We start from the raw sequence: 57,671 nt of genomic DNA, 5'->3' as shown, positions 1-57,671 counted from the left end.
CGGCCGATTATAAATACAATAACCAATCTTTGGAAATTTTGGGTTTATACGAGTTTAACTTTAACAACAAACTGGAACTCGGAATAAACTATTTTGTTGAAGATTATGCCTATAAATCTGGCGCTACAAACCCCAATGTGCCACAACAATTAAATGTGCACAAATGGTTACTTAAAAGCATTTATGAATACAACAATCTGGATTATTTTTACCAATATGTGTCCGGTGTTAAAAATCAATTTAACTTTCAATATGTAACATCAACCAACGATATGCTCCCCGATTTTTTTATCGCTTGGAACGATTTTTTCTATTTTAAACGTTTTGGCACGCGAAGTAATTGGGCAAACCGATTGCGATTGGGCTTGTCAAAAAACGATAAAACGCCATTCGCCCCTTTTTCGGTAGATAATAATTTGAATGTTCGTGGCGTTGGAAACACCATCGACAGAGGCACAGGCGTTATTGTTTTAAATACCGAATTCCGTTATACCATTTACGAGAAAAATTGGTTTGTTTTGCAAGGAAATACTTTTGTCGATGCCGGTTCTTGGCGAAATCCAGGAGGCGATTTTGGCGATTTCAGTAAAGACGAAAACATCAAAATATATCCGGGTTTAGGGCTTCGTTTTATTCATAAAAAAATATACAACGCCATTTTTAGAATTGATTACGGACATGGGATAACCAAAAATGCAACGAAGGGTTTTGTGTTTGGCATTGGGCAGTATTTTTAAAGTATTTAGGGCGTTACCCCTTCGTGCCTTGGGGTCGGGCTTTCACAAGTCGCTCTCTGCGAGGAGCTCCAACAAACTTGTGCTGAGCGATGTCGAAGTATGCTCAATCCCTAACGCACCAATCCGCCAAAGTAAGTTTTCAAACGCAAAGTCTAGTTAATTCAAACTCAAACATTTATTTTTGAAAAAACGATGGTTATATGCGAACATTTGCAATTGGCGATATTCACGGGGGTTTAAAAGCATTAATTCAGCTATTGAATAAAATGGAAATTAAAGATGAAGACACCCTTATTTTTATGGGCGATTATGTTGATGGTTGGAGCGAATCTGCACAGGTTATTACGTTTTTAATAGACCTTTCTAAAAATTTCAATTGTGTTTTTATAAAGGGGAACCACGATGTTTGGTGTGAAAACTGGTTGAGAGAAGACCGTGTTGACCCCGTTTGGTATATGCATGGCGGTAAAGAAACCATAGACAGTTATGCGGGGTTTTCGGAAGCCAAAAAAAAGAAGCATTTAGATTTTTTTGAAAGTATGCCACTTTATTATATTGACGGCGAAAACAGATTGTTTGTTCACGCTGGATTTACATCGATGCACGGTGTGGAAAAAGAGGTTTTTAAAGAAAGTTTATATTTCGATAGAACGCTTTGGGAAATGGCTTTAACGATGGATAATCGCATTGCAAAGGATTCTACATTATACCCAAACCGATTAAAACACTACAGCGAAATTTTTATTGGGCACACCCCAACTATAAATTTTAACGTCGGCGTGCCCATGCAAGCCGCAAACATTTGGAACATTGATACGGGCGCTGCTTTTACCGGTAAATTATCTGGAATGAATATAGACACGAAAGCGTTTTTCCAAAGTGATAATTTGCCCAATTTATACCCCAATGAAAAGGGGAGGAATAAAGGTTAAATAAGTTAACTGCGTTTTTAGTTTGGGTCTCCTGCAAGGTTTTGTTTTAAGCTTGTAAGTCTACTAAAAAGAACATACCTCAAGGTTCTGGAAACCTAGCAGGATATTTTCACTCAATACTCTTAAAATCCTTTATCGCCTGATTGGGTTCCATAACATTATAGCCTTTCCAAAATTCGGGGTCGTATTTTGGTAAATACGTGGGCTTAACTTTGGCTCTTTCAGTAATGTTATTAAATGCCGTTTCGGTAATACTTTCGTTTTCAAAAACCACGAGTTCTTTTTTGGTGATGTTCGATACGATAAAATGAATATCGGTAGAAATTTCATTCTGCTTTCTCCGCCCTTTTACATGTTTGTTTTTTTCAATAATCTTTAATGGGCGTTTAATTCCAAATTTATTCCCGTTTTCCACTTCGGCATATTTAAGGACATATTTATCGCTATTGTTTTTAGCATAAATAAATGTGCCCTTTTTTAAATATTCACTATAAGAGATGCCTAAAAGTCTAAAGTTTTTTAGGTTTTTCACATTCTCATAGTCCACCCTAACAATGGCAAAATCATCAGTATTTATATATAAAACACCTTTGAAATCTTCTTTTCGCTTTGGGGTAAATGTTATTTTATAAACAAATTCACCGTTTAAAAATTGATAGTCCAAAAGCTCGAATCTGTATCTGTTAGACTTTTCAAGAAAGTTTAAAAACGAATCCTCAAAGATAAAACTGCTGGTCTCTAAATTTGCAATAGCGCGTTTTCTGTATCTTAAAAAGTTCTGTTTACGTTCGTTTTCCTTCTTTTTTTGTTCGTCAATAAAGGCTTTGGTTTTTTCAATGTCTTCATCGGCTTGGGCATCACCAAAAAAGGAGGAGTCAATGTCTTCTTTTGTGCCGAAAATCCCGGATTTAATTTTAAAATAGGAATCTCTTTTAATGTGTTTTTTAAATATGGTATTAAATTTTTCTTCAAGGCCTTCAAATGAGATTTCATTGTTTTTGTCGTAAAGGTTTGAAGCTTTTATAATATCTAATTTTAGGGCGTTTTCAGCAATGGGCTTTAGGTATAAATCACCTAAAAGCTCTGTGTAATTACCCGAGTTTTTAGGCATAATATCCAATACGCTATCAACAAATTTTTGATTGATTTCCGGAATGGTCGATTTTTTAATAGCAATGGTGTTTTTAATTATGTTATTATGGTCGGATTGCCTGTAAAACAGCCTGCTTTTGGTGTATTCAAAATCGTAATTTGTTGCTAAGTTTTCTTGTGCTTTTTCTATAATTTCATCAACCGTATAGGCTTTGTTCGAAACCAAAACCTCGTCCAATTCAATGGATTTCTGACTTAAAACAATAATGCTGTCGGTGAATTTTTCAACTGCAATGCGCTTGGTTTCGTAACCCAAACAATTGATAAAAAGGGAGTCGTTTACCCTAGTTTTTTTATTCAAATATATTTGAAACACGCCATTGTTGTTACTAATAACCCCAGATTTTTTATTGAGCTCAATAGTTGCAAACGCGATGGGTTTTTGTGTAGTGGAATCAATTAATTTCGCATGAATGGAGTTCTGTGTTTGAGACCATTGAAAAATAAATAATGTAAATAAAACTAGAAATAATTTTGGATTCATATAAAAATCTATTTGCTATAAAAGTAGACGATTATATAACCTATTTGTAACATTTAGAGTTTCGTTAAGTGAATTTTATCATTTTTTAACACTTACATATTTTAAATAATATTGGTTTAATTGATTTGGCGAAGCGCCCAACCATTTTTTTAAATGAATGGTCCAATAATGAAATTGCAAACGCCAAACACCATTGGTATTGTAATGCCTTGGCGAGGTTGTTAACCATTTTTGAATGACCACAAATTGCTTGCGAGCGTAAAGTTTGCCAATTAAATCGTTGTCTTCGTATATTTTAAAATTCTCATCAAAACCATTAAGGGTTTTAAAAAGTGATTTTGTGATAAATAAACTTTGGTCGCCGCCTCGACAAGATTTTAAAGGTAATCGTGTTAATTGTCCCGCTAGTTTTAGCCACCAATGCTCGCTGTTAAATTTCATGATAAAGCAACCGGCATAATGGTTTTTTTCAACTTGTTCAATAATATATTCGTCGAAATTTTTAGACGGAAAAGAATCGGCATGCAAAAAATACAGAATGTTTCCCGAAGCGTTTTTTGCTCCTAAATTCATTTGTTTGGCACGACCTTTTTGCGAGTGAATTAATTTGATGTCTGGTCGAGTAGAATTTTCGATAGAAAATTTTGTATCGAGAAATTTAATTAAGTCTTCTCGATACAATTTTTCGTTATGCTCAAAATCACTCGAAGTGACAAAGTTCTGTACTATTTTACAAGTCTGGTCTGTACTGCCGCCATCAACAACAATAATGTCTGAAATGTTTTCTTTCGAAGCATTTTTCAATAAATGATTCAACAGATTTTCAATATGATCTGCTTCATTTAATGTAGGTATAATTATGGAGATTTGGTGTTTCATATTTTGTTTTTAGAGACCTGTTAGGTTTTTAAAACCTGACAGGTCTAAATGTTTTTATTCATTCAAATCCCAATTATAGCTTTTATAACTTTTTTTCGCTTTCGCGGAAATTTGAACGTCTGAATATTGGTTTAAAAAATCGACTAAACTACCATTTTGTTTAAAATCTTTTGCAAACCATTGAAATATTTTCGATAGCTCAAGGCTGTCTTTTGATATGTTGTTTTTTGTTGAATCGCTTAAAAAATCCTTTGTGGCTTCAGTAAGTTGTGCTTCTAAATTTTCGGCCGTATAAGCTTCGTTTAATAATTTGGGGCATGAAACCGAGGCGCAAACAATGGCAAAATGAATTCGTGGTTCGTCCATTTTCCGTAAAATCTCATGTTCAATATCATTTAAACTAAACTCTTTTTCACCTAATTTCCACAGGCGTTGCTCCCAAGGTTTTTTAATGTCTTTTATGCTTTTTAAGGGATACTGGCGCAAAATTAAATCAATGGTAAAAGCATTGTAAGCGTTAATCCAAAAGGCAAGCTTTTCATCGTTAGAAATAGTGTTAAAAGCATCATTTGCATAAAATAAGCTTAAAACGTAAATGTAGTCGAGTAGTTTTTTATGCTCGGTTTTAAATGATTTGTAATTTACATTGCCGTTTCCCGAAACGTGTTTCATTAATAATTCGTCCCATAATTGATGTGTGGTAATAACTCCTTTGATAAGCTTTTGATGGAATTCGTCATCAGCTACTTCAACTACTTTTTGCAATGGCGAATCTATTTCCTTTTTGGTTTCTATTTCAGATTGAGCTACGGTATTAGGTTTATGTTCAACCACCTTTTTCGTTCCAGCGCAAGCTGATAAAATGATGACAAAGGTTGTTAAAATGAGGTATTTCATTTTATGATAAAGTTTCTAAAAGTTTAAATAAAATTGCACTTACAATGGCTGCCAATGGTAGCGTTAAAAACCAAGATAACAATATTTTGCTTATCATTTTGTAATCTGCTTTTTTTGTCGCAGTTCCTATTCCGAAAATAGAACCAACCGATACATGGGTGGTAGAAACCGGTAGCCCATTAATGCTTGCCGTAGTTACCAACAAACCTGTAATTAAGTTGGCGGTAAACCCTTGTCCGGAATTCATCGGCGTGATTTTTTTACTCATGGTCAACCCTACTTTTTTGGAATTTATCAATCCACCAAAAGCCATGACAATAGCAATAATTGCCATGCTTAATTTAATGTCTATAACGTTGATTATTAAAAGCAATCCAACAATTTTGGGCGTGTCGTTTAATCCGCGCGCAAAACTTACAATGCCGGCGCTTAAATAATGTAAAGCATCTAAAACTTTTTGTGAACTTAAGCCTAGAATTTGCCCTTCGTAAGTTTCTGTTTTATTTTGAATGGTGGCTTTAATAGCGGTTTTGGATTTTAAACTTAAGGTTTTATCCATATTTAAAGTAGCTATGGACTGCGTTTGTTTTTTATGGATATTCAAATTTGTTTTTTTGGTAACGCCTAATTGTTTTCTAAAGTATTTAAAAATAATGTAAAGCATTAAACTTAATACAGCGGCCATTAAAGGACTCACAATTAATGGTATTAAAAAAGTGCTTCCTAGTTTTTCAAAATTAAACTGAGAGCCCACTGCCATAACACCGGCACCAAATAATGCGCCCAGTAAACTATGTGTTGTAGAAATGGGCATGCCGATTTTTGTGGCAATAAATACGGTTAAAGCGGCTCCAAAAGCTATTGAAATAGCAAAAATAGGCATTGCAATTAGTTCGTTTGGGACTAATCCTTTTCCTGAAAAATTCTTGACCAATTCGTTTGCCAAAAAAATCGCAGCTACAGAACCTGAAAGTGTGGTAATGGTTGCCCAATTAATAGCCTTTTGGTAGTTGGTGGTACCGCTTCCAAAAAGCGTGGCAACACCTTTAAAATTATCGTTAGCACCATTGCTGTACGCTAAAAAACAGGCTGAAAGAAATAAAAGAGCAAGAATCATTAATAAACCGTTTATTAAGATTTTGACGATTATATAAGTGATTGCTTACTATTATCTTTAAAAATTAAATGTTAAAAAAAGAGCGACCCATGGGTCGCTCTTTTAATTATTTTGCAATTAGATGCTTAGCAACAACCGCCACCATCGTAATGAAACGTAGATTCTGAAAAATAGATATCATCTCTGTTTAAAGCTTGTAACGTTGCAGCTGTTTTGTCGCATATCGCTAAGGGTTGATTTTTTAGTAAAACATGACCCGCTTTGTCGTCAAAATAATTATCGGCGCCATAATAAATAGCTGCTTTCCCAGTAAAAACACATGGGCCATCAGCAGGCATCGGGTCTTTAATGGCAGCAACTTCTATGGATTCAATATAGATTAATTCGTCTGTTGGGTAATTTTTAGGATCAAGAATTCTGTACGGTTTCCGCGCTCTAATTTCAATGGTTCCAAAACCTGCATCGGTTAATGCTTTTACGTATTCTGCAATGGGCAAACTACCGCTTAAACAAAGGGCCCGTAAACGTTCGTCGTTACGCAGTTCATCATTCATGTGTTGTTCGCAGGTCGGGTCGCTCATTACTAAACGCCCGTGGGGTTTTAGTACACGGTACATTTCGGCAATGGCTTTTTTTAAATCATCAGCCTTAAAAATATTGAATAAGCAGTTTTGTGCGGCCACGTCTATACTATTATCTTCAACAGGAAGATTCATGGCATCCCCTTTTTTAAGGTCGACAAATTCACTTTTAAACCAGGGGTTTTGTGCTTCGGCTTCCATGAAGTTTTTGCGTGAAGCTTCTAACATTTCATCGACAACATCCACACCAATTACACCGCCTTTTTGACGATTGAAGTAGGCAAATTGCAGCAATTCCATACCACCGCCCACACCAACATAAAGCATTTTTGGGTTGTTGGTTAAATCGCGTGCATGAACGGTAGAACCACAGCCATAGTTCATTTCCTGCATGATTTTTGGGATTTTTAACCCTGGCAATTCCCAAATAGGGTTTGTGGTGCAACAGAGCCCGATATCGGGCGTTAACGCCGCTTCTTTGTAAACGTTGTGTGTGGTTTCTAGATAGCTCATTTTTTTTCAGTTTGCAGTTGGCAGTATTCAGTTTATAGTACCAGAATAACTGAAGACTGTGGACTGAAAACCGCCAACTAATTAAAGTGTTTTTATTAATTCCTTAAATAATGTAATCATATTTGGTTCTGCTTTTGCAGCCATGGCTATGATTTCTGAAATATCAACAGGTTTTAGATTATCTGGGTCGCATTCATCGGTTAAAACTGACACTGCCGCTACTTTTATATTTAGATGATTGGCAACAATAATCTCGGGAACGGTGCTCATACCAACGGCATCGGCACCAATAATTTTAAGCATTCTGTATTCGGCGCGTGTTTCCAATTGCGGGCCAACAACACTGGCGTAAACGCCTTCGTGAAGTTTTATGTTGCGGTTTTTGGCAATGGTTTTAAATGTAGAATTGATGCCCTCATTGTACGGTGCACTCATATCCGTAAAGCGTTCGCCTAAATTCTCGACACCGTTAAAAGCCAATGGCGAACTGCCTTGTAAATTTATATGATCCTCAATAAGCATGAGTTCCCCTTTTTTGAAGTTGAGGTTTATAGCACCGGCGGCGTTGGAAACCAACAAGGTTGTTATGCCCAATTTTTCCATAATACGTACCGGATAGGTAACATCTTGTAGCGTGTAACCTTCGTATAAATGAAAACGGCCTTGCATAACAATAACTTTTTTTCCGGCTAAATTACCATAAACAAGTTTCCCTTTATGAAACTCGACCGTGGCGGTTGGAAAGTAAGGAATATGGTTGTAGCTAGCCTCAACCAAAATGTCTATTTCGTTTATAAGTTGACCCAATCCGGTACCTAAAATGATACCAATTTCTGGGCTTTCGAATCCTTTTTCTTGAAGGTATTCAACAGTTTCGTTAATGTATTTTAACATGTATTAATATTTGTGAATTTGAAAAATTTGATTAAAAATAAGAGTTTCCAGCAACTGTTTGCCATCTTTTCAATCATTTAATTGTTCTATGCGGTGTTGTAATTTAATATTCGATTTGTAAAATGCTGAGGCTTGTAAATCTTCAAATGTGTCGATGTCGTTTAAAGGCTCAAGTAACCCGAAAGATACAGCATTTTGTTGTAATTCGTTTAAAGTAACTTCTAATAAATTGGATTGGCTCCACGGTTTGTTATCGAAAATAAAATGATGCATTTTGCTCATGCCGATTAGGTAATAGCCACCATCGACGGCGGGACCAAAAACAACGTCATGGGTTTTTAGTGATTGCAATCCGGTTTTAATATAAGTGGCATTGATGTCGGGCAAATCGGAGCCGATTAACACGATGTTTTCATATCCATCTTCAATTCCTTTTATAAAGGCGTTTTTCATGCGCTCGCCTAAATCTTTACCTTTTTGAACGGCTTTATATTGGCCTTTCCATTTGGAATCAATTATGGCATCAGAAAAATAAATACGCTTATCGATTGCTATATGTTCAGTAGCTTTTTCGGTGATTTTAACCAGTTCGCTGTACACCTCAAAGGCCGCTTGATTGCCAATGGTTTTGGCGAGTCGCGTTTTTACTTTGCCCAGTTTGATGTTTTTCACAAAAACGATAATGAGTGCTTTAGTCATAAATTTTAATGCCTTTTTTTAACCATTTACTCCATTCTTTATTGAATGTGTGTATGCTATCGGTTTCTTTTTCTTCGGAATTATAAACGGGTAAATTGTTGTTTTTCCATTCAAAAATTCCACCGTATAAATTGTAAATACTGGTGTAACCTGCTTTTTTGAGTTTTTCGGCAATATCTTCGGACCGTACTCCTATCGAGCAATACACGATTACAGGTTGCTGTTTGTTGTTGAGTTTTTTGATGGTTTTTTTAAGATTGAAATCGTTGTAACCCACATAAATAGCGTTTTTTAATCGACTGGTTTTGTATTCTGAAAATTCCCGAGCATCTAAAATAACGGCGTTTAGTTGTTTTGAAGCGTCATTAACCGTAATGTACGGGATGCTTTCTGTATTGTATTTTTTTAAGATTTCTGCAATTGATTTTTGAGAAAAACTTAAAGTAGATATTAAGAATATTATAATGTATGCTATTTTTTTTGCCACGAATTCACGAATATTTTATTTAAGAAATATAGATTGTTTATAATATAATACCTGCAAACGGCTACTGATTACTGACGAGTAGCTACGCCACAACGCCTTGACAGCTACTTCCGGCTCCCGCGGTACAACCGTAACAGTGTTGCGAAATTACAATATTTCGGCCTTCCAATAGTGCTTCGTTGTATTCCGAAATATGTTTGGCTTTACTGTTTACGGGCAATTCCAACATTTGGTTAAAATCGCAGTCGAATAAATAACCGTCCCAACTTACAGACAGCGTATTGGTGCACATCACGTTTGCAACGGCAGCAGGATTGTAGGCTTCAACGAGCGCGTACATGTAATCTTCATAATTTTCCGAAGCGATCAAATAATCCAAAAACCGTGAAATCGGTAAATTGGTAATGGCGAATAAATTATGGAATTGAATGTTGAAATCTTCTTTTAACGCTTTTTTAAAATCCTTTTCCATAGCGGTTTGATCGCCCGGTAAAAACGCACCCGACGGATTGTAAACCAAATCTAATTTAAGCTTGCTGTCTGGCATGCCGTAACCAACGGCGTTTAATTCTTGTAACGCTTTTATGGATTGATCGAATACACCTTCGCCACGTTGTTTATCGGTTTTTCCGCGTGTCCAATGTGGCATGGAGCTTACTACGTGTATATTGTGTTTTTTAAAGAATTCCGGTAAATCGTGATATTTTTTATTGGCGCGGATAATGGTGAGGTTGGAACGCACGATAAAATCTGTAATACCGGCTTTGGATGCTTCTTCGACAAACCAACGGAAATCGGGGTTCATTTCGGGTGCACCACCTGTTAAGTCGAGCGTGTGCGCGCCTGTTTTTTTTATAACATTTAAACACTGCTGCATGGTTTCTCGGGTCATGATTTCTTTGCGGTCTGGACCCGCATCAACATGACAGTGCTCGCAAACTTGATTGCACATATAGCCCACGTTTATCTGTAGGATTTCCAGTTTTTTCGCTTTAAGCGGAAACTGATTGGTTTCGGCAATTTTAGCTTTAAAGGTTGGCAGTTCGCCGTTTTTGAAAATACCGTTAGATAGAATTTCCAGTTGCCTGTTGCTTTGTGCTAAATCGCTTTGGCGTTTATGTAAGGATTGTGTTTTTGTCATATTCATTTTTTTTCTGTTCATTTTGCCTTGATGCAAAACGAACCAAAAATTCATGTCAATCTGAGGAAATTGCTAAAGCATCATTCGCTTTCGGAATTACGTGCTTGAAGCTACGCTTCGCATCTTCATTCCTTTGCTTTTTATTTCTGCAGATTGACTTTCCCGACTGCGCCGGAATTTAGGGCTTGACTTTTTGTTTGGTTTCTTTTCTGTTTTTAACTTGTTTTTTGTTTTCCCCAAAATTCTTTTTAAATAAACTCTGACTACAGGCCGGTTATTGCCCACTGCAAACGGGCCCGCATTAGGGATTGAACGGTTCGACTGCGCTCACCGTAGGCTAAATGTTTGAGCTCCCCGACGCAGGAGGGAGCGAGTAGTGAAAGCCCGACCCGACGGTCGCTGAGGTACTCGAAGCGCAGGGTAACGCCCAAAAAATTACCCGTCCAGTTTGTTTACTTTATTCATCATTTGCACACCATGAACCAAGGTTGCTCCGCTTTTTATGGCGGCGCCTACGTGTAGGGCTTCCATCATTTCTTCTTTGGTTATGCCGCGTTGCAGGCCGTCTTTGGTGTAAGCATCGATGCAGTACGGGCATTGCTCGGTGTGCGAAACGGCTAGCGCGATTAATGATTTTTCGCGGGCAGTGAGCGCACTTTCTTTAAAGACCGAATTGTAATAATCGAAAAATTTGGTGCCCAATTCTTCGTTCCACTCGGTGATATTTCCGAATTTTTTAAGATCTGCTGGGTCGTAATATGTTTTAGACATAGTTATTTGTTATGTGTTAAGTAGACGAAAGCTTTTGCTAAAGTTTACAGTAAATTTAGTTAAATTATTGCTGGTTTATTTTGGCTTAAACATAATGATATTATAAGATACCATCCGTTAAAAAAGTCTTATTTTTATTGGCATTTTATTTTTATGTTAAACTGGATAGACTTACTGAAGCATTATAAAGATAAGCGGGAAGCTGTGGCTTTAATTACCGTTACCCAATGCCTTGGCTCGACACCTTGTGTGGTTGGTTCGAGAATGATTGTTACCAAAAACAGGGATATTCACGGTACCATTGGTGGTGGAAAACTTGAGTTTAATGCCATAGATGAGGCGATTATTGCCATTAATGAAAATAGAATTATGACATCGAGTTACACCTTAGGGCCGGAATTTGAGCAATGTTGTGGCGGTAAAGTGGAATTAATTATTGAACCTATGAACCAATATCCGAAATTATTTGTGTTTGGCGCGGGACACATTGGTGTTGAAATTTGTAATATGATGGAAAACACCCCTTTTGAAGTGCATTTAATTGATTCTCGAGCCAATTGGTTCTCTAAAATTCCATTGAAAGCTCACGTCCATAAACATGAAGCCAAATTAAACGATTTTAAAACCTTTAAGGATGCGGTGCAATGGGGAAGCCAATGTTATGTATTGGTTTTAACGCTCGACCATAAATTGGATTTTGATATTATTGCGATGGCACTAAAACAGGATACCGAGTTTTTAGGGTTGATTGGCAGTAAAACCAAGCGTGTGCGATTTAACAATATGCTTATTAAAGACATGCAGATTATAGAAGGCATGGGCCATGTAGTTTGCCCTATTGGTTTGGAACTTGGTGGTAATTCGCCCAAGGAAATTGCGATAAGTGTTGTGGCGCAACTCATTCAAATACACTATAAAGGTTTACCCGAAAAGCGTTTCGCTTAATGCGTAATAAATGGCCATAATTGCTGAAAAAATAGCACTTCCCAAAAATCGCCACTTGAGTTTAAATCGGTTTTGAATGATATAATTCGCAATAAATGAAATTAAAATGTTGGCTAAAAACGACCAAAAGGCAATGGCTAAAAGATTCCAGCCAATTGTTTTGAACTCACCGGAAAATAACTTGATAAACAACAAATGCCTTGCTACCCATAATGGATTAAAATAAAGTACGGCAAGTCCTGTTTTGGTTAGCGTCGCTTTAATGCCTTTTAAATGGGCTGTTTTTTTTACAATCCAATCAAAATAATTTGGGATTTCGAAAGCGTAAAAGGTGGCTCCAACGAGCATCAGGCCTAGGACACGATATACTGAAAACTCATCAATTAAAAGTGCTGCAATAGTATCTCCGGCACTATAAATTAGTGCGCCTTTAAGGATGTTGGATGTTTTGTAGTGTAGTGCGATAGGTTTAGTTATTGTCCTGCAAGGTTTCAAAAACCTTGTAGGTATTAATCATCTTTTTACACCTACAAGGTCGAAAAAAAAGGCCTTGCAGGATAGGTTGTGAGTACAATTTAGCTTTCATACAAACCCATGAGTACTTTTTCCGGAGTCATAGGTGCGTGGAATTTTAGTTTATAATTTGGGTTAAACGCTTTAAGGGCATTCTGAATGGCGAAATAAGCACCAATGCCGTACATTAATGGCGGTTCGCCAACAGCTTTCGATTTTAAGATGGCCAGCTTATGCCCACTGGTTTCCAAAGGCACTGTTTCAACTGTTTTTGGTACTGAAAATATATCAGGAACTTTATATGTCGATAATGCATTTGAAAGCAATTTGCCTTCATCGTTATATGCGATTTCTTCCATAGTCATCCATCCGATGCCTTGTGCCAATGCGCCTTCAACCTGCCCCAAATCAATGGCTTTGTTCATGCTTTTGCCGTAGTCGTGTACTATTTTAACAGCGTCAAATTCGTAGGTGCCGCGCGTGCAATCAACGGTTGTGGTAATAATGGCGGTTCCATAAACGTGATAGGCGAAAGGATGTCCTTTTTCCTTAGATTTATCAAAGTGGATTTCTGGAGTGGCGTAGTGAGCGTTTTCAGTTAAAGCGACACGTTTCAACATGGTTTTACTGATGAGCTCCGTCCACGATAAATCCGATTTTTCATTATTTACATAAACGAATTCATCTTTTAATTCAATGTGTTCTTCTGAAACATTAAAGTCTTCCGAAGCCACTTTTTTCAAACGGTCAAGTAACGCGTTACAAGCTTTTAATGTTGCTTTTCCGTTTAAATCGGCCGTAGAACTTGCCGCAGAAGGCGAGGTATTGGCAACTCTTGTGGTGTTTGTGGTTTCAATCTTTATTTTTTCAATAGGAATAGAAAATACCTGTGCTGCAATCTGCATGATTTTGGTGTTTACGCCTTGACCCATTTCAACAGCGGCAGTGCTAATGCCAACGCTTCCGTCAAGGTAAATATGAACCAAGGCACGTGCGTGATTCATGGGTGTATTGGTAAATGAGATGCCGAAACAAATAGGCATGAGCGCTATGCCCTTTTTGAAATTTTGATGGTTTTTGTTAAAATCTTCAACCTCTTTTTCCAAAGTTTCAATATGGTAAATCGATTTGGCCGAATCCCAAGTGTTTTTAGCTTCCACTTGTTTGGCAATTTGACCATAGGAAAAGGTATCGTTTTCTTGAAGCAAGTTAATTTCTTGAATTTTTTGTGCGGGCACGCCAATTTCATGTGCAGCTTTTGCAATAGCAGATTCTATAACAAACATGCCTTGTGGTCCGCCAAAACCACGAAATGCTGTGTTTGGTGGCAAATTGGTTTTGCAACTTAAAACGGTTGTGGTCACGTTCGGAACAAAATAACTGTTGGTCGCGTGAAATAAGGTGCGTTCGGCAATGGCGGGCGATAAATCGGCGGCAGCACCCGAATTTTGAAGAAACTCAGCTTCGTAAGCCAAAATTTTTAAGTCTTTTGAAAGCCCTATTTTATAGATACTTTCATAAGGATGCCGCTTGCCCGTCATGCGTAAATCGTCATGGCGATTCAGTATTAATTTTACTGATTGGTTTAAATGAAAAGTTCCCAAAGCAGCCATAACGGCCCAAGGAGTGGCTTGGTCTTCTTTTCCGCCAAAACCACCTCCCAGACGAGTAACGTCCACTTCAATTTTGTGCATGGAAACGCCTAAAACCTGGGCAACAGTTTTTTGGACAGCTGTTGGCCCTTGGGTTGATGAGGTGATTTTAATGTTTCCATTTTCTAAAGGTTCGGCATAAGCGCCCTGCGCTTCGATGTATAAATGTTCTTGTCCGTTTGAGAAGGTTTCGCCCTCAAAAACATAGGTGCAATTTGCAAAGGCTTTTTCGGTGTCACCTAAACTAAAAGTACGCGGAGCATTTATAAAACTGCCTTTCGCCTTGGCTTGTTTTGCGGTGGTAATAACTGGTAATTCCTCGATTTCAATTTTAATTAATTCCCTTGCTTGTCGCGCAATAAATTCGGTTTCGGCAACGATAAGTGCGATTGGCATGCCGCAAAAATGAACCTCGTTTTCGGCAAATAAAGGTTCGTCTGGAATAATGCCACCAATTTGGTTTTTTCCGGGAATATCTTTGTAGGTAAAAATGCGTTCAACACCCTCCAAAGCTTCCGCTTTAGAATAATCAACATGCTTTATTTTTCCGTGTGCTTTTGGCGAATCGAAAACCACGGCGTGAAATGTGCCTTGTCTGATATTTACATCATCAACATACAACGATTCACCACGAAGATGGGTGTACGAATCCAGGTTTTTTATGCTCTGTTTTAAAGCCGTTTCAACTTGCGATTTTTTAAAATCCAAAATGGTATTTGATTTGTTTTTATGCATGTTGAACAAAGTCGTTTAAAGTGAATTGCTTCGGAAATAACTCGGTGAAATGTGCAAAGAACAACTGTCTTGCCAATAAACGTTTGTAATCGCTCGAACCGCGAACATCGCTAATTGGAGAAATTTCGTTTTGGAGGATTTCGTTGGCTTCAAGTATGGTTTCAGCAGTCAAAGGTTTTCCGGTTAAAAACCGAGACGTGTCGTGTAAATACTTCGGAATGGCAGCAACACCACCAATGGACACATGTGCTTCTAAGATCATGCTGTTTTCAACTGAAAGAAGAATGGCAGAATTAACGCTAGCAATATCTAAATGGGTTCTTTTAGAAACTTTTTCAAAATTAAAAAACGAATGTGGAGTTGGTAATTTAAAACGAATTGTTTTCAGCAATTCACCTTCGTTTAGATCAAATTTTTTATAATCTTTATAGAAATTTTTAAGCGCTAAATGTCTTTCGGTTCCGTTATCATTTAAAATGGTAATTTCGCTGTTTAATGCTAAAAAGAAGATGGTCATATCGCCAATGGGCGAAGCGTTGACTAGGTTTCCACCAAATGAAGCCATGTTTCTAATTTGCTCTGAAGACACCAATTTCAGATGTTTTTTTAGATTTGGAAAATAGTGGTTTATTTCATGGTGATTCCATAAATCGGAAACGGTTGAATTGGTTCCGATGGTGCAAATGCCGTTGTTTGTGTTTATGCCTTTTAAAGCATCTTTTTCAGTTATAAGATGCACCGCATTGTCAACTAAATTATCGGCTTGCTGCACATATAAATCGGTGCCTCCGGCAACATATTTTCCTTTGGGCTGTTGTATTGCTTTAGCTTTTAAGTTTTTTAAACGCTTCGGGATATCCTTAAAATATTCGGGAAAAAATTCGTTTTCAATTAACCAATTAAATGAATTTTCATCTGTATTTCCTAATTTATCGCATACATGTTGCGCTGCTTTTTCAATAGATTTATAGCCTGTGCACCTGCAAATATTTCCGCTGATGGCATCTAAAGCATGGTTGTAATTTTTTTCAGAATTTGACAAAGCAAAACCCGTTAACGCAACCACGAATCCAGGAGTGCAAAATCCGCATTGCGTCGCATAATTGTCTTTCATGGCCAATTGCACAGCGGTTAGTTTTTTTGATAGGTTTGTACCTTCAACCGTTACAATGTGTTTGCCATGTGCATTACCTAAAGGCGAAATGCAGGAGGTAATGCTTTGGTAGTTTATGGTGTCATTCTCCAACGTGCCAACCAAAACGGTACATGCCCCGCAATCGCCTTCGCGACAGCCAATTTTTGTACCTGTTAAGCGTTGTTGGTAGCGTACAAAGTCGAGCAATGTCATTCCAGAATTTGCCGCCGTTTTGACAATTTTATTATTGAGAATGAATTGAATCATTAATACTCGGTTTTATCTTCTTTTTCAGTCCATTTTTGAAACGCTTCTAAAGCGATATCGCGAGCAAGCTGCTCAAAAGGAATGCTTCGTTTTTCATAAGGCAAAGGGATTTCTTTATAGATAAACTCATCATCAAAACCAATTTTTGCCGCATCAATTTGATTGCTTCCGTAATAAACTTTATCGGGTCGCGCCCAATAAATAGCCCCCAAACACATCGGACAGGGCTCGCAAGAGGTGTAAATTTCACAGCCTTCTAATTGAAAAGAGCCTAAGTTTTTACAGGCATCTCTAATTGCCGTAACTTCGGCATGCGCCGTGGGATCGTTGGTAGATGTGACTTTGTTGTTGCCTCTTCCAACAATTTCACCATCTTTAACAATTACGCATCCAAAAGGGCCACCTTCATTATTTTGCATGCCTTTAAGCGCTGCATTTACAGCTTCGAGCATGAATTTTTCTTTCTTTAATGTATTCATTTTTTTTCTTTTATTAGAGGATAAATAAGCACACCAATATACAATTTTTAAAACCTTAATTGAAGCAGATATTAATTAAAAACTATATTTTAGCAACACTGTAAATTGAAGAAATCATATTGTATTTCATCGATTCAGTACTTGCTTTTTTATAGCTACGGACGTATTAGGAGCAACCTAGTTATGAAGTTAACCAAATTTTTAAAATGAACGTAAATAACGAATTGGATTTAGCCTGGGATTTTGTAAATAATACAGACAGAAATGTGTTTTTAACAGGAAAAGCCGGTACGGGAAAAACCACGTTTTTACACAGACTAAAAATGAAATCGTTAAAGCGTATGGTTGTGGTGGCGCCAACGGGCGTAGCCGCAATTAATGCCAAAGGGGTTACCATTCATTCGTTTTTCCAGATGCCTTTTGGCCCTATTTTGCCCGATGCCGATTTGGGTGCTTCTTCGGGTTTCAATCGTAAATTCAGCAAAACAAAAATCAATATTATCAAATCTTTAGACCTTTTGGTAATTGATGAAATTAGTATGGTTCGCGCCGATTTATTGGATGGCATCGATAAAACCCTAAGGCGGTTTAAAAATAAAAATAAAGTATTTGGTGGCGTGCAATTATTAATGATTGGCGATTTGCAGCAATTGTCGCCGGTTATTAAGGACAACGAATGGCAATTATTAAAAGCGCACTACAAAAACGGCTTCTTTTTTAGTAGCCATGCCTATCAACAATGCAACGCCATTACAGTAGAATTAAAACATATTTACAGGCAGGATAACCCTAAATTTATTGAAATTCTAAACGAAATTAGAGACAATTGCTTGACCCAAGCTTCGGCAGATGAATTGAACAAATGTTACCAACCTAATTTCGTGCCCGATAAAAACGACGGTTACATTGCTTTAACAACGCACAACAATAAAGCGGAACAAACCAACCGCTCCGAATTGGCCAAACTAAAAACAAAAGCGCATACTTATAAAGCTGAAATTGAAGGAAAGTTTCCGGAATATGCTTATCCTAATGACGAAAAATTAGAACTGAAGGTTGGGGCACAGGTCATGTTTATTAAAAATGACAGTTCCAGCGAAAAAAGATATTTCAACGGAAAAATAGGAAAGGTCATTTTGTTGGATAAAGATGAGGTTGTTGTAAACTGTCCCGAAGATGATTTTAATATTGTAACCACCCCGGAAATTTGGGAAAACATAAATTACACCGTTGATGCCGAAACCAAAGATATTTCAGAAAATAAAATAGGGTCGTACACCCAAATGCCATTGCGATTGGCTTGGGCCATAACCATTCATAAAAGTCAGGGTTTAACCTTTGAAAAAGCCATTATAGATGCCCAAGGTGCTTTTGCGCATGGGCAAACCTATGTGGCGTTAAGCCGGTGCAAATCGTTGGAAGGTTTGGTGCTGAAAAACAAAATAGATTCCAGCCAAATTATTAGCGATACCAATGTGCTGTCGTTTGTTAAACATGCCGAAGAAAACCAACCCGATATCAGCGTTTTAAATCAATCGAAAGCTGAGTTTCAATTAAACTTAATATCCGAAATATTTCAATATTATCAGTTTCTTTATCCGATAAATCGAATATTAGATATTTATTATAAGAACCGAACGGTTATCCAAGGGCAGATTGAAACGCCCTTAAATACCATTAAAGCAGCCGTTACCAATTTGCTGAAAGTTAGCAACGGTTTTAATGCGCAACTTAAAACCTTGTCGCAATCATCGGAAGTACCGGAAACAAACAAAAACCTACAAGCGCGTTTTGTAAAGGCGGTTCATTATTTTAATGAGCAAACAAAAACAAACATTGACGAACCTTTTAAAACATTGACATTTACAACAGATAATAAAACCATTGAAAAGGATATTAATAAATTCTTGGATACCATTGAAGAATTAATAAAATCAAAATTGCTGTATTTTAATGATTTGAGTAAAGGTTTTTCTGCTCATAAATTTTTAGAATTAAGGGCGAAAGCGGTGTTTTTGGCAAAAGACAAACCTAAAAAACCTCGAAAATCGGTGGTTGACGGCACGACAAATTTGGAGTTGTTTGAATTGTTGCGCATTTTAAGAAATGAGATTGCCGAAGAAAATGACTTAATCCATTATCAAATTTTCACCCAAAAAGCACTCTACGAAATTTGCGAAACGCTGCCCACCAATAAAAAAGAATTGTTACAAGTTAACGGCATGGGAAAAGTTCGTGTTGAAAAATATGGAAGTGAGATATTAAAAGTGATTCATGCTTATTGTGATGAAAATGATATTGAAATTTCTAAAGAACCCTCATTTTTTGAAGAAGAAAAACTCAAGAAAAAACGAGGCGACACTAAAAAGGAATCTTTGGATTTATTCAAATCAGGAAAATCAATCGATGAAATAGCTAACGAAAGAGAGCTGAACCCCAATACAATAACGGGACATTTAGCGCACTTTATTCCAACGGGCGAAGTGAAAACAACCGATTTAATTTCAGAAACACATTACAAGGAATTAAAAGCGATAATTCCCAAACACAACTTCGAAAACCTTTCGGATTTAAAACATCAATTGGATGATAAATATTCCTACGGCGAATTGCGCTTGGTTTTAGATGAGTTGAAGAGCTGAATACTAACATCCTGCAAGGTTTTTTTTAACCTTGTAGGTCTGTATGAAAAAACAATTGACACCTACAAGGTTAAAAAAAACCTTGCAGGACAAATCAATTAATCCCTGATAATACTTCTGGAAATTACAATCTTTTGTATTTCAGAAGTCCCTTCGTAAATCTGTGTAATTTTTGCATCGCGCATTAAACGCTCAACGTGGTATTCTTTAACAAAGCCATTACCACCATGAATTTGTACCGCTTCAACGGTATGTTCCATTGCCACTTTTGAGGCATATAATTTCGCCATCGCGCTAGACATATCGTAGTTGTTACCTTGGTCTTTATCCCAAGCCGCTTTCATCACCAAATGGCGCGCCGCAGCAATTTCGGTATGCATATCGGCGAGTTTAAAAGCAATGGCTTGGTGGTTGCAAATTTCTGTTCCAAACGCTTTTCGTTCTTTAGAGTATTTTAAAGCCAACTCATAAGCACCTTGGGCAATTCCGAGTGCTTGGGCGGCAATACCTATGCGTCCGCCAGAAAGTGTTTTCATGGCAAATCGAAAGCCAAAACCGTCATCGCCAATCCTGTTTTCCTTAGGCACTTTTACATCGTTAAATTGAAGGGTGTGGGTGTCGCTTCCGCGGATGCCCAATTTATCTTCTTTTGGTCCCACATGAAAACCATCAGTTCCTTTTTCAACTATAAACGCATTAATCCCGTGCGAACCTTTGTCGCGGTCGGTTTGCGCAATTACCAAATACACATCGGCACGACCACCACTGGTAATCCAGTTTTTTGTACCATTAATAAGGTAATGGTCGCCTTTATCAATAGCCGTGGTTTTTTGCGACGTGGCATCGCTGCCAGCTTCGGGTTCACTTAAACAAAATGCGCCAATGTTTTCGCCAGTGGCCAACTTGGTTAAATATTTTTCTTTTTGAGCTTCGGAGCCATAAGCTTCAAGCCCGTAACAAACCAACGAATTATTTACCGATACAATTACCGAAGCCGAAGCATCAATTTTCGATAACTCTTCCATAATCAATACATAAGAAATCGCATCCATTCCGCTTCCGCCGTATTTTGGGTCAACCATTATGCCCATAAACCCTAAGTCTGCCATTTTTTTAACCAACTCCGCAGGAAATTCTTGTTTGTTATCGCGTTCAATAACACCAGGAAGCAGTTCGGTTTGAGCAAATTCGCGAGCGGCATCGCGTATCATTTTATGTTCTTCTGAAAGGTTGAAATTCATAATTCGTAATTAAAATATAGTTTTTGTAAAAAATGTTTACAAATATAGCCTTTAATTGTGAATTCTTAAAAATTAAAACTTAGTTTTCACTTGCTCATTCTTTTATAAATTTACGCGATAATTGAGATTAAAATATCTTGCAAGTTGGCTCTGTGGTTATTTGATTGAAGATGGTTACTTTTACTTATTATGATAAAATCGAATTTTAACGTTATTGGTGTGATGTCCGGAACATCCTTGGATGGCATAGATGTGGTTTATGTTACATTTGAATATAAAAACACTTGGCGTTTTGAAATTAAACAGGCCGAAACCATGGCATATACTAATGAATGGCAACACATTCTTAAAAATTTAGTTTCGTATTCTTCCGATAAATTAGTGCAAATAGACAAGGATTATACCCTCTATTTAGCGAATGTTATCAATAATTTTATTAAAAAACATCATATAAAACATTTAGATGCGGTATGTTCCCATGGTCACACGGCTTTGCATCAACCCGAAAAGAAGCTCACTTATCAAATAGGAAATTTACCCAATATTGCCAATTTATTGAATACTAAGGTGGTTTGCGATTTCAGGTTTCAAGATGTTGAGTTTGGTGGTCAAGGCGCGCCATTGGTCCCCATTGGAGATAAATTGCTGTTTTCAGAATATCAGTATTGCATCAATTTAGGCGGTTTTGCCAATGTGTCTTACGAAGCTGAAAACAAACGGGTCGCTTTTGATATTTGTCCGGTAAACATCGTGCTGAATTATTATGTCAAACAACTTGGGTTTGACTATGATGACAAAGGTGAAATAGCGTCAACAGGAACGGTAAATAAGGAATTATTGGAAGAATTAAACTGCCTAAGTTTTTATAAAGAAACACCGCCAAAATCCTTGGGATTGGAATGGGTAAACACACATATTTTTCCTTTAATTGATGCTTTTGAATTAGAAATAAAAGATGTTTTAAGAACCTTTGTTGAGCACGCAGCCATTCAAATTGCCCATATAATTGGCAGCGATAAACAAAAAACGGTGCTTTTAACAGGTGGCGGCGCCTATAATACATTTTTTGTGGAAAGTATAAAACAGCGTTCCAAAACCAAGATTGTAATCCCATCAAAAACCATTGTGGAATTTAAAGAAGCCTTGATTTTTGCGTTTTTAGGCGTACTAAAATTAAGGGGTGAAATAAATTGTTTGCAAAGCGTAACGGGCGCAAAAAAAGACCATAGTTCGGGTAAGATATATCTGCCTTAAAATTTATTGCAATTTAATATTTCACGACCTTTAGTTTTTTATATTTGTTAAATTAATAATTTAAATACTTTCAGGATAATGGATCAACTTTAGCTACGCTTAATAATAAAACGAGATGAAAAAAATTAAGCTAAAATGAACCGATTATTATTAAGAAATGAAAGCATTATTAAAAAAATACGAAAACAAAGAACCCGAGATAGTTTTTAATTGGAAAGACCCCGAAACCGATGCTGAAGGTTGGGCGGTTATAAACTCACTGCGTGGAGGCGCAGCAGGAGGTGGAACCAGAATGCGAAAAGGTTTGGATATGAACGAAGTATTGTCTTTAGCAAAAACCATGGAAATTAAATTTACCGTATCCGGCCCTTCTATTGGTGGTGCTAAATCTGGCATTAATTTCGACCCTAAAGACCCACGTAAAAAAGGCGTTTTAGAGCGTTGGTACGCAGCCGTATCGCCATTGCTTAAAAGCTATTACGGTACAGGTGGCGATTTGAATGTTGATGAAATTCACGAAGTTATCCCGATTACAGAAGAAAGTGGGGTTTGGCATCCGCAAGAAGGTGTTTTTAACGGGCACTTTAAACCTACCGAAGCCGATAAAATTAACAGAATCGGCCAACTGAGACAAGGCGTTATAAAGGTTATCGAGAATCCGGTATATTCCCCGAGCGTTTCAAGAAAATACACCGTAGCTGATATGATTACGGGCTTTGGTGTTGCCGAGGCGGTTAAACAATATTACAATATTTATGGTGGAAATGTTGCGGGTAAGCGCGCCGTTATACAGGGTTTTGGTAATGTTGGTGCTGCAGCTGCATTTTATTTGTCTCAAATGGGCGCTAAAATAGTTGGTATTATTGATATCTCAGGCGGATTAATTAACGAAAACGGTTTTACTTTCGAAGAAATTACTAACTTGTTCCTAGCTAAAACAGGAAATGCACTTATATCCAAAAATGTTATTCCCTTTGAAGAAGCCAACAAAAAAATATGGTCTATTAAAACCGAGATATTTGCTCCTTGCGCTGCGTCGCGATTGATTACCATTGATCAAATTGATAAGATGATAGATAGTGGATTGGAAGTTATATCTTGTGGCGCTAACGTGCCTTTTGCGGATAAGGAAATCTTTTTTGGACCCATTATGGAGCATACCGATTCTCGCGTAAGCCTTATTCCAGATTTTATTTCGAATTGTGGAATGGCACGCGTTTTTGCCTATTTTATGGAACGCCGAGTACAAATGACCGATGAAGCTATATTTAACGACACCTCAAATAAAATAAAAGAAGCTATTGAAAAAGTACATCATAAAAACCAATTTAAAACCGGAATAAGCGCAACCGCATTTGAAATTGCCTTAAGCCAACTCATTTAAAATCAAATTTATGGAATTAGCAATTATTTTAATATTTGTAATCGGTTATCTGGCCATTACCCTCGAGCACAATTTAAAAATAGATAAATTAATTCCAGCGCTGGTCATGATGGCTATTTGTTGGGCTTTAATTGCTTTGGGAATTGAAGGCTTTCCGCAATGGTTCGATTCATCAAACCACAATTTGTTGGACAATTTTGGCGGTTTAGCGCTTGAGGAAAAAACACATTTAATGGAGGAAACGCTGTTGCATCACCTTGGGAAAACAGCCGAAATCCTTGTGTTTCTTTTGGGTGCCATGACCATAGTGGAAATCATTGACTATTTTGATGGCTTTTCTACCATTAAAGCCTATATTAAAACCACTAGCAAAAAAAGAATCCTATGGATTTTTGGATTTTTGGCGTTTTTCCTATCTGCGATAATCGACAATTTAACAGCAACAATTGTTCTTATTTCCATACTTCAAAAAATCATTTTAGATAGAAATATCCGTATTTGGTACGCTGGTTTAATCATTATTGCTGCCAATGCCGGAGGTGCTTGGTCGCCAATAGGCGATGTAACCACAACGATGCTCTGGATTGGTAAAAAAGTAACCACGGGGCATTTATTTGTGTATTTGTTTATCCCTTCGCTATTATGTATGCTGGTGCCGTTTTTTATCGCTTCATTCTTGCCTGCTTTTAAGGGTAACATTGATAAAATCGATGAAAACCTTGCTAAACCTACCTCTAAATACAGTTCTGTAATGCTTTATTTAGGTTTAGGCGGTATTGTATCTGTGCCAATATTTAAAACCTTAACGCATTTGCCGCCTTATGTGGGGATGATGCTTGCACTGGGCGTTGTAGCGACTTTTGCTGAAATTTACAGCAACAGAAAATTTGCATTGTCCTTTGATGCACATGAAGAATCGGACCATCAAGGACATCACAGTCCGGTGCACCATTCGCTTTCTAAAATCGAAATGCCGAGTATTTTATTCTTTTTGGGGATTTTAATGGCGGTTGCCGCATTAGAATCTTTAGGAATTCTATTCGGATTTGCGTCCAGTTTACAAGACCATATGCCTATGTTGGGCACCGAGTTGCACCACGAAGGCGTTTCGGATATAGTTGTGTTGTTGTTGGGCGTAGGCTCTGCCGTAATTGATAATGTGCCTTTGGTAGCTGCCAGTTTAGGTATGTTTTCCGAGCCTATCGATAACGAATTATGGCACTTTATAGCCTATTCCGCAGGAACAGGTGGTAGTATGCTAATCATTGGCTCCGCTGCTGGTGTTGTGGCCATGGGCATGGAAAAAATAGACTTTTTCTGGTATTTAAAAAAGATAGCGTGGTTAGCCGCAGTTGGTTTCTTAGTAGGTGCTGCCGCATTTATGTTTACCAGAACTCTATTTTAATATACTTTAACAAAAAAAGATACGTTATACAGTTGCAATAAATTTAATTATATGCTAAACATTTTATTACTAAACATGCAAGAAGGAGCAGAATTGCTTACCGATGAGGAATCAGTTGAAAAAACCCTTTCAATTATCGAATTAATAAGTAGTGGTGGCGTAGCCGGACAAGTTATAATTGCCATTTTATTTCTGTTACTTATTGTCGCTTCATACATTTATTTTGAACGATTATTCGCCATAAAAGCAGCCTCGAAAATCGATGCGAATTTTATGAATCAAATTAAGGACCATGTGAGTAACGGTAAAATTGACTCTGCTCAAATGCTGTGTGCCCAAGTCAACTCTCCGGTATCAAGACTAATTGGTAAAGGTATTTCGAGAATAGGAAAACCACTCGCCGATATTAATACGGCCATTGAAAACGCAGGGCGTTTAGAGATTTACGGATTGGAAAAAAACGTGAGTGTTCTCGCTACCATTTCCGGAGCTGCACCCATGATAGGATTTCTTGGTACGGTAGTTGGAATGATATTAGCCATATTTGAACTCGCCAATGCAGGCGGTACCATTGAAATGGACGTTTTAGCTAGCGGATTATATACCGCCATGACCACCACGGTTGCAGGTTTAATTGTGGGTATTATTGGCTATATTGCCTATAATCATTTGGTGGTAAGAACTGATAAAGTGGTGTATCAAATGGAAGCAAACTCGTTGGAGTTTTTAGATCATTTAAACGAACCTACCTAATTTAAACGGATTCCTGAATGTGAAGAAATTCTTGGTTTCTTCAAAACATATAAAAATTTAAAATAAATGAATTTTAGAGGAAGAAATAAGGTTACACCAGAATTCAATATGTCGTCCATGACCGATATTGTATTTCTGTTGCTTATCTTTTTTATGATCGCTTCAACCTTGGTTACCACCAACGCCATTGATATTATATTGCCAAAAGCAAGTGGTAAAACCGAAAACAAAAGATCGGTTGCCGTGAGTATTAAAAAAGATTTAACGTATTATATCGATCAGAAACGCGTGGGCATTAGTGTTTTGGAAAACGAATTAATGGCGGCATTATCATCGCAAGAAAAGCCAACTATTGTTTTAAGGGCTGAAAAATCGGTGCCGGTTGAAAACGTGGTAAAAGTCATGGATATCGCCAATAGGAATAAATTCAAAGTTATTTTAGCCGTAAAACCTAACTAAACAGAAAGTCGCGGTAGAATATACTAGCCTGCATTCAGCGCAGTTGAAATGGGGTAATCTTTTTAATGGAAACAAGGTTTCGTCTCTGTCTACAATTATAAAGCAATATTATAAAAATGAAATATTTTGAAACAGTACATGAAAAGAATTCAGCTAGAATCACAGCGTTGATTGCTATTATTCTTTTGGTGCTATTGTTTGTGGTGGGCACAACGTATATGGATCCGCCAGAAGAATATGGTGTTGCCGTAAATTTTGGAACAACAGATTTTGGAAAAGGCAATGTGCAGCCTAAAAAACCAGTAAAATCGGAGCCAAAGGAAATAGAAGAACCACCACAACCCGAGGCTACAAAAGCAGAACCAACAAAATCTTCAGAAACTAAAGAGGAGGTTTTAACTGAAGATAACTCTGAAGCCATTGCCATTAAAAAACAAAAGGAAGCCGAGGCAAAAGCCAAAGCCATCGCCGATGCTAAAGCCAAGGCCGAGGCCGATAGAATTGCCAAAGAAAAGCGTGAGCAAGAAGAAAAAAAGAAAAAATTGGATGCTTTAATTGGAGGTGTGAGTAAATCTGAAGGTACAGAAACCGGTAGCGAAGGCAACGATAATAAAGCAGGCGATAAAGGGCAATTGGATGGCGACCCTTATGCTCCAAGTTATTTTGGTCCAGGTTCGGGCTCAGGAACTGGTGGTGTTGGCTACGGTTTAAATGGTCGCGGTAGAGCTTCGTTTAAAACCATTAAGCAAGATTGCAACGAGTCGGGAAGAGTTGTGGTAAGGATTGAAGTAGATAGAAGTGGTAACGTTATAAAAGCGGAACCCGGTCAAAGAGGTACAACCAATACTGCACAGTGTTTATTAGAGCCAGCAAAAAAAATAGCCCTTTCCCATAAGTGGCCGGCAGATTCAAAAGCACCAGCTAAACAAATCGGTTTTGTTAGTGTAAACTTCAAATTAAGTCAGTAGCAATACCGAATAAACTTTAAAATGAATCGCATAAATCGCTTCTTTTTAGCTTATTCTTCGTTAAAAACTAAAACTATTCTTAAATTATTTGTCTAGATTAATCCAAAAATAATTCAATTTATTTATGTGCAATATTAAAATTCATTTGGTATAATGACGTATCAAGATACCCTCAATTGGATGTTCTCTCAACTGCCAATGTATCAGAAACAGGGCAAAACGGCATTCAAAAAAGATTTATCAAATACCTTAAAACTAGCCGAACATTTAGATCACCCAGAGCATAAATTCAAATCCATTCATGTAGCCGGCACCAATGGCAAAGGGTCAACAAGCCATATGTTGGCATCAATTCTCCAAGAGGGGGGTTATAAAGTGGGACTTTATACTTCACCGCATTTAAAGGATTTCAGAGAGCGTATCAAAGTCAACGGGAAAGTAGTTAGCAAACAGTTTGTAATCGGGTTTATAAAACGAAATAAAGCTTTTTTTGAAACCCATCCCTTGTCTTTCTTTGAAATGACTGTTGGCATGGCATTCGATTATTTTTCAAAAGCTCAAGTTGATATTGCTGTTATTGAAGTGGGCTTAGGTGGCAGATTGGATTCCACAAATATCATTACCCCGGAAGTTTCGGTAATTACCAATATTGGTTTTGATCACACCCAATTTTTAGGAAACACATTTGATGCGATTGCTTTTGAAAAAGGCGGTATTATCAAACCCCATATTCCTGTGGTTATTGGCGAAACTCAACAAGAAACCAAACCGGTTTTTCAAGCATTGGCTAAGGCTAACAACTCAGAAATCGTTTTTGCCGATAAAGAAATTACCCAAGTTTTAAAATCAGATTTATTAGGAAGCTATCAATCAAAAAACATTAAAACGGTTATCCAAACGGTTAAAGCGCTTCAAAAGAAAGGATACAAAATTTCGGAAAAAAATATAAAACAAGGATTGTCTCAGGTTGTTAAAAACACGGGTTTGTTAGGGCGCTGGCAAACTTTAAACGATTCACCCAAAGTGGTTTGCGATACAGGGCACAATAGGGAAGGTTTGCAATATGTAATGCAGCAACTTTTAAACGAAAAATTTAATGCGCTTCATATTGTTTTTGGGGTTGTTAATGACAAAGACTTAAGTACCATTGTAGACTTACTGCCCAAAAGTGCCATCTATTATTTTTGCAAACCGGATATTCCTAGAGGAATGGATGCCCATAAACTCAAGGCGGAATTCAATAAACACCATCTTAAGGGAGAGGCCTATAATTCTGTAAACGAAGCTTATCAAACAGCTTTTAAACAAGCCGGTTTATCCGATTTTATCTTTGTTGGCGGTAGCACTTTTGTGGTTGCAGAAATAATTTAAAATTTTATTGAAAAAGTTTTTGCAATATTAAAAACTAGATTATATTTGCAGTCCTATTTAGAGGGCGCGTAGCTCAGTTGGTTCAGAGCACTTGGTTTACACCCAAGGGGTCAGGGGTTCGAATCCCTTCGCGCCCACAAAAATTTAAAACCTAATAAATTGATTATTAGGTTTTTTTATTTCTTAAAATAATCATCATCATATTTTAAGGTTATAAATATTTTTGCTACTTTTAGGTAAATCCCTCAGTATGAATGGCTCTAGTATTAAGAATGTATATAAAGAAATATTCAAATCGTACGATAACCCTTCCTTAGAAAAACATATTGAGAAAATTATTGAGTTAGACACCTTCTTGCCGTATAGTTCAACTTTTTTCTGTATTACCAACACACAAAGCCTAACTTTTGAGTATATAAGCAAAAACATGCCTGCTTGCCTTGGGTTGGATAAAAAAACATTGGAAAAAAAAGGCATGCGATATTTTTGGAGTAGAATGCATCCCGACGATTTGGAAGAGTGGCTTCAGGCGTTAAACGACCTTATGGATTTTACGTTGAACAATACTAAGGTTGAAGACAGAAAAAGAATGAGTTACACCTGGAATTATCGACTGAAGAATTCTAGTGACGACTATGTTAATATTGTTCAAAACACCACGCCACTTGGATTTGATAGCGATTTTAAGCCTATAATTGGACTAGCGCATTATACGGTGTTATCGCCAGAAATTAAATTACAGGTATGCGCAACAGCTAAACTGTTGAATGAGAAAAATGAATACGAGACCATTTATTTTAATAACTGTTCTCAAAAACTGTTGTCTGCAGGAATAAGTAACAGAGAACGAGATATTGTTAGGTTGCTGGTTTTAAATTACTCAAGCAAACAGATAGGCGATAAATTAAATATTAGTCCGAATACCGTTGACACACATCGCAGGAATATTCTTAAAAAACTGAATATATCGTCTACAGGTGAGCTAATTGGGATGCTAAAAATGAATGAACACTTTATATAATTGAAGAATTACTCAAATTGAGTATTGCGTATTATTTGAGATTCAAACATCTTTGCAATGCTATTAATTTAGTTCTTAGGGAGAATTATTGGTGTCTGGTTATAATTTATAATCAGACACCTTTTTTTTGGAATAGATTTTAAAGTAGTTCCAGAACCCTTTCTAAAGCCATACCACGAGAACCTTTTATTAATAAGGTGGTATTTTTCATCTGAGTGAAATCAAAATCGTTTTTAAAATCTTCAAACGATTTATATTGAATTACTTTTTTCGAATCACTTTCAGATTGATAAAAATTTTCTCCAATAAAAATAGTTTTATCAATATTTAAAGAAGTTGCCAAATCTGTAATGTTTTGATGTTCTTTTTTAGCATCGTTACCCAGCTCGAACATATCGCCAAGAACAGCGATTTTAGGCCCTGTCTGTTTTTCAAAATTAAGCAAAGCGGCATGCATGCTAGTTGGGTTTGCATTGTAGGCATCTAAAATAATGTTGTTTGTGCCTTTTTTAATGATTTGTGAACGATTGTTGGTAGGTATATAATTTTCAACAGCATTTTTAATAGCATCATCGGCAACTTTAAAATAGTTTCCTATGGCTATGGCGGCGGCAATATTGCCAAAGTTGTAATCGCCAATTAGTTGGCTTTTTATAATTAAGCCGTTGTATTTACAAGCTACAAACGGTTGGGCATCAATAAATTCAATTGTAGTATCAACAAAGGTGTTGTTTCCAAAAACAAATCGATTGGCGCCTTTTGTTTTGTTCACTTGAATCGTATCATTTCCATTTACAAAAACGGTTTTGTTGTTGGCCATTAAATAATCGTACATTTCGCTTTTCCCTGTAATAACGCCTTCAACGCTACCAAAACCTTCTAAATGAGCTTTCCCAAAATTGGTAATATAACCGTAATCTGGCTTAGCAATATGACATAAAAATTCAATTTCCTTTAAATGATTTGCACCCATTTCTACAATACCAATTTCGGTATTCAAGTCCATGGAAAGCAATGTTAACGGCACCCCAATATGATTGTTTAAATTGCCAACAGTTGCCGTTGTTTTATATTTTTGGGAAAGTACTGCGTTTATTAGTTCTTTGGTGGTTGTTTTTCCGTTACTACCCGTTAAGGCTATTATGGGAACGTTTAAGTGTTTCCTATGAAATATAGCTAATTCTTGCAGTGTTTCAAGTACATTGTTAACCACAATGGCTTGGGCTGAGGTTTTGTATTGGTTATCATCAATAACGGCGTATTTCGCGCCTTTTTTGAGCGCTTTTTCCGCATACATATTGCCATTAAAATTATCGCCTTTTAGTGCGAAAAACATATCGTCTTTTTTAATTTTTCTAGTGTCCGTACAAACCGAATTACATTCTAAAAAAAGACTATGTAGGTTTTCTATATTCAATATAAAGTAGTTTTATGGTTTAGATTCCTTCCTTCGCAGGAATGACAATTTCAACAGAAACTCAGCTAAAGTTGAGAATTTATTCTACAAATAAAAGTATAAAAAAAGTCCTAATGTAAGTTAGGACTTTTTTAATATTATTTTTTTAGAAGTTTTTTAATTCTTTGTTTTGTTTTTAGATTTACTTTTTGAGCCTACACGAGACATGGCACATCTAAATCCGATATAATCGGTTGCCATATCCTGTGGGAAGTAGCGTCTTTGAGCTGGGTCTAACCAATACTCTCTGTCTTTCCACGAACCGCCTTTATAAACTCTAACTTTATCGTTTATTAAAGAAGATCTGTTATTGCTTTTGTCGTATTCTCTAATAATGTTTCCTAAAGAATCTCTGGTAATTCTATGTTTAGGCGAGTTATACATTTGTTGTGTTTCAGCTTCTGCTTTACTATCTAATTCCTCGTCGTCGTTAAAGCTTTCAAATAAACGCGAAGAACGCTTGTCGCCATCTCTAAAGTTTATTTCATTACTTCTATCGAAATTGGTACGCAGGTATGTTTCGTTTTCATCAATAGGAACCTGTAAAATTTGACCTGGTAAATTTCTGGCAATTACTTTTCCGTTGGATAAGGTGTCGTAAACAATGTCATCTGAAGTAACTAATTTTACTGAGCCATCTTCGTTTATAGCGTTTTTGGTATAAACGTTACCTCGGTAATAATTAAAGTCGTTAAACTCATCGTCTATAATAGGCCTGTAAACATCGGCTACCCATTCAGCTACATTACCAGCCATGTCGTATAATCCGAAATCGTTTGGTTCGTAAGATTTTACAGCGTTGGTAATATCTGCTCCATCATCAGACCAACCAGCAATACCACCGTAATCTCCTTTTCCTTGTTTGAAGTTAGCCAATTGATCACCGCGAATCTTACGTTTTCCAGAACGTGTGTATTGTCCGTCCCATGGGTATTTTTTTCTACCTCTATAAAGGTTATAGCTTCTAATTTCACTTAACCCTAAAGCTGCATATTCCCACTCGGTTTCTGTTGGAAGTCTGTATTTTGGAGAAATAATGCCTGTTTCACGCGTTGCATAAATACCGGTTTCGTTTCCGTCGGCATCGGTTCTAACATTTCTTCTTCCTCTGGTATCTGGGTTTATAATTTCTTCATTACCGCCGTAAGTTAAGGTAGGCGCGTTTATATAAGTATCCGTGTTAAAAGTTTGATCTGCATTAACCTCTAAGGTTTTGGCATCTCTTTTTAAATAACCTGCTTTTTCAAGATAAAACTCATTCACACGGTCCGATCTCCAATTGGCATATTCAACCGCTTGAATCCAGCTTACACCAACCACAGGATATTCTGCATAACCCGGGTGACGTAAATAGTTTTCAGTCATTATTTCGTTAAATCCTAAACGATTTCTCCAAACTAAAGTATCTGGCAATGCGCCTTGATAAATGGCTCTAAAGTTTTCATCGCTTGGTGGATAAACACGTTTAATCCAATCTAAGTATTCTAAATACATCACATTGGTAACTTCAGTTTCGTCCATATAAAACGATTGAACGTGCTGCTGAGTTGGCGTATTATTCCAATCGTGCATCACATCGTCCTGTACTTTTCCTTTTGTAAAAGTTCCGCCTTCTATAAAGACTAAACCTGGGGCGGTTTCTTGTTCTTTAAAACTGGTATTGTATTGAAAACCACCTTCTCTGTCGTTGATTTGCCACCCTGTAGCTCTAGAACTATTCTTTGAGCTCGAAGATTTTTTACAACCAATAGCGGTTACAGATAGTGCTAAAACTACCATAACCTTTAATGCTACTACTTTTTTCATATCCATACGTTTAAGTAAGCTAATAATATTTTTGGTGCTGCAATATAAGAATTAAACCGAATAACACAAGTAATTTTTTGCATTTTAACCAAAAAAATATGCATTTCACCCTATTTTTTAAACATTACAACGATGTTTTTGCTGTTTTTCATCATTGATTTGTGATTAATAAACGCACGATTTACTAATTTATTATTGTATTTTTGAATCGGTTTTTAAATTTGTTATTTATTTTGATAATAACATCATATAAAAGCCGTTATTCTAGCGATGAAAGAGAACATTTTAATTTTGTTTTTATTTATTTCTGCTGCCGTATTTTCGCAGCAAAAAAAGTTTACCATTAAATGGGACGGTCATCAAACCATTTCCGGTGGCAACTATAGTTTAAAAATACCGGCTTTTAATGCCGAACATTTTAGCTACGATTTCAACGAAGGTTTGCTATTTGTTGCACAGTGGGAAACTTCAACAGCCGTTAACGAAGCTTCAATAAAAATCAGTCAGGTTACATACGCTCCAATTTCTATGGACGATTTAAAGGATTTGGATGTTAATACCATTGGAAATGAGTTGAAATTCACTTTAAAAAATTCAAAAGCCAGACATCAACAATTTGCCTTTTTTCAACTAACGCCCATTATAAAAGATGCCAATGGGACTTATAAAAAAGTGCAATCTTTTCAAATAAATTACAATACCAGTGCCAATAGATCGGCCGCGGTTAATAAATTTAATGCGACTTCCGGGGTTGTTACAAATTCGGTTTTAAGCTCAGGCGCGTGGTTTAAGTTTTATGTAGATACTACGGGTGTGTTTAAAATATCCAAAAGTTTTTTACAAAATTTAGGGGTAAATGTAAACAGTGTTGACCCGCGTACCATAAAATTATATGGCAATGGCGGACGCATGATACCGTATTCAAACGCGATAGCCCACCCTTTGGATGTTACCGAAAATGCCATAAAATTTGTTGGAGAGGAAGATGGTGTTTTTAATGACGAAGACCATATTTTATTTTACGCTCAAGGCCCCAAAGGATTTAACGCAGAGAGCAATACCAACATTAATTGTTATACCGATATAACCTATTATTATATCAATGTGGGTTCTGGTTTGGGCAAGCGCATCCAACCTATGGGCCAACCTGCAGGACCCGTGGATATGATGATTGACACGTTTGAAGATTACAAATTTCATGAAGTAGACGAGCACAATATTGCCTTTTTGGGGAGGCGTTGGTTTGGCGACCGTTTTGATATTGATAACGACAAAACTTTTGAATTCGATTTCCCAAATCTAGAAACTTCTGTTCCTATTAACCTTAGGGTTTACGTGGCGTCAACGTCATCAACACAAAGCAGTATGCAAATTAGCGTTAACGGAAGTTCGGTATCAAGTTTATCCATTCCGGGAGCTTCAAATCCAAGTTTGGCAAATGAGGCCTCGTATATTGGGAATATAAATGTAAACTCGTCCAATATTAGCGTGAATCTTAATTACGACAATCAAGGCAACCCTAGCGGCTTGGGCTATTTGGATTATATTTCTATTGAAGCAACCAGAGCTTTAAGTTTTACCGATAAACAATTTCAATTTAAGCATAGCGCCGTGGCTACGGCTTCGGGCATAGGGCAGTATAATATTGCAAATGCGTCACAAATTTCAGAGGTTTGGGAGGTTACCGATTTATATAATGCCACAAGCTTTGTTAACGCAGATACCAGTGCCAACCTTTCTTTTACTTCAGTTTTAGGAAGCCTCAAAACGTATGTTGCCCTAACACCAACAGATTATTTTGAGCCTAAAATGGATGCTGATAGAACCGTGGCCAATCAAAATATAAAGGGTACTATTTTTCAGAATAGCGATGGACAATTTCAAGATGTCGATTATATTATTGTAGCACCAAATAACATGCTCAATCAAGCGGAACGATTGGCCCAAATTAATCGGAATCAATATAATTTGAATGTAAAAACAGTCGGTTTAAACGAAATATATAATGAGTTTAGCACAGGAAATCAGGATGTTGGCGCCATCAGAAATTTAGTAAAATATGTTTACGACAATGCCAGCACGCCAGAAAACAGGATTAAATACGTGTGTTTGTTTGGAGATGGTTCATTCGATTATAAAGATCGAATCCCAAACAACACCAACATAGTGCCTTCGTGGTACTCGTACAATAGTTTCAACCTAACCAATTCCTTTGTTTCAGACGATTTTTATGGGATGATGGATGCCAATGAAGGTACTATGGCCACAAGCGATAAATTAGATGTTGCCGTGGGCAGAATATTGGCCGATACGCCACAACGTGCCAAAGATATGGTGGATAAAATTGAAAGCTATTACGTAAAAGAAGCTTTTGGTAGTTGGCGGAATAATTTTGTAGTCGTTTCTGATGACGTCGATAAAGATTGGGAAGGCATTTTACAACAAACCACAGATAATGTTGGGAATAACGTTAGTCAGGAAAAACCATTTATAAACGTTATAAAAATACATACCGATGCTTTTAAACAAGAGGCTTCAGCTGGTGGGAACAGATATCCACAAGTAACAGAGTCTTTAGTTAATGCTATTGATAATGGGGCATTGGTGGTCAATTATTTTGGACATGGCGGAGAAGAAGGTTTGGCCCAAGAACGTATTTTAACAAAGCCCGATGTAGAAGGGTTCCGAAACTTTTGTAAGCTCAATTGTTTTGTAACCGTAACCTGCGAGTTTACCAAATTCGATAATCCGTTTAGGGAAACTGCCGGCGAATTTACCTATTGGAATAAAAAAGCGGGAGCGATTGGTTTAATTACCACAACAAGACAGGTTTTTGTGAACTTTGGAATCACCTTCAATAATGAATTGGAACAGTATTTATTTTCATATAGTAATATCGATACTTACGAAGATTACGAATACCCATCCATGGCAGAGGCTTTAAGATTAACGAAAAATGACCCATCAATTTCCAGCCAAAGTCAAAGGCGCTTGGTGTTTTTTATTGGAGACCCAGCCATGAAATTGGCATTTGCGAAACCCAACGTTAGATTAACGAGAATTAACGATGTTCCCGTCACACAGGCCACCGATACCTTAAAAGCGTTGAGTTACGTAAAACTTGCCGGCGAGGTTACCGATGTGTCGGGCAATGTTTTAACTAATTATAACGGCACGCTTTCAACCACTATTTACGACAAAAACATTCAAAGGCAAACCCTGGCAAACGATGGTACGCGATTAAATGGCCAACTGATAAAAATGGATTTTGAAACCTTGGGGGAAATAATTTTTAGAGGACAAGCATCGGTTACAAATGGGCAATTTGAATTCGATTTTGTCGTGCCAAAAGACATTGGAATTCCCGTAGGTTTCGGAAAGGTTAGCTTTTATTCAAAAAATGAAGCCTTACTTGAAGATCAGTCGGGTGCCAGCCTCAATACCGTTAAAATAGGAGGGGTAAACAACAATGCTGCCGAAGACAATATTGGCCCCGTGATTGCCCTTTACATGAATGACGAGAATTTCGTCTCTGGAGGCATAACCAACGAATCGCCAACATTATTGGCTAAATTAGAAGACGAAAACGGTATAAATACAGCAAGTGGTATTGGTCACGATATTGTAGCCATTATCGATGGCGACGAAACCAATCCGTTGATATTAAACGATTATTATCAAACCGAAGTCGACGATTACAAAAAAGGTGTCGTCTCTTTTCCCTTTAGAGATTTAGAGCCTGGGCTTCATACGCTAACCCTAAAAGCTTGGGATGTGTATAATAATTCGTCGGTTTCCGAAATTCAATTTATTGTATACGATAAGGATGAAGAATTGGTTATTAACCATGTGCTTAACTACCCAAATCCGTTTGTTAATTACACAGAATTTTGGTTTAATCACAATAGTTCAGACCCTTTAAACGTTTCAATACAGATATTCACCGTTTCGGGCAAATTGGTTAAAACCCTTAACGGACAAACCAATGCGGGAACCAAAACCACAAGTTCGTTGTCCAGAGATATAGTTTGGGATGGAAGGGACGATTTTGGCGATAAAATAGGAAAAGGCGTGTATATATATAAGCTTACGGTGCAATCTGATTTGCTAAATAAAAAAGTAGAAAAAATAGAAAAACTTGTAATCCTTTAAGCTAAAAACGTTTATAATCGAAGATTTTAACAAGTTGAGGAGATTTAGAAAAAGTTTTGAAATAAAAATTATATTTGTTAAATAAAACTATCCCATGAAGAACGGAATATTGCTATTAATGGCATTTGCTTTTGTATTAAAAATAAATGCTCAAGGCGAAACTATTATTTTTGATAACCAAGAAAGACGCGTAATTACCACAGGAGTACCATTTGTTTTAATAGCACCAGATGCCCGAGCCGCTTCTATGGGCGATATGGGTGTAGCCACTTCGGTTGATGCTTTTTCGCAGCAATGGAACTCATCAAAATATGTATTCTCAGAATCAAAATCAGGTCTAGCAGTAAGTTACACACCTTATTTAAGTAAATTGGTTAATGATATTTTTTTAGGAAACGTTACCTATTTTAACCGATTGGATGAGCGTAGTGCCTTTGCAGCTAGTTTTAAATATTTTTCTTTAGGAGATATTGAATTTGTTCAAGATGAATTTTCCCAAGCATTAATTCAAAGACCCAACGAATTAACTATTGATGCATCTTATGCTTTACGATTAACAGATCAATTCGCTATGTCGGTAGCCATGCGCTATCTGCGTTCCGATTTAAAATTAGATACCGGAAATAACGATACCGCTGCTGCGAGTACTTTTGGAGTAGATATTTCAGGCTTTTATCAAAGCGAAGAAGAAGCGTATAACGATTTTAACGGACGCTGGAGAATGGGATTCGCCATTCAAAACATCGGGCCAAAGTTTAAATACGATGAAGGCGGACAAGAAAATTTCCAACCTACGATACTTCGTTTAGGTACAGGTTTCGATTTTATTTTTGATGATTATAATAAAATAGCCGTAACGGCCGAGGTTGGTAAACTATTAGTGCCAACACCACCGGTTTATGGGTTTGTTGACGAAGATGGTAACGGAACCCAAGCCACAGATGGAAGCGAACCAACCATAATTGTAAAGGGCAAAGATCCAGACGTGAGTTTTTTAACAGGTATGTTTCAATCGTTCGGCGATGCCCCAGACGGGTTTAGCGAAGAGTTAAAAGAGTTCACGTGGTCATTAGGAGCCGAATATTTATATCAAGATTCGTTTGCCTTTAGAGCGGGTTATTTTAACGAAAGTGAAGATAAAGGGGCAAGAAAGTTTTTAGCCCTTGGTGCAGGATTCAAATACAATGTGGTTAATATCGACTTGTCGTATTTGTTTTCAGCTTCAAAAGTACAAAGTCCTTTAGAAAATACATTGCGCTTTTCATTAACCTTTAATATTGGCGCCGGTACTTATAATGAGTTTTAATCTTACACCAAATAAATTATTTATAAAAAACTATTGTCGCAAAACAATAGTTTTTTTGTTTATATTGAAAAATAATTCCGCGATGCACAGCATTTGGGATTCCGTTTAAGATGGCCATTCTTATGGTTTTATTTTCAGTTAATAAACGGACAACGAATAATACATACACGATGAAGGAAGTAAAAATAGAATCAACACTCTATGTTTTTGAGGATTTAAGTGAGGTACCAAAAGATGTTGTAAAATTAATGCATAAAGCCATTGAAGCTAGGGAAAATGCCTATGCGCCCTATTCAAAATTTAATGTCGGTGCCGCGATTCTTTTAGATAATAACGAAATAATTATAGGAAGTAATCAAGAAAATGCCTCGTATCCTTCGGGCTTATGTGCCGAACGAACGGCCATTTATTATGCAGGCGCAAAATACCCTGAAGCCAAAATAGTAAGAATGGCTATTACGGCGGGTTCCAAAAAAAATAAAACAACAAGTCCCATTCCGCCATGTGGTGCATGCCGACAAACCATAGCAGAGTACGAAGTAAAGCAACACACACCTATTGAAATTTATTTTATGGGCGAAACGGGTAAAGTAGCTAAGTCTAATTCCTTGGCAAATTTACTGCCTTTGGTGTTTGATAAATCTGTACTATAACGTTTTAGTATAAAATTTACTATTTTCAGTTTTTTCATTAATGACTAAAGTGTTACTTTTGTTATTCGCTTGTTTCAATTTTAAATTGGAACGGTATATTTTGAAATCTCGAGATGATTAATCTGGAGTATTATTTTAGATCTAAATAATAAACTAAATGCAAAAAATAACTAAAGAAGTATACCTAAAATGGTATGAAGACATGTTGTTCTGGAGAAAATTTGAAGATAAATTAGCTGCAGCATATATACAACAAAAGGTAAGAGGGTTTCTTCATTTGTATAACGGTCAAGAAGCTGTTTTGGCAGGTGCTTTACACGCTATGGATTTAACTAAGGACAAAATGATTACGGCATACCGTAACCACGTGCAGCCCATCGGCATGGGTGTAGATCCAAGGCGCGTTATGGCCGAACTTTTTGGAAAAGCAACCGGAACCTCACAAGGTTTAGGTGGCTCTATGCACATTTTTTCTAAAGAACACCGTTTTTATGGTGGTCACGGTATAGTTGGCGGACAAATTCCTTTAGGCGCTGGAATTGCCTTTGGCGATAAATACCACGGTGTAGATGGCGTAACTTTATGCTGTTTTGGCGATGGTGCCGCAAGACAGGGCTCGTTGCATGAAACCTTTAATATGGCCATGCTTTGGAAATTACCGGTAGTATTTGTTTGCGAAAATAATGGTTATGCCATGGGAACCTCGGTGGAAAGAACCGCAAACCATTCAGAAATATGGAAACTTGGTAAAGGCTACGAAATGCCTTGTGGGCCAGTTGATGGGATGAATCCCATAAAGGTTGCAGAAGCTTTTGATGAAGCCATTCAACGCGCACGTCGTGGCGATGGGCCAACATTTTTAGAGCTTAAAACATACCGTTACAGAGGGCACTCCATGAGTGACGCCCAACATTATAGAACCAAAGATGAGGTTGAAGAATACAAAAAAATCGATCCTATTACCCAAATTAAGGATGTTATTATAGAAAAGAAATATGCCACAGAAGACGATATTAAAGTAATCGATAAACGTGTTAAAGCTTTAGTTTCAGAATGTGAAAAATTTGCTGAAGAGTCGCCGTTCCCTGAAAAGAATGTGATGTACGATGCAGTATACGAACAAGAAGATTATCCATTTATACAACATAAATTATAAGCTATGGCAATAGTAGTAAATATGCCACGTTTAAGCGACACCATGGAAGAGGGTACCGTTGCGGCTTGGTTAAAAAAAGTAGGTGATAAGGTAGAAGAAGGTGATATTTTAGCGGAAATTGAAACCGATAAAGCTACTATGGAATTTGAATCTTTTAACGAAGGCACTTTGCTTCATATTGGTGTTCAAGAAGGTGAAACCACAAAAGTGGATGAGCTTTTGGCCATTATAGGCGATGAAGGCGAAGATATTTCCGATTTAATAAATGGAACGGCTAACGCTTCCGCGGAAGCGAAAGAAGAATCAAAAGAAGAGGAAAAAGCGCCAGCTGAAACGGAATCAAAAGAAGAGACTTCAACAGAAGCAGATTTACCTGAAGGCGTTATAGTAGTAACCATGCCGCGTTTAAGCGATACCATGGAAGAAGGTACTGTAGCAACCTGGTTAAAAAAAGTAGGCGATACGGTTGAAGAAGGCGATATTCTAGCTGAAATTGAAACCGATAAAGCCACCATGGAATTCGAATCTTTCCAATCAGGAACGCTATTGGAAATCGGTTTGCAAGAAGGAGAATCGGCAAAAGTAGATGCGCTATTGGCAATTATTGGCCCCGCGGGAACAGATGTTTCGGGCGTAGCCGCTAATTTTGCAACATCTTCGGCACCGGCTAAAACGGAAGAAGCACCTAAGGCAGAGCCTAAAAAAGAGGTGTCTAAACCTGCGCCAACGTCAGCATCGACCCAAAGACCTAGTGCACCAACGCCAACACCTGTTGTGGATGGCGGACGCTTATATGTCTCGCCATTAGCTAAAAAAATGGCAGAAGAAAAAGGTATTAATCTATCGCAAGTTCAAGGTTCAGGAGAAAACGGACGAATTATAAAACGCGATATTGAAAATTATACACCTGCAGCATCGGCTGCCTCTGTGGGTAAATTTGTGCCTTCCGGACAAGAAGATTTTGATGAGGTTGCAAACTCAAATATGCGCAAAGCCATTGCTAAAAACTTGGCAAAATCCAAATTTACAGCACCACATTATTACTTAAATGTGGAGTTCGATATGGACAATGCAATAGCGTTCCGCGAGCAATTCAATACCTTGCCAGATACAAAAATATCCTTTAATGATATGATTGTAAAGGCCTGTGCATTGGCTTTAAAACAACACCCGCAAGTAAATTCGCAGTGGTTTGATGATAAAATGCGCTTGAATAACCACGTGCATATTGGCGTAGCGGTTGCTGTGCCAGATGGATTGGTTGTTCCGGTTGTGAAATTTGCCAATGAACAATCCTTGCCACAACTTAATGCCGCCGTTAAAAATTTTGCTGGAAGAGCAAGAAATAAAAAGTTAACGCTCGACGAAATGGAGGGTAGCACCTTTACGGTTTCAAACCTTGGTATGTTTGGTATAGAAAGCTTTACGTCTATTATCAATCAGCCAAATTCAGCCATACTATCTGTTGGCGCCATTGTGCAAAAACCGGTTGTGAAAAATGGACAAGTGGTACCGGGAAATACTATGAAATTATGTTTGGCCTGCGACCACAGAACGGTTGATGGAGCTACCGGGTCTTTATTCTTGCAAACCCTTAAAGGATATATTGAAAACCCTGTGACGATGCTTGTATAAAATGTCCTGCGAAAGCAGAAAACTATATAATATAAAACCTGTTTCATAACAATTGAAGCAGGTTTTTTTTATCTTTAAATTTTTAAAATTATAACATGAAAATACAATTAGGCATTATCGCAATAACTACAATTTTAAGTTGCAGTGCTCAAAAAACAATAGTTCAACCTGAAGCTAACATGAGTGAAGCTAAAGAGGTAACTCAAAAAACACCGGCAACTTTTGTTATTTCAGAAAAAAACGTAAAATCAAGCTTGGAATATTTAGCTTCGGATGATTTAGAAGGCAGAAATACAGGAAGTGAAGGCATAGAAAAAGCAGCGGTTTTTATTGAGGATTTCTTCAAAAAAAACAAGGTAAAACCCTTTTTTAAAACGTATCGGGATAGTTTTAATTTAAAGGAAATTATAGGTTATAACATGGTTGGCTATGTTGAAGGGAACGACCCAAAACTTAAAAACGAGTTTGTTATACTTGGTGCGCACTACGATCATATCGGGTATGGTGAAGCTGTAAATGGCGACAGTATTGCCAATGGAGCAAACGATGATGCCTCGGGAACTGTTGCCGTTTTAAAATGGGCCAAATACTTTTCAAAAACAAAAAGTAATAAGCGCAGTGTGCTTTTTACTTTGTTTTCAGCAGAGGAAATGGGGTTGAAAGGCTCAAGCCATTTAGCTAAAAGGCTAAAAGAGGAAAACCTCAATTTGTATACCATGATTAATTTTGAAATGATTGGCGTACCTAGGGCAGAGGATGAAATAACGGCCTATATATCGGGTTACGAAAGATCGAATATGGGACAAAAGTTAAACGAGTACGGTGGAAAAGAACTAATTGGATTTTTTCCTAAAGCTAAAGAGTTCCAACTGTTTAAAAGGTCTGATAATTATCCATTTTATCAAGCATTCAAAATACCGGCACACGCCATTTCTACTTTCGATTTTACAAATTTTGATTATTACCACCATGTAGATGACGAAGCCGATAAAATGGATTTTAAGCACATGACGAATTTTATTAATCTAATGATTCCTGCTTTGGAAGGCATGATAAATGCACCAACACAGGACATAAAAATGAACGATGAGTAACATAATAATTACAGGAACAAGTAGAGGTATAGGGTTTGAGTTGGTAAAACTATTTGCAAAAGCAGGGCACAAAGTTTTGGCGCTTTCGCGGAATGAAAAACCAATTAAAGACTTACAATTGGAACATGTTAGTACGATGTCGTTTGATTTGTCTGACGCAAAAGCATACCGTAAAGTTGAAGCTTTTGTAAAAGAAAATTGGCAACAAGTAGATGTGCTAATCAACAATGCCGGTGCGCTAATAAACAAAGCATTTGCCGAAACATCTATATCAGATTTTGAATACGTTTACAAAACCAACGTTTTTGGAGTTGCGGAACTAACACGAGTTGTGTTGCCCTTTATGAAAAACAACAGTCATGTAGTTACCATAAGCTCGATGGGCGGCGTGCAAGGCAGTATGAAATTTCCCGGGTTGGCCGCTTACAGTTCCAGTAAAGCCGCCGTTATTACGTTAACGGAATTGCTCGCTGAAGAATATAAAGAATCAGGTGTTTCGTTTAACGTGCTGGCATTAGGCGCTGTACAAACCGAAATGTTGGAAGAGGCCTTTCCTGGGTATGTTGCACCAACCACAGCTTTGGAAATGGCACAATATATTTTCGATTTTTCATTAAACGGCAATAAATATTACAATGGTAAACTGTTGCAGGTTTCTAATTCTACGCCGTAAAATTAAGCCTCAGCATTAAAAAACACCTTGTAATAATGCATTTTCTTTTCGTCGTCGTAACCGCGTTCTAAATATTCGGCAGAGGCATCGGGCGCATCGATATCCAGTTTTATTTGAATTTTGGTATCGAGTTTAATATCGGTTTTAATCTTGCGTTTTTCTTTGGTTACCACTCTTTCAGCGACATCAAACTGATTTCGAATAACAATGTTTTGCTCGCCTTCAAACTCTTTTTTATAATCTTCAAATTCCCTTATCTGTTTTTCTTCTTCAAAAAGTTCTTCTTTAAAACGCTCAACGTTTACCACTTCATTTTCTTTAAAAAAATCGATGGTTTTTGCTAAAAACGTGTTTTGTTCTTGTGCGCCGTAACTGGTTTTTAAAACCTCGGTAGAAAACTCTTTACACAGTTCAATATATTGCTGGGTGTGGTTGTTGGCATCGTCGGCATACTTAATATTCAAAAATTGGTTGGTCCAATATTGGGCATCGTAACCATTATTATCTACACTTAAAACAATGCTGCCTTCAGTATCGCTTTGGTTTAAAATTAAACAGCCTTTATCTACTTTTTTTGAGCTGATTCCTTTTTGAACCAACACATCGTAACTGTTATTTTCCAAATAGGTTTGAAAGAAGTTTACCTTGTTTTCAATTTTAAAAATGCCGATGGCATTTGTGGTCATTTCTGCAAATTCTATACCTTCAAACATCACGATTAAAACATCGCCCGTTTTTATTTGGGCCGAAGTTGATTGCTCGTATAAATGCGTTACGATATGTTTTGAAACTTCAACATAAGCCTCGTCTTCATTAAACATTTGAGAGGCATAACTATTAATTTCATTTAAGGCAATATTGGCATGATGGTTAAAACGATAGCTTTGCACCACGCTACCAAAAGGTCTTAACAGGAAAGGCAACATTAAGTCGTAACTGGCTTCATCAAAATCGACTAGTTTATCTGAAAACGCATTTTTTGTATCGTTAAATTTGTTACCGACTTTATGAATGATAAATTTTGAAATGGAGGCGTTTTTTCTTGAAATCATGTATAGAATATTAAGACTGCAATAGTAGTGATTTCAAAACAAAAAGCATAAAAAAAGAACGCCAAAACATATAGTTTTAGCGTTCTAGATTTGAGGACTTTAGATTTGGTTATCGTTATATTTTTACAAATTCCACACGTCTGTTTTGGGCTTTTCCCTTGGCCGTGCTATTATCGTCTACGGGTTGGGTTTCGCCTTTGCCATCGGTTTGTAAACGATTCCCGGATATTTTATAAACTTTTATTAAAGCTTCTTTCACAGCGTTTGCCCTGTTTTTTGATAGTTCTAAATTTACCGAATCGCTTCCATCTGCATCGGTATGTCCAATAATGTTTAGTTTAATGCTTTCGTCCTGCATTAAAACCTGCGAGATTTGACGAATTATACCGTAAGATTGTGCTTTGATTTTTGCCGAACCCGAATCGAACAGAATACCGTTGGTCGAAACTTTGCCCTTGCTTAACAGTTCGCGTCTTAAATCTACACCACCTTCAGCTACCTTTAAATTTGAAATAAAAAGATGCTCTTCATTGTCCTTTAAATTATTCAGATGGAATTTTAAATACTTAAGTACATTTTCTTCTTCAATAAACCTGGGAATATCGACATATTTGGTTTCGTTCACCCAAAGCCTGAAACGCTTTTTAGTAACCGAAATAGCTATATGTGGTTGGTTTAATACGGCTTTTCTAATATCTGCTTTAATATCGGTGTTTATTGAGCCGCCGCCTCTGTTAAAATAGTTTTTTGCCCTAAAGCCAAAAGCACCATATTGCCCTAAAGGAATATTGATTTTAGCATAATGGGCTAAACCATCGTTAAACGTATTGTTGTCGCTTAAAATGATGTGAAATCTGGCGGTAGACGAGGTTTGCCGGCCAAGGCCTTTAGTTAGCAAATCGAATTCTATGGTGTAATCCTCGGGTAAATCCTTTACGTCTGGAATATAATAAACGCCGTAGCCTGTTTTTAACTCGAACCAATTGCCCTTGTCGCCAATTTTTACAACCTCTCCCGATGCATTGGTATTCCATTTACTTGGGAAATCGCCAACATAATCTTGCGAGAAATCATCAAAAAACAATAATTTATCACCGGGAACATAATCAAATTTGCTATAGATTTCTAAATCGTCTGAAATATTAGAATTATCTTCCTCAGTATCATCATTTTCGTTGGAAGATCCCGATGAGCTATTTGATTCTTCATCGCTTGTGGAGGTATCATTCTCAGGATCATCTTCTGTTTCATCGCGTTCGCGCTGACCGAGAAGCAATTCCTTAGCCGTTTTTATACTATACGATAAAGCTTTTTTTGCCTTATTAATTTGCAACGTAGCTTTAGCTTGCTTTAAAACACTGGCGCCGTCAATATCGCTTAAAATATCTGGAGCGCTGTCGCTTAATCCGGATAAATCATCCAAAGCATCTTCCAAAACATCAATATCATTATCGTCTAGCGGTGTGCCTGCTGCGGCGTAACCATCGTATTTGTATACTTTGTCGTACAAATCGAAAGATTGGGTTACAAAATTATCGACACTAGAGAGGTTGACTTTGCTTTTTGGACGTTTTAATTGTTTGGTTTGTGCGTAAGAATGCGATATAATAAAAAATACCGCCACCCCTAAAAGGGGCAAACGCAATCCGTTTGTAGATAGTTTCATTGTAAATGAGTGATTAATAGCTGCCTAAAGATAAAAATTAGTTTGCAATTGCAAAACCTTAATTTACATTTAACATAGAAATTAATTCATTTGATATAAAATGATGGCGTCGCTATCTCCTTTTGTAACAAATTCTAAATTTCTGTCTTTGTCGATATTATCTAAGCTTATTTGGGAATTGCCGTAAACCGGAAAGTTTGAAATGGGTTTAGCCTGACTATCGAAAAGGTGAATTTTTTGAGATTGCAAATCGGTTACCGAAACATAAATTTTATCGTTCAAATAAAATATTTTTGGAGGGGTGTAATTGCCAAAATCAAGCTCAATCGTTCTGTTTTTAATGGTGAGTTTATTATCGGTAAGCGTAACCAATGTTTTGCTTGTGGTTTCTAAATGGTGATGGTCCGAAAGGTTTAAATTTTGAGTTGCCGTATTGCCTCTGGTATCAACCGATACCAATTCGCCATTAAGCGTTGTTGTGGTAAACTTGTTATTATAAAGATATACGGCTTGGTTTGAGAAATTCACAGAAGTTTTTGGTTTAACCCTGGTTTTTCCGGTGCGATCTAAAATATAAAGGTGGTCTTCGGTTTTAAAGGTTAAATAATCCTTACCGCTCATTCTAAAATGTTTTGGTTGGCTATTGATGGTTTTGTTGGCAGATTTAAATGTAAATCCGTTTACAATGTTTGCCTTAACATTGTACATAAACACTTTTTTGTTTTGGGTAACCATTAGCCTGTAATTTTTCTTTTTATCGTAATCGAAAACCGAAAGTGGTTGCGTAATTTTATCATTGAATTTTTTAGGAAATGGCGCCACATCGTTACCGTTTCGGTCAATCACATAAATTCTATTTGGGGTTGCAAACACAAGTTGAAGTCTGCCGTTTTTATAAATATCAATTTGCTCGATATTGCCTAAAACAGCACCTTGTAATTGTTTTTTCCACAGGATTCTTCCTTTGTTAGAAATTAAATACAGCTTGTTATTTACATCTTGTACAACAATCTCTTTTTGCTTGGTAATGTGGTTTGTAACAAATTGAGGTTGGTTTAATAAATCGGCATCTAATTTAATATTAAACTCCTCGGAAATGGAGTTTTGGTAGCCTCTGGTTTTTGCTTTTTTAATAATGCCATTTACATGTGCAAAATTGGTGTCGTATATAAATTGTAAAGCCGAAGCGCTGTATTTGTCTAAATTGTAATTTGAACTGTTTTGGAGGTTTTTATCCAAAATGCTTTTTAAAATAGACGGATTCACAACCATTAATAACGAGGACTGGTCGCTCAGATTTGCTTTAATGTCTTTAAAATAAGATTGTTGGCTTAACGTGGTTTTGTTTTGGTAATTGGCAATAATATTTTGGAGTAGCTCCATGTTTTCAGCAAACACAAAAAAATTGTCCAACACACAATATTTTGTGGCACTGTTATAGGTGATTAATGGGTAAAATGTGTTAGAAAATAATTCCGTTTCGCTAAAACTATAAATTTCAATTTGCCTGTAAGTGTCAATAATATTCAATTCGCTCAACAAAGCATCTTTGGTGGCAATAACATCAATGGAGTTTAAAGCTATGGCGCGTTGTGCATCTTCAAAAATTACACCAATTTCAGCAATATTATCGAAAAGCGTGGAGCTTGCAATCGAATCTTTTTTGTTGAATTTTGATAAGTTGGTTTCAAAAGCATTAAAATCGTCAAAAGTAAAGCTCATAAAACCATCGCTATTTGAAGGGGTTATATTTTGAATCTGATTTTCTTGCGGGACCGTATTTTTGAAAACATGAATTAAACTTTCTGATGAATCGGTTGCTTTTGTAATCCCGTTAATTAAAATTTCATCTTGACTAATATCGGCATCAACGGCAAAATAGTTTGAGAAATTTTTAAGGGGAATGGAATCTTCAATAAATAACGTTTTTATAAACGCATTGTCGGACTTCATTATAAGCGATAGAGATTTGTTTTGGCCCGTGGTGTTGTAAATTTTTTCCAATTCAGCATTTCTATTAACGTGTAAAAAAGCAGCGTCAACGGTTTTTTTTGAAGATGATGCAAAAAACATGCTGTCTACAACGGCGCTATAAAATGTGTTGTTGTTTAGATTGGATTTTGTTATGGTGGTGTTTTTATGAGTTAGCGTTTCTTCAATATAATTAGCTAAAGAGTCTGTTTTGAATAGGTTTTTGTGATATTTTGTTACAACGGAATATTGAAGGCTGTCTGTCTCATCATTTGAAAAACACACAAGCAAATCGCCTTTAGGGTGTAAAAGCGATAAAGCCTCAAGTTTACTTTCCAAAGTTTTATAGGAATTGGTTTTTGATAGTTTTTGAATAAAATCATTGTTTTGAAGAGCACTTTTTAAACTTTCGATATTTGAAGCTTTTAAGATTACCGAGCTGTGTTCTGGAATTAAATGATTTAATTTGGTTCGGGTTGTTTTATGTTTAGAGCAACTAAATACTACTATGAAGAGGGCAAAACAAAAAAATCTCATGTGAGGCATTATTTAAAAAAGAATTCCTTGGTGCTTAGCCAAAAGGTTTTCGTTGAAACTGTAATTCCCGATAAAAACAGGAATCTTAATAATTAATTTCGCTTTAAGAAATTATTAATTCTACAAACCTACATATTTTTCATCTTAAAAAAGGTGGAATGCCATAGAAAATCGAATAGCATTAAAGTAATAAACCTAAATATTAAGTTTTAATTGTTCGGGCAATAACCTAAACGATTTTCTGTGGTATTTGGTAATACCATATTTTTTAATGGCTTCACGGTGTTCTTTGGTGGGGTAACCTTTATTTTGTTTCCAATTGTACATGGGGAATTCCTCGTGGATTTTATCCATATACAAATCGCGATGTGTTTTTGCCAACACTGAAGCTGCGGCAATACTTAAATATTTACTATCGCCTTTAACTATGGTTTTAAACGGGATATTGTTGTACGGTTTGAATTTATTGCCATCAACTATAATGTATTCGGGAACTCGATTTAGCTTATTTATCGATTTATGCATGGCTAAAATGGAAGCATTCAAAATATTTATGGTGTCTATGTCGTCTTCAAATATATGCGCAACACCAAAGGTTAAGGCCTCAGTTTCTATTATGGGCTGTAATAAGTCTCGTTTTTTCTCACTTAATTGTTTGGAATCATTTAGGATTTCATTTAAAAAATCCTGGGGAAGTATAACGGCAGCAGCGGTTACGGGACCTGCAAGACAACCACGGCCGGCTTCATCTGTGCCACATTCCAATATCTTATTTGAATAGTTTTTTAACAACATGGGTATAAATATTGCCAAATCTATAGTTTTTACAACTATTTATTATGCATACATAATAAATTTATTTCGATTTATGCGAAAAACGTAATATTGCTTATTGAATTCTTAGTTTTTGTAAATAATTTTAAAATTATATTAATTGATACCCCTGTATTTTTATTAAGTACACATTTGAACAGATGTTAATTATTGCTTTAGTTAACATTTTTTTAGTGTATTTCTTTGCTTATTTAAGATATTATTAAGATGTTTGCGGTTGACTAACTCAAAATAATTGTTATATGAAATTAAAGTTGACATGGTTGTTGACGCTAATAATGGCGTTTTCAATTCAATTCTCTAATGCACAAGAGAGATCTATTTCAGGAGAAGTAACATCATCTATGGATGGTTTACCGTTGCCTGGAGTAAGCGTAATAGTTAAAGGAACAACTAGGGGAGCGCAAACAGATTTTGATGGTAAGTATACCATTAAAGCTTCAACTGGAGAGGTTCTGGTTTTTTCGTTTGTAGGAATGAAAAACGTTGAATCTACTATTGGAGCAAGCAATACAATTAACATTTCCATGCAAGAAGACATAGCTGCTCTAGATGAAGTGGTTGTTGTTGCTTATGGTACACAGAAGAAAGAAGCCTTAACAGGTTCTGTGGGTGTTGTTAAAACCGAAGCCTTGGAAAAAATTGCTACCTCGAATGTGGTACAAGGTATTGTTGGTAAAGTTGCAGGTGTTCAAGTTATTAATAACTCTGGACAACCAGGTGCTGCTCCAACTGTAAGAATTAGAGGTGTAGGTTCTATTAACGCAAGTAGCGAGCCTTTATATGTTGTAAACGGAGTGCCGTTTCAAGGGGATATAAACTCAATAAACTCAAATGATATTGAATCTTTTACAGTACTAAAAGATGCAGCTGCTGGTGCCTTATATGGTAGTAGGGGATCTAATGGTGTAATTATTATTACAACCAAGAAGGGGAAAAGAGATGCGGTTTCTGTTAACTTAGATGTTAGCACTACTTATTTAACAAGAGCGACTAAAGATTACGACGTAATTAAAGATCCTGGTATGTATTACGAGGCGCACTTTTTAGCGATGAAGAATTTCTTGATTACTACTGGTGAAACACCTACCGATGCCGCTAATTTAGCAGCAGCTAATATGATTCAAGATAATATTGGGTCAGGTTATAGCTTAGGGTATAATAATTATGATGTACCAGATGATCAGCTAATAAATCCTGCGACGGGTAAATTAAACCCTAGCGCAAATTTATTATACCATGATGATTGGGACGATTACATGTTTAATAATTCATTTTCAACCAAAACATTTTTAAGTGTTTCTGGCGGTTCAGAGAATTCTAAATATTATTTCTCTTTAGGTCATCAAGATGACAAAGCATATACCATCAAATCCAATTTTGAAAGAGTTACGGCTAATATGTCTTTAGAGCAAACAATTAAAGAAAACCTAACACTTGGTGGTACTATGAATTATGCACATACAGTTCAAAACGCTCCTGATCAAGGAGGGTATGCAGGTGCATTTACTTGGACACGTTCTATTGCACCAATTTATCCGGTATTTGGTTATAATTTAGACGGATCTCCTGTTCGAGACACTAACGGAGTTCATGTTTTCGACTATGGTGATGGACAAACTGGTACACCACAAATTAGAAGGTATGCGGCTTTTGCTAACCCTTATGCAACTACATTGTTGGATATTAAAAGAAGAACGGCCGATAACTTAAATGGAAATATTTTCTTAAAGTATGACTTTTTAAATGATTTTTCTTTTAGATACAATGTGTCTGCAGACTTACGCCATGACAATAGAGTAAGTTATGACACGCCATTAGGTGGAGATGCTTATGGTGTAGAGGGTAGATCGACTCCTAGAGCGTCTAGAGATTTTACGGTAACACATCAGCAGTTATTAACTTGGAAAAAGGACTTTGGTAATCATAGCGTAGATGTTTTAATTGGACATGAGTCAAGTGAAGAGAAATTCGTATATTTAGATGCACAAAAAACAAAGTTTTTATTACCAAATGAATCTGTGTTAGATTACGGTGTTAACTTTCAGTACATAAATAACTACGAGTTCGATTACGGTATAGAAGGGTACTTGTCAAGAGTAAATTACGATTTTAGTGATAAGTATTTCATTAACGCAAGTTACAGAAGAGATGCCTCTTCGGTATTCCATCCTGATAATAGATGGGGTGATTTTTACGGAGCTGGAGCTGCTTGGAGAGTGTCTCAAGAGTCATTCTTAGACAGTGCTGATTGGTTAACGGAGTTTAAGCTAAAAGCAAGTATCGGACAACAAGGTAACGACAGAATATTATATTCTGATAACTCTGGTAGAAACTACATTGCTTATGAAGATCAATACTTTGTATCAAATAATAATGGTAATATTGGACTTAGTTTACAATACCAAGGGAATCCCGATTTAACTTGGGAAACTTCAACCAACTTTAATGCAGGTTTTGAACTTGGATTATTTGATAACAGAATTACCTTGGATGCTGAGTATTTTAAAAGAGATGTGTCAGGTTTATTATTTAACACACCACAACCGCCGTCTTCTGGTTTACCAAGCTTCCCTGAGAATGTAGGTGATATGGAGAATGTAGGTTACGAAGCAAGCCTTAATGTTGATATTTTCAGATCAGAAGATGTAAATTGGTCTGTTAATGTTAACGCAACACATTTCGAGAACAAAATAACAAAGTTGCCAGAAGGTAAAGAAACTATTGAAAATGGCGCATTTGAACTTGAAGTAGGAAGATCTCAATTCGAGTATTTCTCAAGAGAATATGCAGGGGTTAACCCTAATAATGGAGCCGCTTTATTTTATAAAGATATATTGGATACAAACGGTAATCCAACAGGCGAGAGAGAAGTAACAGAAGATTGGGCAGATGCCGATGAGTATTTTATTGGAAAAAGCGCGTTACCTGAATTATATGGTGGTTTTGGTACAAGCTTTAGCTATAAAAACTTTAGTTTAGGTTTACATTTTGCTTACCAATTTGGAGGTTACGGTAGAGACAATACATATATAGAATTGTTATCTGGTGAAGCTGGTGAAAACTTACATAAAGATGTATTTAACACATGGACCATTGATAATCCAACAGCATCTTTACCATTGGTAGTGCCAAACAATGATTTAAATTACTATGCGACATCTAATATTAGATTAATCGAATCTGATTACTTGAGTTTGCAAGATGTAAATATATCGTATAATTTAAATGATAATATTACTGAAAAGTTAGGGTTAACGTCTGCAAGGATATATCTTAATGCGGGTAATGTTTATTTATGGTCTAAAAGACAAGGCTATGATCCAAGATTAAGTTTTACAGGACTTAATACTGATACTAACTTCTCGTTAGTAAGAAATATTACATTTGGTTTAAACCTTAAATTTTAAATTATGAAAAAGAAAATTTTATTAAGTTTATTCGCAATTGCTTTATTCTCATGTGAAAAAGAATTCCTTGACACAGAGTCTAAACAATATGTGACTCAAACACAATTAGAAGAGTTGGCAAACTCGTCGCCAGAAGCGCTTTTAACAATCAACACAGGTGTTGAAGATGGACAATATGCCTTTTTTAGAGAATACTCTACAAACTTTGAAGATACTGGTGGAAGACACGACGACTTTGGTCAAATGTCAATCAATCTAGGTCTAGATTTAATGTCTAATGATATGGTACAGGTTACTGATCATTGGATGGGAAATTACTATGCTTACAGAGGTAGAACCCAAGATTTCTCTACAACTAGAATTATTTGGAATTTTTATTACTCTATTATAAGAAATGTAAATTCAATTGTTGCTCAAATACCAGCAGATGCTACTGATGATAGATTAGTACATTTACGAGGCAGAGCGCAAGCATTAAGAGCTTATAGCTATTTCAACTTAATTAGAATATACCAACACAAATACCAAGGAAATCAATCTGCTCCTGGTGTACCGCTTTATGATGGAGCTGATTTAGTAATTCCTTCAAGAGCCAGTGTACAGGAAGTATACGATTTAATTATAGCAGACTTAGAAAATGCATATGCGACAGTAGATGGATATGTTAGAGATTCTAAAGAAAAGCTAGATAAGTCTATTATTGCCGGAATTTACGCAAGAGTGTTGTTGGAAACAGGAACGAACAATACAAAATGTGCTCAAATGGCTGCTGAAGCGAAAGCAGCAGGGTCTTTAATGAGCTCTTCTGCATGGTTAAACGAAGGTTTCTCGCAAATATCAAATTCAGAGTGGTTATGGGGATCAGACATTAATAATGAGTCTTCAACGGTTTATGCATCTTTCTTTTCACAAGTGGCAAGTTTAAACGCAGGCTATGCAGGATTATTGGGAGTACATAAAACAATCGACATGAGATTATATGATGCCATTCCAGCAACTGATTCTAGAAAACAAGCATTTGCAGACGATGGAACATACATTAATTATAAATTCAGGGATTTTACATTTTTTGAAGGTGATTACGTGTACATGCGTGTGGCTGAAATGTATCTTATCGAAGCAGAAGCTTTAGCAAGAAACGGCAATGATTCTCAAGCAGCACAAGTACTTTATAATTTAGTAAGCACAAGAGATTCAGGTTATACATTATCAACAAATACGGGTCAAGCTTTAATTGCTGAAATTCTATTACAAAGAAGAATAGAATTATGGGGTGAAGGATTTGCTTGGTTCGATATGAAAAGAAACGATGTGGCTCTAGAAAGAGATTATCCAGGTTCTAACCATGCTTCTTTTGGTAAAGACAATTACGCCGCGGGTGCAAAGGAATTCTTATTCCAAATACCTAAACGTGAATTAGATAATAACATTGATATTAATGACGAGGACCAAAATCCTCTATAATAACCTAAAAATATAAAGAAGTATGAAAAATAAATTAATATACGGGTTTCTTTTTTTATCGATGCTTGCGTTTACATTCGTAAGTTGCGAAGAAGAGGGAGTACTTCCAGTAGAAATACCAAATGCTATTTCCTTTAATGCAGAAGCAGACGCAAATATTCAAGTAGAAGAGACGGGCACAACCTATGCTATAGAGGTGCAATCAACAACAACGTCTAATACGGCAAGAACAATAACGGCTGTACTAAATGCGGCAGAATCTACAGGTTTGCCAGCTGAATATAACTTTAGCGGTACGATAACTATTCCAGCAGGGGAGACAGTAGGTTCAGAGGAAATTAGCTTTAATTTTATTGAAATGCCTATTGGTCCAACCAGAACACTGGTTTTTGATTTAGCATTGCCAGATGATGGATCATTTCTTAATACGTCAAGAGATAGCCATACCATTAAGTATACAGCGGTATGCCCTTTATCAGGGCCGCAGTTAACAACGGTTAGTTTTACGTTCGATCCTTGGCCAGAAGAGCTTAGTTGGTCAATAACAAACGATGCTAACGGGCTTGTGGTAGCCTCAGGTACTGGATATGATGGATTGACTTCATTTAGTACAGACGTTTGCTTAATTTCTGGTGATTACACATTCACTATTGAAGATGCTTACGGCGATGGAGGAGCACTTTACGAGCTATCTCAAAACGGGAATGTCGTTATTTCAGGAGGGCCTGCTTATGGTACCGGAGAATCACAATCATTTACCATTTCTATTTAATATAGAGGTACTCAAATATTTTAAATAAAGAAAGCCGGCTAATTTAGCCGGCTTTCTTTATTTAAAATATTTACTTAAAATTACCGTTCAAATAATTACTTTTGCTTCGGAAGATTAAATTATGATGAGATTAATTTTAGTATTGTTTTTAGTGTTTTCGTTTAGCAATGTAAACGCGCAAGTAAAACCTAAGTTATTAAAAGAGGCAGACACGGTGTCTTTAAAATCTCAAGATAGTTTAAAAACATCTGGTAAACCTAAACCTAAAAAAAATCTCTTAGATAAATTAGATCCAAAAACTAAAGAAGAAAAAGCCAAAATATCAGACTATTTAATAATCTCCCACAAAAACGATACAACTTTTGTCGATACCACTTTAACCATCCAAAAGGAATATAAATTTAATTATCTACGAAAAGACAATTTTGGTTTAATGCCCTTTTCAAACCTGGGGCAAACCTACAACAGTTTGACCTATAATTTTGAAAACACGGATTTAATGCCAAGTTTCGGTGTTCGGGCTAGACATTTTAATTTTATGGAGGTTGAAGATATTAATTATTACCGTGTACCAACACCATTAACGGAATTGCTCTACAAATCCGCTTTCGAGCAAGGGCAACTAGCCGATTCCTTCTTTACGGTAAATACGTCACCGCAGTTAAATTTTTCAATAGCCTATAAAGGGTTACGGTCTTTGGGCAAATACCAACACTTGTTAACCAGTACGGGAAATTTTAGGTTCACAACAAACTACCAAACAAAAAACAAACGATACGCTGCTAGGGCACACATGGTAACCCAAGATTTGCTTAACCAAGAAAATGGAGGACTTAGAGACGATATGGTAGAAAATTTCCAGAACGGAACCCCAGAGTTTTTAGACCGATCCATATTAGAAGTAAATTTCGAAAATGCAGAAAACATTCTAAAGGGCAAACGCTTTCATTTAGAGCACGCCTATAATATTATTAACAAAAAAGATTCGCTTTCAAAAAACAAACTAAGCATAGGTCATATTATATCCCTAAAAGATAAATCCTTTCAATACGACCAATCAACAGCAAATACAAGTTATTTTGGTGCCGCCTTTTCAAGTTCAAAATTCAGAGACCGCGTAACCCTCGAAAACCTATACAACCAACTACAATTAAATTATAGCAACAATATACTTGGCGATTTACAATTCAATATAAGTAACAATAATTACAACTACGGTTACAATAAAGTGGTCGTATTAAATGGCAACAACATAACCAACAGGTTAAAAGGCGATGTGTTTTCAGCAGGCGGAAAGTACCACAAGCATTTTAAAAACTTCGAATTGCATGGCGAATTGGGCGTAAACGTTTCGGGCGATTTCGAAGGAAACTTTATAAAAGCACATGCCACCTTCAAATTAAATAACGATTTATCGGCAACGGCATCCATAAACCACAACTCCAAAGCACCAAATTACAATGTACTGCTATACCAAAGCAATCACATAAATTACAATTGGCGAAACAATTTTAACAATACCGAAACGCAGCAACTCGCATTTCAATTGAAATCAAAAAAAATAGCCAGTATATTGGTCGACTATTCAACCATAACCGATTACACCTATTTTAAAAGAGACAGCACAGGAATTCCAGACGGCGAGTTCGTCCCAATCAAGCCCTTTCAAAACGACAAAACCATAAGCTATCTCAGGGTCAAACTGGAAAAAGAAATAAAAGTTGGCAAATTCGCACTGCACAACACGGTAATGTACCAAAACACCCAAGACGAAAACCAGGTGCTAAACGTACCCGAGCTCACCACGCGCAACACCATATACTACGCAAGCCACGTATTTAAAAAGGCCATGTACCTACAAACAGGCGTAACATTCAACTATTTCACGGCATATAACATGAATGCCTACGATCCGCTATTGGCAGAATTCTACGTGCAAACCCAAAAGGAATACGGCAACTTCCCACGGTTCGATTTCTTTATAAACGCAAAAATCCGCCAAACCAGAATCTATTTAAAGGCCGAACATTTCAACGCAGCCTTCACCGGCTACAATTATTTCGCAGCACCAAACAATCCGTACCGCGACTTCACCGTGCGTTTCGGATTAGTGTGGAATTTCTTTATGTAAACAGTTTTTTGGGCGTTCCCCCGCTTGGTCGCTGAGGCTCCCGAAGCGGGGTCGGGCTTTCCAATACAATCTTTTTAAAAACGTCATTGCGAGGAGTTGGCGACGTGGCAATCTGCAAAAATTCAGTTTAAAGCCCAATGCACCGCTTGTTCTTTTTAAAAAGGATTTCCATTACAATCCCTAACGCGGGCGTGCCGGCAAATGGCGCCGCGCAGAAACCGGCGTCGATGCCGTCCCCAAAAAAAAAGGGCACCGATACCATAATATACGGCATACATTAAGTAACGGTTCGCGCAAATGCCCGGGGCACAACCGCGGCGCCGCCGTGTTTTGCCAACGGCGCTCCCCGATTTCCAGTACGGCTGGATGCAGGGCCATGGGTTTCAGGTTTTTTT

The 57,671-nt window shown here is 36.8% G+C and carries 44 protein-coding genes and 1 tRNA gene (1 of these 45 running past the window's edge); 24 read left to right on the top strand and 21 right to left on the bottom strand.

Annotation, left to right across the window (positions count from 1 at the left end):
* Both RNZ47_RS00225 and RNZ47_RS00220 read left to right on the top strand, forming a co-directional pair.
* Nucleotides 1-737, top strand: partial view of a POTRA domain-containing protein gene (locus RNZ47_RS00225; protein WP_311934939.1) — the 3' portion only. 526 nt of this gene lie to the left of the window's left edge; only the last 737 of its 1,263 coding nucleotides appear in the window; its start codon lies off the left edge, out of view; the stop codon is at nucleotides 735-737.
* 200 nt (nucleotides 738-937) lie between these two features.
* Nucleotides 938-1,669 carry a metallophosphoesterase family protein gene (locus RNZ47_RS00220; protein ID WP_311934937.1) on the top strand — a complete coding sequence of 244 codons (732 nt, stop codon included), beginning with the start codon at nucleotides 938-940 and terminating at the stop codon, nucleotides 1,667-1,669.
* A gap of 109 nt (nucleotides 1,670-1,778) precedes the next feature.
* Here the strand turns inward: RNZ47_RS00220 and RNZ47_RS00215 are convergent, their stop codons facing one another.
* From RNZ47_RS00215 to RNZ47_RS00170, 10 genes are all read right to left on the bottom strand, one after another.
* Nucleotides 1,779-3,305, bottom strand: a complete 1,527-nt coding sequence (locus RNZ47_RS00215; RefSeq protein ID WP_311934935.1) for a carboxypeptidase-like regulatory domain-containing protein — start codon at nucleotides 3,303-3,305, stop codon at nucleotides 1,779-1,781.
* 78 nt (nucleotides 3,306-3,383) lie between these two features.
* Complete coding sequence (locus tag RNZ47_RS00210) at nucleotides 3,384-4,184, bottom strand: TIGR04283 family arsenosugar biosynthesis glycosyltransferase (protein ID WP_311934933.1); 801 nt, start codon at nucleotides 4,182-4,184, stop codon at nucleotides 3,384-3,386.
* Between the two features lie 54 nt (nucleotides 4,185-4,238).
* Nucleotides 4,239-5,081: a DUF547 domain-containing protein gene (locus RNZ47_RS00205; protein WP_311934931.1), complete on the bottom strand. Its 843-nt coding sequence runs from the start codon at nucleotides 5,079-5,081 to the stop codon at nucleotides 4,239-4,241.
* A 1-nt stretch (nucleotide 5,082) separates the two neighbouring features.
* Nucleotides 5,083-6,198 (bottom strand): inorganic phosphate transporter, encoded by a 1,116-nt coding sequence (locus RNZ47_RS00200; RefSeq protein WP_311934929.1) that lies wholly within the window; start codon nucleotides 6,196-6,198, stop codon nucleotides 5,083-5,085.
* 125 nt (nucleotides 6,199-6,323) lie between these two features.
* A complete protein-coding gene (gene arsM / locus RNZ47_RS00195) occupies nucleotides 6,324-7,292 on the bottom strand; it encodes an arsenosugar biosynthesis arsenite methyltransferase ArsM (protein WP_311934927.1) in 969 nt (322 codons plus the stop codon).
* 81 nt (nucleotides 7,293-7,373) lie between these two features.
* A complete protein-coding gene (locus RNZ47_RS00190; RefSeq protein ID WP_311934925.1) occupies nucleotides 7,374-8,186 on the bottom strand; it encodes a purine-nucleoside phosphorylase in 813 nt (270 codons plus the stop codon).
* Nucleotides 8,187-8,255: 69 nt separating this feature from the next.
* Nucleotides 8,256-8,885 (bottom strand): TIGR04282 family arsenosugar biosynthesis glycosyltransferase, encoded by a 630-nt coding sequence (locus tag RNZ47_RS00185; protein ID WP_311934923.1) that lies wholly within the window; start codon nucleotides 8,883-8,885, stop codon nucleotides 8,256-8,258.
* Entirely contained in the window at nucleotides 8,878-9,372 is a 495-nt protein-coding gene (locus RNZ47_RS00180) for a rhodanese-like domain-containing protein (protein WP_311934920.1), read from the bottom strand. The genes RNZ47_RS00185 and RNZ47_RS00180 overlap by 8 nt, the downstream gene beginning before the upstream one ends.
* Before the next feature lie 82 nt (nucleotides 9,373-9,454).
* On the bottom strand, nucleotides 9,455-10,513 hold the full coding sequence (gene arsS / locus RNZ47_RS00175) for an arsenosugar biosynthesis radical SAM (seleno)protein ArsS (protein ID WP_376717807.1): 1,059 nt from the start codon (nucleotides 10,511-10,513) through the stop codon (nucleotides 9,455-9,457).
* Nucleotides 10,514-10,948: 435 nt separating this feature from the next.
* On the bottom strand, nucleotides 10,949-11,284 hold the full coding sequence (locus RNZ47_RS00170) for an arsenosugar biosynthesis-associated peroxidase-like protein (RefSeq protein ID WP_311934915.1): 336 nt from the start codon (nucleotides 11,282-11,284) through the stop codon (nucleotides 10,949-10,951).
* A gap of 153 nt (nucleotides 11,285-11,437) precedes the next feature.
* Between RNZ47_RS00170 and xdhC the strand changes: the two genes are divergently transcribed.
* Nucleotides 11,438-12,229 (top strand): xanthine dehydrogenase accessory protein XdhC, encoded by a 792-nt coding sequence (gene xdhC / locus RNZ47_RS00165; RefSeq protein WP_311934913.1) that lies wholly within the window; start codon nucleotides 11,438-11,440, stop codon nucleotides 12,227-12,229.
* Here the strand turns inward: xdhC and RNZ47_RS00160 are convergent.
* The 4 genes from RNZ47_RS00160 to RNZ47_RS00145 all read right to left on the bottom strand — a co-directional run bounded on the left by RNZ47_RS00160 (nucleotide 12,206) and on the right by RNZ47_RS00145 (nucleotide 17,010).
* Nucleotides 12,206-12,724, bottom strand: a complete 519-nt coding sequence (locus RNZ47_RS00160; RefSeq protein ID WP_311934911.1) for a hypothetical protein — start codon at nucleotides 12,722-12,724, stop codon at nucleotides 12,206-12,208. The genes xdhC and RNZ47_RS00160 overlap by 24 nt on opposite strands.
* Before the next feature lie 80 nt (nucleotides 12,725-12,804).
* A complete protein-coding gene (locus tag RNZ47_RS00155; RefSeq protein WP_311934909.1) occupies nucleotides 12,805-15,129 on the bottom strand; it encodes a xanthine dehydrogenase molybdopterin binding subunit in 2,325 nt (774 codons plus the stop codon).
* Nucleotides 15,122-16,531, bottom strand: coding sequence for an FAD binding domain-containing protein (locus RNZ47_RS00150; protein WP_311934907.1), 1,410 nt, complete (start codon nucleotides 16,529-16,531; stop codon nucleotides 15,122-15,124). The genes RNZ47_RS00155 and RNZ47_RS00150 overlap by 8 nt, the downstream gene beginning before the upstream one ends.
* Nucleotides 16,531-17,010, bottom strand: a complete 480-nt coding sequence (locus tag RNZ47_RS00145) for a nucleoside deaminase (protein ID WP_311934905.1) — start codon at nucleotides 17,008-17,010, stop codon at nucleotides 16,531-16,533. Before RNZ47_RS00145 ends, RNZ47_RS00150 begins: the two co-directional genes overlap by 1 nt.
* 206 nt (nucleotides 17,011-17,216) lie before the next feature.
* On the opposite strand from RNZ47_RS00145, the gene RNZ47_RS00140 reads away from it, so the two are divergent.
* Nucleotides 17,217-19,652 (top strand): helix-turn-helix domain-containing protein, encoded by a 2,436-nt coding sequence (locus RNZ47_RS00140; RefSeq protein WP_311934903.1) that lies wholly within the window; start codon nucleotides 17,217-17,219, stop codon nucleotides 19,650-19,652.
* A 98-nt stretch (nucleotides 19,653-19,750) separates the two neighbouring features.
* Here RNZ47_RS00140 and RNZ47_RS00135 read toward each other — a convergent pair whose 3' ends face one another.
* The gene (locus RNZ47_RS00135) at nucleotides 19,751-20,893 is read right to left on the bottom strand and encodes an acyl-CoA dehydrogenase (protein ID WP_311934901.1); all 1,143 of its coding nucleotides are present in this window, start codon (nucleotides 20,891-20,893) and stop codon (nucleotides 19,751-19,753) included.
* Between the two features lie 189 nt (nucleotides 20,894-21,082).
* On the opposite strand from RNZ47_RS00135, the gene RNZ47_RS00130 reads away from it, so the two are divergent.
* The 9 genes from RNZ47_RS00130 (at nucleotide 21,083) to RNZ47_RS00090 (ending at nucleotide 29,508) form a co-directional block, all read left to right on the top strand.
* The gene (locus tag RNZ47_RS00130; protein WP_311934899.1) at nucleotides 21,083-22,147 is read left to right on the top strand and encodes an anhydro-N-acetylmuramic acid kinase; all 1,065 of its coding nucleotides are present in this window, start codon (nucleotides 21,083-21,085) and stop codon (nucleotides 22,145-22,147) included.
* A gap of 157 nt (nucleotides 22,148-22,304) precedes the next feature.
* The gene (locus RNZ47_RS00125) at nucleotides 22,305-23,531 is read left to right on the top strand and encodes a Glu/Leu/Phe/Val dehydrogenase dimerization domain-containing protein (RefSeq protein WP_311934897.1); all 1,227 of its coding nucleotides are present in this window, start codon (nucleotides 22,305-22,307) and stop codon (nucleotides 23,529-23,531) included.
* A 10-nt stretch (nucleotides 23,532-23,541) separates the two neighbouring features.
* Nucleotides 23,542-24,936, top strand: a complete 1,395-nt coding sequence (nhaD, locus tag RNZ47_RS00120) for a sodium:proton antiporter NhaD (RefSeq protein ID WP_311934895.1) — start codon at nucleotides 23,542-23,544, stop codon at nucleotides 24,934-24,936.
* Between the two features lie 51 nt (nucleotides 24,937-24,987).
* Nucleotides 24,988-25,689, top strand: a complete 702-nt coding sequence (locus RNZ47_RS00115; protein ID WP_311934893.1) for a MotA/TolQ/ExbB proton channel family protein — start codon at nucleotides 24,988-24,990, stop codon at nucleotides 25,687-25,689.
* Between the two features lie 66 nt (nucleotides 25,690-25,755).
* Entirely contained in the window at nucleotides 25,756-26,148 is a 393-nt protein-coding gene (locus tag RNZ47_RS00110; RefSeq protein WP_311934891.1) for an ExbD/TolR family protein, read from the top strand.
* A 116-nt stretch (nucleotides 26,149-26,264) separates the two neighbouring features.
* The gene (locus RNZ47_RS00105) at nucleotides 26,265-27,116 is read left to right on the top strand and encodes an energy transducer TonB (RefSeq protein WP_311934889.1); all 852 of its coding nucleotides are present in this window, start codon (nucleotides 26,265-26,267) and stop codon (nucleotides 27,114-27,116) included.
* Between the two features lie 153 nt (nucleotides 27,117-27,269).
* A complete protein-coding gene (locus tag RNZ47_RS00100) occupies nucleotides 27,270-28,487 on the top strand; it encodes a bifunctional folylpolyglutamate synthase/dihydrofolate synthase (protein ID WP_311934888.1) in 1,218 nt (405 codons plus the stop codon).
* 62 nt (nucleotides 28,488-28,549) lie between these two features.
* Nucleotides 28,550-28,624 (top strand) — tRNA-Val (locus RNZ47_RS00095).
* 113 nt (nucleotides 28,625-28,737) lie between these two features.
* On the top strand, nucleotides 28,738-29,508 hold the full coding sequence (locus RNZ47_RS00090; protein ID WP_311934886.1) for a response regulator transcription factor: 771 nt from the start codon (nucleotides 28,738-28,740) through the stop codon (nucleotides 29,506-29,508).
* Nucleotides 29,509-29,647: 139 nt separating this feature from the next.
* Here the strand turns inward: RNZ47_RS00090 and RNZ47_RS00085 are convergent, their stop codons facing one another.
* The gene (locus RNZ47_RS00085) at nucleotides 29,648-30,925 is read right to left on the bottom strand and encodes a UDP-N-acetylmuramoyl-tripeptide--D-alanyl-D-alanine ligase (RefSeq protein WP_311934885.1); all 1,278 of its coding nucleotides are present in this window, start codon (nucleotides 30,923-30,925) and stop codon (nucleotides 29,648-29,650) included.
* 156 nt (nucleotides 30,926-31,081) lie between these two features.
* A complete protein-coding gene (gene gldJ, locus RNZ47_RS00080; RefSeq protein WP_311934883.1) occupies nucleotides 31,082-32,776 on the bottom strand; it encodes a gliding motility lipoprotein GldJ in 1,695 nt (564 codons plus the stop codon).
* A 264-nt stretch (nucleotides 32,777-33,040) separates the two neighbouring features.
* Between gldJ and porU the strand changes: the two genes are divergently transcribed.
* From porU to RNZ47_RS00045, 7 genes are all read left to right on the top strand, one after another.
* The gene (gene porU, locus RNZ47_RS00075; protein ID WP_311934881.1) at nucleotides 33,041-36,922 is read left to right on the top strand and encodes a type IX secretion system sortase PorU; all 3,882 of its coding nucleotides are present in this window, start codon (nucleotides 33,041-33,043) and stop codon (nucleotides 36,920-36,922) included.
* Between the two features lie 94 nt (nucleotides 36,923-37,016).
* Nucleotides 37,017-38,228, top strand: coding sequence for a type IX secretion system outer membrane channel protein PorV (gene porV, locus RNZ47_RS00070; protein ID WP_311934878.1), 1,212 nt, complete (start codon nucleotides 37,017-37,019; stop codon nucleotides 38,226-38,228).
* Between the two features lie 170 nt (nucleotides 38,229-38,398).
* On the top strand, nucleotides 38,399-38,881 hold the full coding sequence (gene cdd / locus RNZ47_RS00065) for a cytidine deaminase (RefSeq protein WP_311934877.1): 483 nt from the start codon (nucleotides 38,399-38,401) through the stop codon (nucleotides 38,879-38,881).
* Between the two features lie 157 nt (nucleotides 38,882-39,038).
* The gene (pdhA, locus tag RNZ47_RS00060) at nucleotides 39,039-40,037 is read left to right on the top strand and encodes a pyruvate dehydrogenase (acetyl-transferring) E1 component subunit alpha (RefSeq protein ID WP_311934876.1); all 999 of its coding nucleotides are present in this window, start codon (nucleotides 39,039-39,041) and stop codon (nucleotides 40,035-40,037) included.
* 3 nt (nucleotides 40,038-40,040) lie between these two features.
* Complete coding sequence (locus RNZ47_RS00055) at nucleotides 40,041-41,672, top strand: dihydrolipoamide acetyltransferase family protein (protein ID WP_311934873.1); 1,632 nt, start codon at nucleotides 40,041-40,043, stop codon at nucleotides 41,670-41,672.
* Nucleotides 41,673-41,767: 95 nt separating this feature from the next.
* Nucleotides 41,768-42,766: a M28 family metallopeptidase gene (locus tag RNZ47_RS00050; protein ID WP_311934871.1), complete on the top strand. Its 999-nt coding sequence runs from the start codon at nucleotides 41,768-41,770 to the stop codon at nucleotides 42,764-42,766.
* Nucleotides 42,759-43,439 carry an SDR family NAD(P)-dependent oxidoreductase gene (locus RNZ47_RS00045; protein WP_311934869.1) on the top strand — a complete coding sequence of 227 codons (681 nt, stop codon included), beginning with the start codon at nucleotides 42,759-42,761 and terminating at the stop codon, nucleotides 43,437-43,439. Before RNZ47_RS00050 ends, RNZ47_RS00045 begins: the two co-directional genes overlap by 8 nt.
* A 2-nt stretch (nucleotides 43,440-43,441) precedes the next feature.
* Here RNZ47_RS00045 and RNZ47_RS00040 read toward each other — a convergent pair whose 3' ends face one another.
* The 4 genes from RNZ47_RS00040 to rnhB all read right to left on the bottom strand — a co-directional run bounded on the left by RNZ47_RS00040 (nucleotide 43,442) and on the right by rnhB (nucleotide 49,460).
* Nucleotides 43,442-44,491 (bottom strand): nucleoid-associated protein, encoded by a 1,050-nt coding sequence (locus tag RNZ47_RS00040; protein WP_311934867.1) that lies wholly within the window; start codon nucleotides 44,489-44,491, stop codon nucleotides 43,442-43,444.
* Nucleotides 44,492-44,606: 115 nt separating this feature from the next.
* Nucleotides 44,607-46,157, bottom strand: a complete 1,551-nt coding sequence (locus RNZ47_RS00035; protein WP_311934865.1) for an OmpA family protein — start codon at nucleotides 46,155-46,157, stop codon at nucleotides 44,607-44,609.
* Nucleotides 46,158-46,238: 81 nt separating this feature from the next.
* A complete protein-coding gene (locus tag RNZ47_RS00030) occupies nucleotides 46,239-48,665 on the bottom strand; it encodes a ribonuclease HII (protein ID WP_311934864.1) in 2,427 nt (808 codons plus the stop codon).
* Nucleotides 48,666-48,860: 195 nt separating this feature from the next.
* Nucleotides 48,861-49,460, bottom strand: coding sequence for a ribonuclease HII (gene rnhB, locus RNZ47_RS00025; protein WP_311937454.1), 600 nt, complete (start codon nucleotides 49,458-49,460; stop codon nucleotides 48,861-48,863).
* A gap of 281 nt (nucleotides 49,461-49,741) precedes the next feature.
* Here rnhB and RNZ47_RS00020 point away from each other — a divergent pair, with 281 nt between their 5' ends.
* The 4 genes from RNZ47_RS00020 (at nucleotide 49,742) to RNZ47_RS00005 (ending at nucleotide 57,276) form a co-directional block, all read left to right on the top strand.
* Nucleotides 49,742-52,909 (top strand): SusC/RagA family TonB-linked outer membrane protein, encoded by a 3,168-nt coding sequence (locus RNZ47_RS00020; protein WP_311934861.1) that lies wholly within the window; start codon nucleotides 49,742-49,744, stop codon nucleotides 52,907-52,909.
* 3 nt (nucleotides 52,910-52,912) lie between these two features.
* A complete protein-coding gene (locus RNZ47_RS00015; protein ID WP_311934859.1) occupies nucleotides 52,913-54,373 on the top strand; it encodes a RagB/SusD family nutrient uptake outer membrane protein in 1,461 nt (486 codons plus the stop codon).
* 61 nt (nucleotides 54,374-54,434) lie between these two features.
* The gene (locus RNZ47_RS00010) at nucleotides 54,435-55,145 is read left to right on the top strand and encodes a hypothetical protein (RefSeq protein WP_311934857.1); all 711 of its coding nucleotides are present in this window, start codon (nucleotides 54,435-54,437) and stop codon (nucleotides 55,143-55,145) included.
* A gap of 121 nt (nucleotides 55,146-55,266) precedes the next feature.
* Complete coding sequence (locus RNZ47_RS00005) at nucleotides 55,267-57,276, top strand: putative porin (RefSeq protein WP_311934855.1); 2,010 nt, start codon at nucleotides 55,267-55,269, stop codon at nucleotides 57,274-57,276.
* Nucleotides 57,277-57,671 lie beyond the last annotated feature (395 nt).

Source organism: Hwangdonia seohaensis, assembly GCF_031932625.1.
Taxonomy (GTDB): domain Bacteria; phylum Bacteroidota; class Bacteroidia; order Flavobacteriales; family Flavobacteriaceae; genus Hwangdonia; species Hwangdonia seohaensis.
The sequence above is the reverse complement of the archived record's forward strand: the minus strand, read 5'-3'. Positions and strand labels throughout refer to the sequence as shown.

Coding starts and splice junctions, on each gene's coding strand:
- RNZ47_RS00130 (WP_311934899.1), top strand. CDS start 21,083: ATGATAAAATCGAATTTTAACGTTATTGGTGTGATGTCCGGAACATCC.
- RNZ47_RS00125 (WP_311934897.1), top strand. CDS start 22,305: ATGAAAGCATTATTAAAAAAATACGAAAACAAAGAACCCGAGATAGTT.
- RNZ47_RS00105 (WP_311934889.1), top strand. CDS start 26,265: ATGAAATATTTTGAAACAGTACATGAAAAGAATTCAGCTAGAATCACA.
- RNZ47_RS00185 (WP_311934923.1), bottom strand. CDS start 8,885: ATGACTAAAGCACTCATTATCGTTTTTGTGAAAAACATCAAACTGGGC.
- pdhA (WP_311934876.1), top strand. CDS start 39,039: ATGCAAAAAATAACTAAAGAAGTATACCTAAAATGGTATGAAGACATG.
- RNZ47_RS00200 (WP_311934929.1), bottom strand. CDS start 6,198: ATGATTCTTGCTCTTTTATTTCTTTCAGCCTGTTTTTTAGCGTACAGC.
- RNZ47_RS00170 (WP_311934915.1), bottom strand. CDS start 11,284: ATGTCTAAAACATATTACGACCCAGCAGATCTTAAAAAATTCGGAAAT.
- RNZ47_RS00215 (WP_311934935.1), bottom strand. CDS start 3,305: ATGAATCCAAAATTATTTCTAGTTTTATTTACATTATTTATTTTTCAA.
- RNZ47_RS00145 (WP_311934905.1), bottom strand. CDS start 17,010: ATGAATACATTAAAGAAAGAAAAATTCATGCTCGAAGCTGTAAATGCA.
- arsS (WP_376717807.1), bottom strand. CDS start 10,513: ATGACAAAAACACAATCCTTACATAAACGCCAAAGCGATTTAGCACAA.
- RNZ47_RS00140 (WP_311934903.1), top strand. CDS start 17,217: ATGAACGTAAATAACGAATTGGATTTAGCCTGGGATTTTGTAAATAAT.
- RNZ47_RS00050 (WP_311934871.1), top strand. CDS start 41,768: ATGAAAATACAATTAGGCATTATCGCAATAACTACAATTTTAAGTTGC.
- nhaD (WP_311934895.1), top strand. CDS start 23,542: ATGGAATTAGCAATTATTTTAATATTTGTAATCGGTTATCTGGCCATT.
- RNZ47_RS00220 (WP_311934937.1), top strand. CDS start 938: ATGCGAACATTTGCAATTGGCGATATTCACGGGGGTTTAAAAGCATTA.
- RNZ47_RS00015 (WP_311934859.1), top strand. CDS start 52,913: ATGAAAAAGAAAATTTTATTAAGTTTATTCGCAATTGCTTTATTCTCA.
- RNZ47_RS00115 (WP_311934893.1), top strand. CDS start 24,988: ATGCTAAACATTTTATTACTAAACATGCAAGAAGGAGCAGAATTGCTT.
- porU (WP_311934881.1), top strand. CDS start 33,041: ATGAAAGAGAACATTTTAATTTTGTTTTTATTTATTTCTGCTGCCGTA.
- RNZ47_RS00100 (WP_311934888.1), top strand. CDS start 27,270: ATGACGTATCAAGATACCCTCAATTGGATGTTCTCTCAACTGCCAATG.
- RNZ47_RS00190 (WP_311934925.1), bottom strand. CDS start 8,186: ATGTTAAAATACATTAACGAAACTGTTGAATACCTTCAAGAAAAAGGA.
- RNZ47_RS00110 (WP_311934891.1), top strand. CDS start 25,756: ATGAATTTTAGAGGAAGAAATAAGGTTACACCAGAATTCAATATGTCG.
- RNZ47_RS00045 (WP_311934869.1), top strand. CDS start 42,759: ATGAGTAACATAATAATTACAGGAACAAGTAGAGGTATAGGGTTTGAG.
- rnhB (WP_311937454.1), bottom strand. CDS start 49,460: ATGTTGTTAAAAAACTATTCAAATAAGATATTGGAATGTGGCACAGAT.
- RNZ47_RS00210 (WP_311934933.1), bottom strand. CDS start 4,184: ATGAAACACCAAATCTCCATAATTATACCTACATTAAATGAAGCAGAT.
- xdhC (WP_311934913.1), top strand. CDS start 11,438: ATGTTAAACTGGATAGACTTACTGAAGCATTATAAAGATAAGCGGGAA.
- porV (WP_311934878.1), top strand. CDS start 37,017: ATGAAGAACGGAATATTGCTATTAATGGCATTTGCTTTTGTATTAAAA.
- gldJ (WP_311934883.1), bottom strand. CDS start 32,776: ATGGATATGAAAAAAGTAGTAGCATTAAAGGTTATGGTAGTTTTAGCA.
- RNZ47_RS00090 (WP_311934886.1), top strand. CDS start 28,738: ATGAATGGCTCTAGTATTAAGAATGTATATAAAGAAATATTCAAATCG.
- RNZ47_RS00030 (WP_311934864.1), bottom strand. CDS start 48,665: ATGAGATTTTTTTGTTTTGCCCTCTTCATAGTAGTATTTAGTTGCTCT.
- RNZ47_RS00010 (WP_311934857.1), top strand. CDS start 54,435: ATGCTTGCGTTTACATTCGTAAGTTGCGAAGAAGAGGGAGTACTTCCA.
- RNZ47_RS00055 (WP_311934873.1), top strand. CDS start 40,041: ATGGCAATAGTAGTAAATATGCCACGTTTAAGCGACACCATGGAAGAG.
- RNZ47_RS00155 (WP_311934909.1), bottom strand. CDS start 15,129: ATGCATAAAAACAAATCAAATACCATTTTGGATTTTAAAAAATCGCAA.
- RNZ47_RS00035 (WP_311934865.1), bottom strand. CDS start 46,157: ATGAAACTATCTACAAACGGATTGCGTTTGCCCCTTTTAGGGGTGGCG.
- RNZ47_RS00205 (WP_311934931.1), bottom strand. CDS start 5,081: ATGAAATACCTCATTTTAACAACCTTTGTCATCATTTTATCAGCTTGC.
- cdd (WP_311934877.1), top strand. CDS start 38,399: ATGAAGGAAGTAAAAATAGAATCAACACTCTATGTTTTTGAGGATTTA.
- RNZ47_RS00020 (WP_311934861.1), top strand. CDS start 49,742: ATGAAATTAAAGTTGACATGGTTGTTGACGCTAATAATGGCGTTTTCA.
- arsM (WP_311934927.1), bottom strand. CDS start 7,292: ATGAGCTATCTAGAAACCACACACAACGTTTACAAAGAAGCGGCGTTA.
- RNZ47_RS00135 (WP_311934901.1), bottom strand. CDS start 20,893: ATGAATTTCAACCTTTCAGAAGAACATAAAATGATACGCGATGCCGCT.
- RNZ47_RS00150 (WP_311934907.1), bottom strand. CDS start 16,531: ATGATTCAATTCATTCTCAATAATAAAATTGTCAAAACGGCGGCAAAT.
- RNZ47_RS00040 (WP_311934867.1), bottom strand. CDS start 44,491: ATGATTTCAAGAAAAAACGCCTCCATTTCAAAATTTATCATTCATAAA.
- RNZ47_RS00005 (WP_311934855.1), top strand. CDS start 55,267: ATGATGAGATTAATTTTAGTATTGTTTTTAGTGTTTTCGTTTAGCAAT.